The organism is Streptomyces sp. NPDC051578, assembly GCF_044454045.1.
Taxonomy (GTDB): domain Bacteria; phylum Actinomycetota; class Actinomycetes; order Streptomycetales; family Streptomycetaceae; genus Streptomyces.
The window spans coordinates 24376-80271 of the sequence record NZ_JBITDH010000004.1 but is presented as its reverse complement, the minus strand read 5'-3'; the positions used below and the strand labels follow the sequence as shown (position 1 = coordinate 80271).

Below are 55896 nucleotides of genomic sequence, written 5' to 3'. Positions count from 1 at the left end.
CGTGGTGGAACTGTGGCCCGCCGGGTCCCGGCCCTACATCGGAGGCTCGCAGAACAACTCGTTCCTGGAACTGACCCTCGGCTACAACGGGCTGGGCCGGATCAACGGCAACGAGACCGGCAGCGTCGGCGGCGGCGGGCGCCCCGGCGGTGGCGGGGGCGGAGGCTGGGGACAGACCGGCATCGACCGGCTGCTCACGGGCACCATCGGCGGTCAGATCTCCTGGCTGCTCCCGGCGGCCCTGGTCATGCTCGTCGCAGGCCTGGTGATCACTTGGAGGGCCCGCCGGGCGACCGATTCGCTGGAGAGCATGGCCCGCGCCTCCTTCCTGGCCTGGGGCGGCTCGTTGCTGATCACCGGGCTGGTCTTCAGCTACATGCAGGGGATCTTCCACGAGTACTACACCGTGGCCCTCGCACCGTTCCTGGCCGCGCTCGTCGGCATGGGCGTCGCCGTGCTGTGGGAGGAGCGGGGAAGCCGGGCGGCGTCCCTCACCCTCGCCGGAAGCCTCGCGCTCACCGCGTACTGGGCCTTCGTGCTGCTCGGCCGCGCCACCGGATACCTGCCGTGGCTGCGGTGGACGGTGCTCGGGGCGGGCGTCGGCGCCGCCGTCGCGCTGCCCTTCGCCGCGCGGCTGGGCCGCAGGGCGCTGCTGGCGGTTGCGGGCGTCGGTCTGGGCGCGGCGCTGGCGGGCCCGTTCGCGTACTGCCTGACCACGGTGAACACCCCGCACGCGGGCTCCATCGTGACGGCCGGACCGGCGGTGGCGGGCGGCGGCCCGGGCGGCCGGGGCATGCGCGCGTTCTACCTCCCGGGCGGTGGCATGCCCCAGGGCGGCCCGGGCGGCGGCCCCGGGATGCGGCCCGGCGGACGACCTGCCGGGTTCCCCGGTGGCACCAGGCCTGGCGAGGCCGGCCCTTGGGGCGACGTGCGGGGCAATGCTCCCCGCGGCGCCGGCGGACTGCTGAACGGCACCCGGACGAGCGCGGAGGCCACGGCCGCACTGCGGGCCGACGCCGGCCGCTACACATGGGCGGCGGCGTCCATCGGTTCGCAGAACGCGGCGAGCTACCAACTGGCCTCCGGGGTGCCGGTGATGCCGATCGGAGGCTTCAACGGCAGCGATCCCTCGCCGACCCTGGAGCAGTTCAAGGCGTATGTGAAGGCCGGCCGCATCCACTGGTTCATCGGCCAGGGCGAAAGCCAGGCACAGGGCGAGACCCCGGGCCAGGGGCTGCCGCAGCCGCAGGCCCAGGGCCAGCCCCAGGGCCAGCCCCAACCGCAGGCCCAGCCCCAGGGCGGAGCCGGCGGGGAGGCCACCGGCCTACGACGCGCGGGCGCCGGCCCGGGCGGTGGCACCAGCAGCGCCATCGAGACCTGGGTGAAGGCCACCTTCAAGGCCACCTCGATCGGCGGGGCCGTCTTCTACGACCTCACCGCGCCCGCCACCACGACGCCCTGATCCGGCCCCCGGCCCCGACGCGCGGCGGCCCGGCCTCGGCCCCGACGCGCGGCGGCCCGGCCCCGCCCGCGAAGGGCGAGGTGCCGCAGACGAGGAACTCGCCTGCGGCACCCTGGCCGTTCCACCCCTGTACCGGGTGCCCTGCTACTCGACCCGGGCGGCCGCCGGTACCTCCTCGACGGCGCTCGTCGCGGCCGGGGCGTGCGCCGCCGGCTTCGACCTCAACGCGACCTCCTTGATGAACAGCACCAGCAGCAGGGCGAGCAGCGCGCACGGGGCGGCGTAGAGGAAGACGTCACCGACTCCGTGCCCGTACGCGGATTCGATGACGGTCCGCAGCGGCGCGGGCAGCTTGTCGAGGTCGGGGATCCCGCCCCCGCCGGCGCCGTGCGCCATGGCCACCGCCTTCGGGCCGAGCGCGGTCAGCCCGTCCGTGACGTAGTGGGTGACCCGGTTCGCCATCACGGCGCCGAGCGCCGAGACGCCCATGGCGCCGCCGAGCGAGCGGAAGAAGGTGACGACGGAGCTGGCCGCGCCGAGGTCCTGCGGGGCCACCTGGTTCTGCGTGGCGAGGACCAGGTTCTGCATCATCATGCCGAGGCCGAGACCGGTCAGCGCCATGTAGATCGCGATGTGCCAGTACGGGGTGTCGTAGCGCAGCGATCCCAGCAGGCCGAGGCCGGCCGTCAGCAGCACCCCGCCGGCCACCAGCCAGGCCTTCCAGCGACCGGTCTTGGTGATCACCTGACCGGAAACGGTGGAGGAGACGAAGAGGCCGCCGATCATCGGAATCGTGAGGATTCCGGACATCGTGGGGGACTCGCCGCGGGCGAGCTGGAAGTACTGGCTGAAAAAGACGGTGCCGGAGAACATCGCGATGCCGACGAACAGCGAGGCCGCCGAGGCGAGGGAGATGGTCTTGTTGCGGAACAGGCGCAGCGGGATGATCGGGTCGCTCGCCCGGGACTCGACGAGGAGGAAGAGCAGGCCGAGCACCACGGCGCCGCCGGTCATCGCCAGCGTGGTCCAGGAGATCCAGTCGTAGGAGTCCCCGGCCTGGGTGACCCAGATGAGCAGCAGGGAGACCGCGCCGCTGATCAGGAACGCGCCCAGCCAGTCGACCTTGACGTCACGACGGACCACCGGGAGCCGCAGGGTCTTCTGGAGCACGATCAGCGCGATGACGGCGAAGGGGACGCCGACGTAGAAGCACCAGCGCCAGCCGAGCCAGTCGGTGTCGGTGATGACGCCGCCGAGCAGCGGGCCGCCGACGGTGGCGACCGCGAACACCGCACCGAGGTAGCCGCTGTAGCGGCCCCGCTCGCGCGGGGAGATCATCGCGGCCATCACGATCTGGGCGAGGGCGGACAGCCCGCCGACGCCGATGCCCTGGACCACGCGGCAGGCGATCAGCATGCCGGTGTTCTGCGACATGCCGGCGACGACGGAGCCGAGGACGTAGACGACCAGGGATATCTGGACCAGCAGCTTCTTGCTGAACAGGTCGGACAGCTTCCCCCACAGGGGGGTCGCGGCCGTCATCGACAGGAGGGCGGCGGTGACGACCCAGGTGTAGGAGGACTGTGTCCCGCCGAGGTCGCTGATGATCTGGGGCAGCGCGTTGGAGACGATCGTGGAGGACAGGATCGCCACGAACATGCCGAGCATCAGCCCGGACAGCGCTTTCATGATCTGCGGGTGCGTCATGGGCGCGCCGTCGGACGTGGTCCCCGACCGGCCGTCTCCCCGCACACCGGTGGGTGTGGTCGTAGCCATGTGGTTCCTTGAGTACTAGAAGATCGACACGTACTAGAAGCTCGATCGGAGCCGGGCCAGCAGGGTGTTGAGTGCGTCGATGTCCTCGGCCGACCAGTCGGACAGCGCGCTTTCCAGGGCACTCGTGTACCGGGCGCCGAGCTCGGCGAGGACGGCGCGTCCGGCCGGGGTGAGGCGCAGGATCCGGCAGCGGCCGTCGCCGGGGTCGAGGGCGCGTTCGATCCAGCCGCGGTCGGCCGCGTGGGCGACGTGTCGGCTGCTCACCGAGATGTCGATGGCCATGAACTCGGCGAGCCGGCTGAGCCGCATCTCGCCGTGCCGGTCGAGCACGGTGAGGACGGCGGCGGAGCCGGCCGGACAGTCCGCCGGCAGGATCCGGGCGAGGTCGCGCTTGACCGCGCCGATCCCGGTGAGCTGGCGGGCCAGTTCCTCGTAGCGGGTGGCCGGCGTGGTGCCGGCGTTGCGAGCCGTGTGCGTGGCCATCCGGCGCCCCCAATCTTGTTGCTTAGGGCAACCATAGAAGAGGTTGGTTGCTACAGGCAAATGGATTAGCCGGGCCGGGCGGTAAAGGAATCGGAAAAGCCGCTAGGGTGCGGAGCCATGGCTGCGAACCACAACTCACCCGGCCCCGAGGGCAACTACGACCCGGCGGGCAGCACCCAGATGTTCCGCGCGTTCGTCGAGGAGGCCGAGCCGGTGCGCGCCACCGTGCCGGGAGCCCGTCGGCGCCAGCCGGCGAAGGCCGCCCCCAAGACCGGCTTGTGGCTGGGTCTGGGGCTGGCCGCACTCGTCGTGATCGTGGCGGTGGCCTGGCTGGCGCTGGGCTAAGGGGCTGTCCCGCAATCCCCGGCGGGCGCGCGGCGGATTACCGGAGAGCCCTTGGCCCGTCCCTCGCGTGGCTCCGGGGCGTCAGCTCCAGGCGGCGGTGACGTTCCGGGTCTCCACGTGCATGCCCAGGGGCACCCGCCAGGCCTCGACGCAGACCGTGTAGGTCTGCGTCTTCGACGTGCCGCCCGGGATCGGGGCGGGCAGCGGCTGGGTCGTGGCGATCGTGGCCCAGTCGATGCCGAGGGCGCCGATGATGTGCGTCGCGAAGCTCACCGTGCCCGAACGGGCGGCGGTGGTACCGGTGTTGGTGAAGGCGACCGTGACCCGCTCGCACCAGCGGTCAGCGGCCGCCGAACGGAGCGGGGCGCCGAGCGTCAGCCGCGCCGGAGTCGCCGGCGGTGGGGTCGTCGGCGGGGGGGTCGGCGGCGCCGGGTTCGCGGTGCCCGGCCTGCCCGGGCTGGACGGGGGTGTGGATCCCGCCGGCCCCGGGGGCCCGGGGCTGTGGGGGGTGCCGGGGGTGGTGGTGGCGGGCGCGGGGTCCGGAAGTGCGCCCGCGGTCGCGGAGCCGCCGGGGGCGGTGGACGTGGCTCCGCCCTGGGCGGAGGCGGCCGGGGTCCCCGCGTCCCTCGAACCGGGCGACGTATCACTGGGGGCCGAGGCCGCGGCGCCGCCCGACGGCGGGGCTCCGAGCTGCTGGAACTCCACGTCCCCGCGCGGCGGTACGTTGCCACCCGGGCCGGAGGGCGCCGCTCCCACGGCGACGTAGCCGTCGCGGGCCGGGCCGCCGCAGCCGCCGAGGGCCAGGGCGGCGACGGCGCCGCAGAGGGTGAGTGCTGCCGCCCGGCGGGTTCCCGTTCGCATCGCGCCAGTGTCACTGACGATCCGTCACATGGGAAGCGGGCGGCAGCGGTCCGGGCAGCAGCGGTCCGGGGGCAGCCTGCCGGACTACTCGCCGATGAGGCCGACGCGCAGCTGCGCGAGCGTGCGCGTGAGCAGCCGGGAGACATGCATCTGGGAGATGCCGACCTCCTCGCCGATCTGCGACTGCGTCATGTTGGCGAAGAACCGCAGCATGATGATCTGCCGTTCCCGGGGCGGGAGTTTGGCCAGCAGCGGCTTGAGCGACTCCCGGTACTCGACCCCTTCGAGCGCGCTGTCCTCGTACCCGAGGCGATCGGCGAGGGAGCCCTCGCCGCCCTCGTCCTCGGGCGAGGGGGAGTCGAGCGAGGAGGCGGTGTACGCGTTGCCGACGGCCAGGCCGTCGACCACGTCTTCCTCGGAGACGCCGAGGACGGCCGCCAGCTCGGGAACGGTCGGGGACCGGTCCAGCTTCTGGGCGAGCTCGTCACTGGCCTTGGTGAGGGCCAGGCGCAGCTCCTGGAGCCGGCGCGGGACGCGCACGGACCAGGAAGTGTCCCTAAAGAATCGTTTGATCTCGCCCACGACCGTCGGCATGGCGAAGGTCGGGAACTCGACACCGCGTTCGCAGTCGAAGCGGTCGATCGCCTTGATGAGCCCGATGGTTCCCACCTGGACGATGTCTTCCATCGGCTCGTTGCGGCTGCGGAAGCGGGCCGCCGCGTAGCGCACGAGGGGAAGGTTCAGCTCGATCAGGGTGTCGCGTACGTACGCGCGTTCGGGGCTGTCCACGTCCAGGGCGGCAAGTCGCTGGAAGAGGGAGCGGGAGAGCGTGCGGGTGTCGATGGCTTCCGAGCGGTTGGACACTGCCGGCAGTTCACGCTTGACGAGCGTGAGCACCTTGGAGCTGCCCTGGTCTACGGACATGCCACCCCCTTGAGGTCGCGGACGGTCGCGCTTCTCTGCGCGCCCGTCGGAGGAACGCAGCCTCCACCTGAATACCGGAGGCGGGGCTGCGGCAAACGCGGTTCCAGCAGAATGTCACATGTCGGCAACACGCTGTAGCGCCATGTCGACATGTATCTCCAGCGACAGAACGGAATGAGCCCGGTCTGTCGGGAAACGCGCCAGGTGATCTCCACCCGTTCCGGTTACGCCTCGATCCTGTTTGCGGATCGCAGGCGCGCGAAGCTCCGGGCGAGCAGCCGGGACACGTGCATCTGGGAAACCCCCAGCTCAGCGCTGATCTGCGACTGCGTCAGGTTGTTGTAGTACCGGAGCAGCAGGATCCGCTGCTCGCGCTCGGGCAGCTGCACGAGGAGGTGCCTGACGAGGTCCCTGTGCTCGACGCCGGCCAGTTCGGGGTCCTCGTAGCCGAGGCGGTCCAGCAGGCCGGGCATTCCGTCGCCCTCCTGGGCGGCTTCGAGCGAGGTTGCGTGGTAGCTCCGGCCGGCCTCGATGCAGGAGAGCACCTCGTCCTCGGTGATGCGCAGCCGCTCGGCGATCTCGGGGGTGGTGGGGGTGCGGCCGTGCAGCGTGGTGAGGTCCTCGGTGGCGGCGTTGACCTGCACCCACAGCTCGTGGAGGCGGCGCGGGACGTGGACGGTGCGCACGTTGTCGCGGAAGTACCGTTTGATCTCCCCGACCACGGTCGGCATCGCGAAGGTCGGGAACTGCACCCCGCGGTCGGGGTCGAAGCGGTCGATCGCGTTGATCAGCCCGATCGTCCCGACCTGGACGACGTCCTCCATCGGCTCGTTGCGGCTGCGGAAGCGGGCCGCCGCGTACCGGACGAGGGGGAGGTTGGCCTCGATCAGGGCCCCGCGGACCCTGGTGTGGTCACGGCTGCCGGGCTGCAGGTTCTTGAGCTGCCCGAACAGCACCTGGGTCAGGGCGCGGGTGTCGGCGCCACGGCTCTGCGGCCTGGGGGCGGGCGGGGGCTCGGACGGGGACTCCGGCAGGGGGTCCGGCGCGGACTCCTGCTGCAGGGGGACCTGGGGGTCGTGGGGCGGCTCGGTCGTCTTCGTCTGCTTCGCGGGTTCGGTCGGTTCCGGGGGTTCCTGCGCGCTCTGGGGGCTCTGGGGATCCTGCTGGGGTGGCACCTGAGGCGCAGTACTGGCCGGCACGGTCACGCCACCCCTTCAGTCAACTATCCGTCAAAAGCGGTCATAGCATCACAAGAGATGCGCACTGTGCGCAAGCACCCTATAACGCCGTGTTGAGGGTAGATTTCCTAGATTGGGCATATCGGGATATTCCCCCTGAACACGGATAACACAAAAAGCCCCCCACCCGTCGGAGTGGGGGGCCGGGAAGTCCGGAATCCGCTTCAGCGTACGGGTTCAGCGCACCAGTTCGGTCATGAACTCGCCGATCCCATGGGCGGCATCCGAGATCCCCTGGAAGCCTATTTGGACCATATCGGCGGCTTTGACGGGTTGAGTGATGATCACGAAGAGCACGAAGACGACGAGCGCGCCCATGACGATCTTCTTGGTGTCCACGAGCGGTGTCGGCCTCCCCAACCGGTCCTGCTGAGTCGGGTGAGTCTAACCGGTCACGTTTGGACACTCACCTGACCTTTAAGGACCAATGGCCCGTCGGTACGGGCCCTTTGTCGCTCCCCGGGTGTGAGGGGACGACGCAGGATGGGACACGAGCCCACCGGTTCTGGCAGGAAACCGGCGGGTGAGGGAAAGGACCTCGCTGCGGGGTCCGGTCCGCGGGCATCCCCTGATCGCGGCTCGGATCGGCAGGTTCGGTCTCATCGGGGGAAGCGGCTTGTCCCCCCGATGCCGCTTCCCCCGTCCACACGTGAAGGTCCCGGCTGCGGCCGGGGCCTTCTGTGCGTCGCAGCCTTCTTGCGCTTCCGGTCCTTCTGGGCGTCGGGGGCCGGTGAGTTGCGGGGGTCGGCCGGGGTACAGGGGGGCGGCGGCTGCCGGCGGGGAGCCTGCGGGGGCCGGTCAGCCGATGGCGCCGGCCAGGTCCGTGATGGGCTGGACGGGCGCGATCACCGGCGCGAGGTCGTTCGGGAGGTCCGTCAGCCGGTTGAGCTGGTTGAGGGCGTTCAGCGTGGCACCGATGTCCTGGACGGAGCCGGGCATCGCACCCTTCGGCATGCCCGGGGCGGCCTGCGGCAGGTCCGGGAGGGTGAGCGGGGCGATGGGCGCGGCGGAGGCGGCGGGCGCGGCGAGGCCCGCGGCGGCCCCCGCGAGGGCGAAGGCGGCGAGCATGCGCTGGGTCTTGGTCATGCCGTGACAACGGCCGAGGGGGCAGCCGGTCACGCGGTGGTCCCCCGGAGGGCGGCCGTACGGGCGCCGCGAGCCGGTCCGGCGGGAGGCCGGGGACGACGGCAGGCCGGGGAACGGCGAGAGCCCGGGAACGACGTGAGGCCGGGAACGACGTGAGGCCGGGAACGACGAGAGGCCGGGAACGACGAGAGGCCGGGAACGACGAGAGCCCCGACCCTTGCGGGGCGGGGCTCTCGATCAGAGCGGTAGCGGTGGGATTTGAACCCACGGATAGCTTGCACCATCACACGCTTTCGAGGCGTGCTCCTTCGGCCGCTCGGACACGCTACCGAGAGAGAGCTTAGCCCAAAGAGAGCCGTGCTCTGAAATCCGTATCCGGTGCCGTGCCACGAGCCGCCCGGGGACGGTCGGGGACGGTCGGGAACGGGGTGGTTCAGAGGTCGCGGAAGAAGTCCGTCAGCTGCCGGGCACACTCGTCGGCGAGCACGCCGCGGACCACCTCCGGCCGGTGGTTGAGCCTGCGGTCCCGTACGAGGTCCCAGAGCGACCCCGCCGCGCCCGCCTTCTCGTCATCCGCTCCGTAGACGACCCGAGCCACGCGGGACTGCACCAGGGCGCCCGCGCACATCACGCACGGCTCCAAGGTCACCACCAGGGTGCACCCCGTCAGCCGCCACTCCCCGAGCGCGGCGGCAGCCCGGCGCAGCGCGAGCACCTCGGCGTGGGCCGTCGGGTCGCCGGCCGCCTCGCGCTCGTTGTGCCCGGTGGCGAGGAGCTCCCGGTCCGGGCCGAGCAGGACGGCGCCGACCGGCACGTCGCCGGCCGGCACCGCCAGGGCGGCCTCCTGGAGCGCCAGGCGCATGGAGTCCCGCCAGGGGTCCCGCACGGGGTCGGGACCGGGGTGGTGCGTGTGGTGCTCGGTGATCACTAGCGGACGGCCTCCAGCACCTCGGTCGCGCCGAGCGACTCGGCGATCTCCGAGAGGGCGTCCCCGTCGAGGGCCATCAGTTGCTTGTGGCTCACGCCGAGGTCGTCGAGCAGCCGGGGGTCGCCGAGCGGACCGGCCGGTACCGGCTCGGCGCCGCCGCGGACCCCTTCGTCCGCGTCGTCGTCCTCGGCGGAGAAGGCGGCGATGGCGTCCTCCTCGCCGTCCTCCGTGCCGTCCAGGTCGAGTTCGTCGAGTTCGTCGTCCTCCTCCTCGCTGCCCAGCAGCTCTTTGGTCAGCATCGAGCCGTAGGAGCTGCGGTCGGCCGCGGAGGCGTTCGATACGAAGTACCGAGGGTCCTCCTCGCCGTCCACGCGGATGACGCCGAACCAGGCGTCCTCCTGCTCGATGAGGGCGACCACCGTGTCGTCGTCGACAGCGGCGGACCGGGCGAGATCGATCAGATCACTCAAGGACTCGACGTCGTCGAGTTCCATGTCGCTCGCTTCCCACCCGTCTTCGGTGCGCGCGAGCAGTGCGGCGAAGTACACCGTGACTCTCCCACTGGTCGTAGGCGTGCCGGTTGGAGGTCCCCCCGGCCTGAGGTTGGGGTCGGAACGGCCTTGTGCGAGCCGTTCGTACCCCGCCCCATCGGCATCGTGGCAGAAACGGCGGCTTTGCGAGAGGTCTTCCGCGCTTGCGTCGTCCCGTGCCGTGGGCTCCGCGGGTTGTGCGGGGGCCGCGTTGGGAGGGCGGGACCCGGTCCCGGCGGTGGGCGTGTCACCCCCGGGGACCGGCCGTCCGGAGGGGCGCCGGGGTGGGGGCGCGTGCCGCGCCGTGGGCTCGGCTCCGCCCCGCGCCGCGCGCCCGGCACGTGCCGGCGGGGCTGGACTGGGCCGGGGGCGGTGGGCGCGTGCCGTGCCTTGGGTCGGGGCTCCGCCCCGGGGTACGGAACTCCGCGCCCCGGGCGCCGACGGGGCCGGCCCACGTAGGGTCGGTTGCACGACGGGGCCGGGCCACGCCGGGCCGGGCCACGCCGGGCCGGGCCACGCCGGGCCACGGCGGACCGGACCACGGCTGCCCGGACGACGCTGCGGGCCGGACCACGGCAGCCCGGACCACGTCAGTGCCGGACCGCGAGGCAGGGTTACCAGCGGAACGTGCGCATGCGCATCTGTTGGCGCATGCGGGCCGCGCGGGCGCGGCGGGGCTGGACGCGGTCGCGTAGTTCGCGCGCCTCGTTCAGGTCGCGGAGGAACTGCGCGCGCCGCGCCCGGCGCTGCGCCGTACTCTCCGGCTCCCCCGGATCCCCCGGCTCTTTCTCTGGCACCATCGCCCACCGCCCCGGCTGCTCTTCTGCGGTTGTCCTACCCACCTTCCCCCGGACCCCCGCGTTGATGCCACCCCGGTCGTCCCAGCTCAGACGGGTTCGTCGTGGGTCGCCGGGACGACCGCCACCGGGCCGTGCGCGTGCTGGAGCACCGCGTTCGCGACGGACCCCATCATCAGGGCGCCCAGGCTCCGCTTCGGGTGGTGGCGTCCGACCACGACCAGCGCCGCCGAGCGCGACGCCTCCACCAGCCGCCCCGCCGCCCCGCCCGGCACCGCGGCCTGCTCCACCCGCACCCCGGGGTGCCGCTCGCGGAACGGCGCGAGGCGTTCCAGCTGGGCCCGCAGGGTCTCCCGCTCGGCCGGGGCGAGGTCGTCGCCCCACGCCGGGTCCTCGGGGGTGATCACCAGGAACGGCGTGTCCAGCGCCATGACCGCCGGGGACGGCGGTACCGGGTACGCCGAGACCACCTGGACGGCCGTCCCCCGCGCGGCGGCCTCCGCGAACGCGAAGGCCACCACGTCGTCGTGCGTCTCGGCGGTGTGCAGCCCCAGGACGACCCCACCGGCGGCCACGGACCGCCCCGCCCGCGGCACCACCACCACCGGGCACGGCGCGGTGGTGGCCACGGCCCGGCTGTTCGACCCGAGCAGCAGCGCGGCGAAGCCCCCGCGGCCCCGGGAGCCCATGACCAGCGCCCGCGGCCGCGTCTCGGCCCCGATCACCCGCAGCGCCTCCGGAACGGACCCCTCCAGCGCCTCGTACCGCACCTCGGCGGGCTGCTCCGGCGCCGCCGCCAGGATCTCCCGTACGCGGTCCCCCACCGGGTCGGCGTACTCCTCGGGCTCGGAGGCGTCGTGCAGGGCCGAGCGCCGGCCCGCGTACAACTGGGCGCTGTCGGAGAGCACATGGGCGACGAGCAGCCCGGCGCCGTGCCGCAGAGCCGCGAGCCGCGCCCACTCCAGGGCCTCCAGGCTCTGCTCGGATCCGTCGACCGCCGCGATCACCAGTCCGTTGCTCATCAGTCCAGGGTGCTGGGCCCCCGTGCGGCCCGCAATAGCGGGCCGGGGCGCCCGGGGTGCCCCTTCGGACACGGGAGGGGCCGCTCAGCGCGTAGCCTTTTGGGTGTAGGTCGCACATCGCGGCCGTTTTCGCAGGTCGCAGGTCGAAACCCGGCAGCTGGCGGCAGTTGAGGTCTTGGAGGAAGTTGTGCGTTTGCAGGTCGTCGATCACCCCTTGGTGGCGCACAAACTGACCACCCTGCGCGACAAGCGCACCGACTCCCCCACCTTCCGTCGCCTCGCCGACGAACTGGTGACCCTGCTGGCCTACGAGGCCACCCGCGACGTGCGCACGGAGCAGGCCGACATCGAGACGCCGGTCGCCGCGACCACCGGCGTGAAGCTGTCGTACCCGCGCCCGCTGGTCGTCCCGATCCTGCGCGCCGGTCTCGGCATGCTGGACGGCATGGTGCGGCTGCTGCCGACCGCCGAGGTCGGCTTCCTGGGCATGGTCCGCAACGAGGAGACCCTGGAGGCCTCCACGTACGCGACGCGCATGCCCGAGGACCTCTCCGGCCGGCAGGTCTACGTCGTCGACCCGATGCTGGCCACCGGCGGCACGCTGGTCGCCGCGATCCAGGAGCTCATCAAGCGCGGCGCCGACGACGTCACCGCCGTGGTGCTGCTGGCCGCGCCGGAGGGCGTCGAGGTCATGGAGCGCGAGCTGGCGGGCACGCCGGTGACGGTGGTGACGGCAGCCGTGGACGAGCGGCTCAACGAGCACGGCTACATCGTGCCGGGCCTGGGCGACGCGGGCGACCGCATGTACGGCTCGGCCGAATAACGCCACCCGGGCGCGGGCCGGGCGGTCAGGCGCCGGTCGGCACTCCGGCGCCGGTCCGTGCACCGGTGCCGGTCAGCACTTCTTCGCGGCGGGCGCGGGCTCGGGGTTGGCCAGTACGGCCAGCGCTTTGTCGGCGTCCGCCTTCGTGCTGAGCTCCTTGAACCCGTCGCCGAGGATCAGGTCGATGTCCGGGCCCTCGCGGGTGTCGGTGTGCTGCGTCATGCCGGCCAGCTGGGTGCCGAGTACGGAGTAGGCCCCCTTGTCGGTCTTCGGCGAGCCGAGCATTATCCCGGTGCCCGGGACCTTCTTGTCGAAGTCGGCGGGGGCGTTGCCGACCTGCCCGATCACGAAGCCGCGTTTCTTCAGCTCGTCCCCGACGGCCTTGGCGAGGCCGGCGCGCGGGGTCGCGTTGTAGACATTGACCGTGATCTGGCCGGGCTGGGGCAGCACCACCGCGGGTTTGGAGGGCGCCGCCGCCGGACCGGCGCCGGTCGGGCAGTCCTTGGCAGCGGCCGTCTTGTGCTGGGTGTCGCCGCGGAAGACGTCGATGAGCTGCAGTGCCCCGTAGCCGAGCAGGGCCAGCACGAGGGCGGAGCCGAACAGGGCGAGGATGATCCGGCGGCGTCGCCGCGGACGGCTCATGCGGGGGAAGGCAGCTCCGGTGACGCGGTACTTTCCGCCCATGCCGGGGGGAGTGAGCATGCTCATGGGCGCAGCGTAGTGCCGTACCGGAACGATGCCTACTAAATGATCTATTGATCGGCAAAGGCCGACCCGAAAGGCGCAATCGGCCGGTCAGGACGGCTCACGTTCCCCAGCGGGGGCTCCGTCAGGAGCCCCGGTCAGTCCATTTCGAGGACGCGGGCGTGCAGCACCTGGCGCTGCTGGAGGGCCGCGCGGACGGCGCGGTGCAGTCCGTCCTCCAGGTACAGGTCGCCCTGCCACTTCACGACGTGCGCGAAGAGGTCCCCGTAGAAGGTGGAGTCCTCGGCGAGCAGTGTTTCGAGGTCCAGCTGCCCCTTGGTCGTCACGAGCTGGTCGAGCCGGACCGGGCGCGGGGCTACGTCCGCCCACTGCCGGGTGGTTTCCCTGCCGTGGTCGGGGTACGGCCGCCCGCTTCCGATGCGCTTGAAGATCACACGGAAAGCCTACCGGGCCGGTGCGTGCGGGCGCAGCATCGCGACGGCGGTGCAAAAGTGGCAGACGGGGCCAATCCGGGAGTGACGTCATGAGCGAGAGCACCGACCCCGCGTCCCCGGCCGACCAGATCGCCGCCGGGTACGCCTTCACAGGAGCAGCGCTCGATCTGGGGGCCCTGCTCTGGGACGGCACCTGCCTGCCGGACCGGCAGATCCGCATCCCGCTGGCCATGCTCAACCGGCACGGGCTGGTCGCGGGCGCCACCGGCACCGGCAAGACCAAGACGCTCCAGCTCATCGCCGAACAGCTCTCGGCGGCGGGCGTACCCGTGTTCCTCGCCGACATCAAAGGCGACGTCTCGGGGATTTCGGCGCCCGGTGCGCCGGACGACCGTATCCGCGAGCGGGCCGGGGAAGTGGCCCAGGAATGGTCGGCCGCCGCATATCCGGCCGAGTTCTACTCCCTGGGCGGTATCGGCCCGGGTATTCCGCTCCGGGCCACGGTGACGGCTTTCGGCCCCGTCCTCCTGTCGAAGGTGCTCCGGCTCAACCAGACGCAGGAGCAATCGCTCGGTCTCATCTTCCATTACGCCGATTCCAAGGGCCTGGAGCTGATCGACCTCAAAGACCTGCGCGCGGTCGTCGCCTTCCTCGTGTCCGACCAGGGGAAGGCCGAACTCAAGGGCATCGGCGGCCTTTCCCCGGTGACCGCCGGGGTGATCCTGCGGTCGCTCACCGCCTTCGAACAGCAGGGCGCCGCGGAGTTCTTCGGAGAGCCGGAATTCGACACGTCTGAATTCCTCCGGACGGCCCCCGACGGGCGCGGCGTGGTCTCCGTACTGGAACTCCCGGCGGTCCAGGACAAACCGCAGCTCTTCTCCACTTTCCTCATGTGGCTGCTGGCGGACCTCTATGCGGACCTGCCCGAAGTGGGGGACGTGGAGCGGCCCAGACTCGTCTTCTTCTTCGACGAGGCACACCTGCTGTTCCACGACGCGTCGAAGGCGTTCCTCGAATCCATCACCCAGACGGTCCGGCTCATCCGCTCCAAAGGCGTCGGCGTCTTCTTCGTGACGCAGACCCCGAAGGACGTGCCGGCGGACGTACTGGCGCAGCTCGGCAACCGGGTGCAGCACGCGCTGCGCGCCTTCACCCCCGACGACGCGAAGGCGCTCAAGGCGACGGTGAAGACCTTCCCCCGCTCGGCCTACGACCTGGAGGAGCTGCTCACCCAGCTCGGGACGGGCGAGGCGGTGATCACCGTGCTGAGTGAGAAGGGCGCGCCCACGCCCGTCGCGGCGACCCGGCTGCGCGCCCCGCAGTCGCTGATGGGGCCGGTCGACGCGGCCGTCCTCGACCGCGCGGTGACCTCCTCGCCCCTGTACTCCCGGTACGCGCAGGCGGTCGACCGCGAGTCGGCCTACGAGAAGATCAGCGCCGAGCAGGCGGCGGCCGAGGCCGCGGCCGAGCGGGCCGCCGCGGCGGAGGAGGCCGGGAAGGAGGGCAGGCAGGCCGGTGGGGAGGGCAGCGGGGCCGCGAAGGCGGGCCGCGGCGCACCCCGGCCGGAACCTTCCCTGGCGCAGCAGGTGGTGGGCAGCGGGCTCTTCCGCTCGCTGGCCCGGTCCGTCGGCACCCAGCTGGGCCGGGAGATCTCACGCTCGCTCTTCGGGACGGCCCGCCGCCGACGCTGACCCTCCGCAGGCCGTCCGTCCACGCCTTCACCCGGACGGCACAGCCGGAGGGTCCAGACGGAATCCACTGAACCGGTTGCCATATCCATGGCCTTCGCTGACAGACTCGGACCATGCGGACAGACCTCACCGACACCACGTCCGGCAAGATCGACCGGGCCATCCTCGAAGCGCGCCGAGCGGTCGGCAGCCCCGCCATGGGGCTGGTGCTCACGCTCGTCGTGGTCACCGACGAGGAGAACGCCTACGACGCGGTACGCGCGGCCTCCGAAGCCTCGCGCGAGCACCCCTCCCGCATCATCGCGGTGATCAAACGGACCGCCCGCGGCCCCCGCAAGCTCAACCGGACGCGCCTGGACGCCGAACTGCGCGTCGGATCCGACGCCGGATCGGGGGAGATCGTGCTGCTCCGGCTGCACGGCGAGCTGACCGAGCACGCGAGTTCGGTCGTACTGCCCCTGCTGGCGCCCGATGCGCCGGTGGTGGCGTGGTGGCCGGCCGACGCCCCCGCCGCGCCGGCCCTCGATCCGCTGGGCGCGCTGGCGCAGCGCCGCATCACCGATGCCCAGGCGGCCGCCGACCCCGTCGGCGTACTGAGCGAGCGGGCGGCCTCGTACGCCCCCGGCGACACCGACCTCGCCTGGACCCGGCTCACGCCGTGGCGCTCGCTGCTGGCCGGCTCGCTGGAGCAGGCGCCGCTGCCGGTGACGGGCGCCGCGGTGGAGAGCGAGCCAGGCCACGCGAGCGCCGAGCTGCTGGCGCGCTGGCTGGAGGTCCGGCTCGGGGTGCCGGTGGAACGGGTGGAGACGGAGGGGCCGGTGGTGACCCGGGTCCGGCTGGAGACGACCGGGGGCGAGATCCGGGTGGACCGGCCCGACGGGGTGCTGGCCACCCTGTCCCTGCCGGGGTGGCCCGACCGGAAGGTCGCCCTCAAGATCCGCAGCCTCGCCGAGCTGATCGCGGAGGAACTGCGGCGGCTCGACGCCGACGTCGTCTACGCCTCGGCGCTGCGCGGGCGCCCGGCCCAGGCCTCGCTCTCCGCGTAGTGGTTGTCGTAGACGGGCTGGCTGTCGATGATGTCCTGCACCGTGGCCTCGCCCGCGCGCACCCGGCCCAGCAGGCGGTAGTAGTCGAAGCGGCCCATGCCGGGGGTGAAGCCGACGAACACCTCGGCGGTGTGGCCGGCCGCCGGGGCGAAGGCGTGCTTCACGCCGGGCGGGACGCTGAGGAAGTCGCCCTTGCCCAGGGTGTGGATCTCGTCGCCGACGAGTACGTCGAGCTGCCCCTCGGTGACGTGGAAGAACTCGGTCGCCCCGGTGTGGAAGTGGACGGGGGCGCCGGCCGCGCCGACCTCGAAGACGGCCGTGTTGCAGGTGAGTTCGGGGGTGTCGGTGAGCAGCACGATGGTGCTGCCCGGGCCGTCGGAGACGGACTCGGCGGTGGTCGCGCGGGTGATGTTCGAGGTCATGGCGCGAGCGTAAGGGCGCCGCGTACGGCGCCCGGGCCCGGGCGTACGGGTCCGTCAACTCGCCGGGCCCGCGCCCTGGCGCGGCTGTCCGGCGGCTACCCGGCCGTCACCCCGTTCCGCCTTCGCCGGCCTGTGCCTTGGCGGCCTTCGCGGCGGCCTTGTGCTCCTGCTTGTACGCCCTCACCTTGGCCAGTGACTCCGGCCCGGTGATGTCCGCCGCCGAGCGGTGGACGCCCGCCTCGCCGTAGCCCCCGGCCGCCTCCCGCCAGCCCTTCGGGCGCACCCCGAACCGCTTGCCCAGCAGGGCCAGGAAGATCTGCGCCTTCTGTTCCCCGAAGCCGGGCAGGTCCCTCAGCCGCCGCAGGAGCTCGGCGCCGGACCCGGCGTCCCGCCAGATCCCCTCCGCGTCCCCGTCGTAGTGCTCCACCAGGTACGCGCACAACTGCTGCACCCGCTTCGCCATGGAGCCCGGGTAGCGGTGCACGGCCGGCTTCTCGGAGAGCAGCGCCGCGAAGGCCTCCGGGTCGTAGGCGGCGATCACGTGGGCGTCGAGGTCGTCCGCGTCCATCCGGCGGGCGATCGTGTACGGCCCGGAGAAGGCCCACTCCATGGGTACCTGCTGGTCGAGCAGCATCCCGACGAGCGCGGCGAGCGGGCTCCGGCCGAGCAGTGCGTCGGCCTCCGGCTGCTGGGCCAGCCGGATGGTGATGTCCTTGTCCATGGTTCCAGCCTCCACCGTCGCCCTGCTCCGCGCGCGGGCGGCGCACCGGCCGCCTAGCGTGTGAACCGGGACGGGTCACGACGACGTAGACGACGTACACGACACGACGTACACGACACGACACGGGAGCCGATCGATCATGACTGAGTACCCGGAAGGCGCCCCTTGCTGGGTGGACGCGATGTTCGCCGACGTGGAGGCGGCCAAGGCCTTCTACGGTGACGTGCTGGGCTGGACGTTCGGCGACGCGGCGGGCGAGTACGGCAATTACACGCAGGCCTACTCCGACGGCAAGGCCGTCGCCGCCGTCGTGCCGCCGATGCCGGGCGCCGACGCCCCCTCCCAGTGGTGCCTGTACTTCGCCTCGCCGGACGCGGCCGCCACGGCGGAGAAGATCAGGTCGGCGGGCGGCGAGGTGGCGATGGGGCCGATGCAGGTCGGCGCCTTCGGCACGATGGTGATCGCCAAGGAGCCGAGCGGCGCGGTCTTCGGCGTCTGGCAGCCGGGCGAGCACAAAGGCTTCGAGAAGGCCGGCGAGGCGGGTTCCTTCGCCTGGGCGGAGGTCTTCACCCGGGACGTGGCGAAGGTGGACGCCTTCCTGCCGAAGGTGTTCCCGTACCAGGCCCGGCAGATGGACCTGGGGGACGACCCCGAGGCGGCGGGGATGGACTACAAGGTGTTCAGCCTGGGCGGTGCGGACAACCCGGTGCTGGGCCGGATGAACATGGGCGACGAGTTCCCGCCGGAGATCCCGCCGTACATCCAGGTGTTCTTCGGGGTTCCGAACTGCGACGAGGCGGTGGAGAAGGCGCAGGCGCGCGGCGGCCGGCTCCACTTCGGGCCCATCGACAGCCCCTTCGGCCGGTTCGCCGCGCTGACGGACCAGCAGGGCGCGGCGTTCGCGGCGATCGACATGTCGACACGGGTCGGTGAGATGCCGAAGTTCGCTTAGCGCTCGGGGAGTTCCGCGCCGGTGGACCCGCGGGGCGGGTCCACCGCAGGCGCCGTGCCGGCGCCGGCCGTACGGGACCGGCCCCGTCCTCCCGGTCGCGGCCGTTACCGGGTGGCGGCGGCCCGCTCCAGCGCGGTGGCGGTCCGCTCCAGGGCGGTGGCGGTCCGCTCCAGGGCGCGGGGCGCGAAGCCGTCGTTCTTCTTGCAGCCGAGGTTCTCGAAGGTGCTGACCTTCGTGTCCGGGTCGGTGGAGACGAGGTGGTACTTGCAGGCGCCCTTGATGTAGCGGCCCTCGACCCCGCCGGGGAAGTCGACCTCCTTGTTCCACAGGTACGGCGACTCGTAGTGGTTGAGGTGCGCGGTGGCGTTCACGTCGATGCCGCCGGGGGCTTCGATCTCGTAGACCCAGCCGGTCTTCGCCGCGCCGTAGGTGGCGAACTTCTGGGCCACCCACTTCTCGCAACTGGTGCTGAGGTGGGCGCTGCTCTGCCCGCCGCCCTTGACGATGTACTCGGCCAGCGGGATCAGCTCCTCCCCGCGCGGGGTGAAGCCCGTCTTGAAGAGCTCGTCGACGGTCTCCCGGGTGTCCCCGCGCCAGAGGGTGTTCGTGTCGTCGCGCCACTGCCAGTTCTCGTCCAGGGCGGTGGCGGCGACGGCCTGGGCGATCATCGGGTTCGTGGTCGTGCGCCACCAGTCCGCGGCCCGGTACTCCGTGACGGGGCCGCAGGGGGAGGTCAGGTCGGCGGCGGGGGCGGCGGGGGCGGCGGCGGCTGGTGAGACGGCGACGGCGGAGACGACGGAAACGGCGGCGAGTACGCGCAGAGCGGCCTGCAGCATGGTGGGAGCCCATCGGTAGGTCGGTCGAACGGAACGCGCCCTTTATAGGCGCGCCCCCGCCGCTCCGGGCCGACCCCGACCCGCGATCCACCCGCACGGGGGGAACAGTCGTACCGGGGAAAGGATTTGGCTCCGCCGCCCATCGCCCCGGAGGGTCCGGCCGGTGTCCGCTGCGATGCACTCGAAGTCGTGGTCCCGGTGCAGGAGAGTGAGGCCCTGCAACTCGGCGGTTGCGGCGACGACGAGATCGACCGCACCAGCACTGCGGTGCCTGCCTTGTTTCGTAACGGCCCCCTGGACCTGCCCGGCCCGGTCATAGACGCGGTCGTCGACAGGGACCCAACCGAAGATCAGTCGGACGTCCTCGATGCCCCCGCGCCCGGTCGGCGGTCGATCGGCAGGATGCGGTGGCCGTCGCCGATGCCGAGGGCGTCCTTGTCGAAAAGCTTGTGGTGCAGCGAGCACAGGCACCGTCCGTTGCCGACGTCGTCAGGGCCGCCAACGGCCCACCAGCGCAGGTGGGCGGCCTCCAGCCCGACCGGCACGGCGCGGATCCTGCCGTCATAACCGCGGAAGGCGCACCGGTACGCGTAGGCCGTCAGTACCAGCTCCCGCATCCGCCGGTCACGCTGTCTGCGCCCGGCCGAGAGCTGTTCGCTCTCCGCGGGCCCCAGCTCCAAGGCTCCCGCCGCGGGGCCGACCGCAGCTCCGGCGCCAGCCGCCCTGCGGCCCCTGCTGCTCGCAGCGCCCGCACCCCGCTCCCGGGGCTGCCGGGTCCGGAGAACTGGGACCCCGGGCAACGCAGAAGGCCCCGGCCGGTTTCCCGGTCGGGGCCTTCAAGTGCCCGGTGAGGCACTGGCGGAGGATACGAGATTCGAACTCGTGAGGGGTTGCCCCCAACACGCTTTCCAAGCGTGCGCCCTAGGCCACTAGGCGAATCCTCCGCCGCAAACAATACAAGACGTTGAGGGGTGCTCGCGAACGTGATCGTCGGGCGGGGGCGGCGGAGGGGGCCGGGTCGATTCCGGGGGCTTCCATCCGCTAGGGTGGGGCCCAGCCCCTCACGTGGCGCTATCTCACCCAACTCCCCCAGGGCCGGAAGGCAGCAAGGGTAAGTGGGCTCTGGCGGGTGCGTGGGGGGCGCTTTGCGTTCCGGGGCGGGGGCCGGGGAGTGCGGTGGGCCGCCGTTGTCGGTGGGCCCGGATAACCTCGTAGACGTGTCGTCCCTTGCGCTGTACCGCCGCTACCGCCCCGAGTCGTTCTCCGAGGTCATCGGGCAGGAGCATGTCACTGCCCCGCTGATGCAGGCCCTGCGGAACAACCGGGTCAATCACGCGTACCTGTTCAGCGGGCCGCGAGGCTGCGGCAAGACCACCAGCGCGCGGATCCTCGCCCGCTGCCTGAACTGTGAGCAAGGTCCCACTCCCGACCCCTGCGGGGAGTGCCAGTCCTGCCGCGACCTCGCGCGCAACGGCCCGGGCTCCATCGACGTCATCGAGATCGACGCCGCCTCGCACGGTGGTGTGGACGACGCCCGTGACCTGCGGGAAAAGGCGTTCTTCGGGCCGGCCTCCAGCCGCTACAAGATCTACATCATCGATGAGGCCCACATGGTCACCTCGGCGGGCTTCAACGCCCTGTTGAAGGTCGTCGAGGAGCCCCCGGAGCATCTGAAGTTCATCTTCGCCACCACCGAGCCGGAGAAGGTCATCGGGACGATCCGGTCCCGTACGCACCACTACCCCTTCCGGCTCGTGCCCCCCGGCACCCTGCGCGAGTACCTGGGCGAGGTCTGCGCGCGGGAGGGGGCCACCGTCGAGGACGGTGTGCTGCCGCTCGTGGTGCGGGCGGGCGCCGGGTCGGTGCGTGACTCGATGTCCGTGATGGACCAGCTGCTCGCGGGCGCCGCCGACCAGGGCGTGACGTACGCCATGGCGACCTCCCTGCTCGGCTACACGGACGGCTCGCTGCTGGACTCCGTCATCGACGCCTTCGCCGCCGGGGACGGGGCCGCCGCGTTCGAGGTCGTGGACCGCGTCGTGGAGGGCGGCAACGACCCGCGCCGGTTCGTCGCCGACCTGCTGGAGCGGCTGCGCGACCTGGTGATCCTGGCGGCCGTGCCCGATGCCGGGGAGAAGGGGCTCATCGACGCCCCGGCCGATGTCGTGGAGCGGATGCAGGCCCAGGCCTCCGTGTTCGGGGCGGCCGAGCTGTCGCGGGCCGCCGACCTGGTCAACACCGGGCTCACGGAGATGCGCGGGGCCACCTCGCCCCGCCTCCAGCTGGAGCTGATCTGCGCCCGGGTGCTGCTGCCCGCCGCCTTCGATGACGAGCGGTCCTTCCAGGCGCGGCTGGACCGGCTGGAGAGGAGCGGGTTCACCGCCGCCGCGGGTGCACCGGTGCCCGCCGCGATGCCGGGCGGCCCGGGCGCGCCCACCGTGCCCGGCCCCCTGCCCGCCATGGGGTACGTGCCCGGGCCGGAGGCGCACCCGATGGCCCCGGCCGGTCCCGCAGGAGGTGTCGCCGCGGAGCGTGCCGCCGTACGGGCCGCCGAACCCGAGCCGCAGCCCGAGCCGCAGCGCCCGTCGCAGCCCGAGCCCCGGCAGGAGCCGCAGCCGGCGGTCCAGGCCCCCGTGCAAGCTCCCGCCGCCCCCGCGCCCGCGCCCGGCGCCTGGCCCGGGGCCGCGCGGCCCGGCGGCGGCGCTCCCGCCGCCGGTGCCTGGCCCACCGCGGCGTCCGCGGCCGCGCCCGCCCCTGCCCCGGCACCCGTACAGCACCAGCCCGCCGCACCGGCGCCGCCCGCCCCACCCTCCCCCGGGATGGCCGCCGGCGTCGGCCAGGTGCAGGCGATGTGGCCCGGCGTGCTGGAGGCCGTCAAGAACCGCCGCCGTTTCACCTGGATCCTGCTCAGCCAGAACGCCCAGGTCACCGGCTTCGACGGGACGACCCTCCAGCTCGGCTTCCCCAACGTCGGCGCCCGCGACAACTTCGCGAGCAGCGGCAGCGAAGACGTCCTCAAGGCGGTCCTGGCGGAGCAGTTCCAGGTCCACTGGAAGATCGACGCGGTGGTGGGCGGCGGAGGGGGTCAGCCGGCCGGATCGGGCCCTGGCTCGTACACGCCGCCCGCGGCCCCCGCACCGCCCCCGCCGCAGCAGCCTCCGGCCCAGCCCCAGCAGCAGCCGGCGTACCAGCCGCCCCAGCAGCACCAGCAGGCGCCGCCCGTGCAGCAGCCCCCGGTGCAGCAGGCGCCCCCGCCGGTCGCCCCCGAGGACGACGTCCCCGAGGAGGACGACCCCGACCTCGTCGAGAGCGCCCTGACGGGACACGACCTGATCGTCCGCGAGCTCGGAGCCACCGTTATAGAGGAATACACGAACGAGTAGAGGCCCGTAATTGGGTGGCCGCACGAAGCGGGTCCGGCCACCCGGGCTAGGCTGCATGGCGTGAAGGTCCTCGTCATCGGCGGCGGCGCCCGCGAACACGCCCTGTGCCGCTCTCTGTCCCTCGACCCCGACGTCAACGCGCTGTACTGCGCTCCCGGCAACGCCGGCATCTCCGAGGTGGCCGAGCTGCGCCCGGTCGACGCCCTCGACGGTGAGGCCGTGGCCCGCCTGGCCACCGAGCTCGGCGCCGATCTCGTCGTCATCGGCCCGGAGGCCCCGCTGGTCGCCGGCGTCGCCGACGCCGTCCGCGCCGCGGGCATCCCCGTCTTCGGCCCGTCCGCCGAGGCGGCGCAGCTGGAGGGCTCCAAGGCCTTCGCCAAGGACGTGATGGCCGCGGCCGGGGTCCCGACCGCGCGCAGCTACGTCTGCACCACCCCCGAAGAGGTGGACGCCGCCCTCGACGCCTTCGGCGCGCCGTACGTCGTCAAGGACGACGGCCTGGCGGCGGGCAAGGGCGTCGTGGTCACCGAGGACCGGGCCGCGGCCCGCGAACACGCGCTCGCCTGCGACCGCGTCGTCATCGAGGAGTTCCTCGACGGCCCCGAGGTCTCCCTCTTCGCCATCACCGACGGCGTGACCGTACTGCCGCTCCAGCCCGCGCAGGACTTCAAGCGGGCGCTCGACGGCGACGAGGGCCCCAACACCGGGGGCATGGGCGCGTACTCCCCGCTGCCCTGGGCCGACCCGAAGCTGGTCGACGAGGTCATGGCGAGCGTCCTCCAGCCGACCGTGGACGAGCTGCGCCACCGCGGCACGCCCTTCTCCGGCCTCCTGTACGCCGGACTCGCGATCACCTCGCGCGGGGTGCGGGTCATCGAGTTCAACGCCCGGTTCGGCGACCCGGAGACCCAGGTGGTCCTGGCCCGGTTGCGCACGCCGCTGGCGAGCGTGCTGCTGAACGCCGCCCAGGGCACCCTGCACGCGGAGCCCCCGCTGAGCTGGCGCGAGGACGCGGCCGTCACGGTCGTCATCGCCTCGCACAACTACCCGGACACCCCGCACACCGGGGACCCCATCGAGGGCCTGGCCGAGGTGGCCGCCCTGGACGCACCGGAGGCCTACGTCCTGCACGCCGGGACCCGCCGCGAGGGCGACGCGGTCGTCAGCGCGGGCGGTCGGGTGCTGTCGGTGACGGCGACCGGTTCCGATCTGGCGCAGGCGCGCGAGCGGGCGTATAAGGCCGTCGCGCGGATCGGGCTCGACGGCTCGCAGCACCGCACGGACATCGCGGCCAAGGCGGCCGAAGGCCGCTGAGCAGCGGTTCCACGTCCTTGGCGGGCCCGGGTGCGCAGAGCGCGCCCGGGCCCGCGCGTGCGAGTGCATCCGGCCGTGTTCGAACGCGGCCAGCTTTACCCAAAGCCATTCCATCGGGTGATCGTGTCGCGGTCCGCCTGACGCCCGGCCCCGGCCCAACTAGGGTGCGGCGCAAGCATTCCGGCACATGGCCCACCGGCATTGCGATGTCAGTGGCGGGTGTCACAGTGGGGGAGTGAGCAAAGCCGCCGCAGGGCAGAGGGGGTGAGGTCCGGCCGTGTCCGGAATCGGTTCGATCGCTGAAGTGGGCGTGCCGTCCGCGCGTTCCCGGGCCCTCGCCGTGCTGCGTGTGCGCAGCCGGGCGCTGGCCGTCGTGCTGCTGCCCGCCGCCGTCGCCGTGGTGCTCGTGGCCGCCCGGATGACCGGCCGGCTGGCCGGGGACCCCTGGCCCGCCGTGACCCTCGTCGTCTGTGTGGTCGCCGCGCTGGTGCTGCTCGTCGGCGGGACCTTCGCCGCGGTGGTGGCACGCGCGGGCCCGGCCCTGACCCCGACGGTGCCGCTGTCGGAGGCCGCCGCCCCCGACCTCTACCGGCTCGTGCGGGACCTCGCCGACCGGATGAACGTCCCCGCGCCCTCCGCGATAGCCCTGACCCCGGACTGCGACAGCTGGCTGGAGGACCGTACGCACCCGGCCCACCGCCGGTCCGGCACCGCGGCGGGCCGGCCCGAGTCGGAGCCCGGGGCGGCTCCGGTGCTGGTGATCGGATCGCCGTTCCTGTGGTGGATGCGGGTCGCGGAGCTGCGCGCCGTACTCGCGCCCGTCATCGCCGGTACGGGCCCCTCCGCGCATCCGGACATAGCCGACGCGCGCGGCTTCGTCCGGGGGCTGGACGCGGCGGTGGACGTGGGTTCCAGACGCGGGCTCGGCTGGATCGCCGGGCCGGCCGGACTGCTGCTGCGCCTGTGCCGGGTGGACGCGGCGGAGATGGAGCGCGGGGTGGCGGCCGCGGCCTCCGACCGCGCCCAGGACGTGGACTACGGGCTGCGCATCGCGGCCCAGGAGCAGGTCGGACTCGCCTACGCGGGCTGGGACCGGCTGCTCACGCGGGTCGCGCTGCCGGCCTGGCGGATGGGGCGGTGGCCGGCGCGGCTGGATGCCGGGGTGGTCTCCGCGCTGACCGAGCTGTCCCGGCGGGACCGGCTGGCCGAGGGGTTCACCTCGCGGCTGGGCGAGCGTCCCGCCTGCGACCTGCTGGAGCAGCCGGGCGCCGTGGACGAGGCCGCTTCGCTGCTGGCCGCGCGGCTCTTCCACGGCGGTCCGGCCGAAGCCGGGCCGCAGTGGTCGCCGGTGGACTGGGCGGAGTATCCGGAGCAGGTCGTGGACCGCAAGTGGCGCCTGGAGGCGGCCCGGCTGCACGCGGCCCTCGATGCGCTGGCCGTCCCGGCGGGGCCTCCGGTGGAACGGGTCCTCGGCTTCCTCACCGACCCCGGTGGGCAGGGCGCCGCCGGGGAGTCCCTGGCCGGGCGCCTGGCCGCGGAGGAACGGTCCGCCGCGGGCGGCCCGGAGCCCGCCCCGGGCAAGGCGCGTACCGCGGACGCGGTGCCGCTCTTCCCGCTCCAGGCACCGAGGAGCGGGCGGGACCTGCTCGCCGACCACGTGACGGCCCTGGTGTGCTGCGCGGCGGTGGACTCCGCCGGAGCGGAACCCGGCCTGGACTGGCTCGACGGCCCGGTGCTGCGGGTGGCGGGCGAGCGCCGTTCGGACCTCGCGCCCAGCGTGCTCTGCCTGGTGGAGGACGGCGACCCCGAGCCCCTGCGGGCCTGGCTCGCGGCCATCGGCGTACGCCCGGAGAAGCCGGTCCGACTGGTCTGAGCGCGGACGACGGTCTCGGACCCCGGGGCGCCCCCCCCGGGCGAGGGTCGCGCACCCTGGACTTCATGGGCGACGGTCGCAGACCCCTGAGGCCCCCGGGCGAGGGTCGCGCACCCTGGACGCCCCTCCGGGCGACGGTCGCGGACCCCGGACGCCCCTCCGGGCGACGGTCACCCCTGAGGCCCCCCGGCGGAACCCCGCGGCCTGCCGCGCGAACGCCCCGCCGCGCCGGGTTTGGGGGCTCCGCCCGCGCCCCGCGCCCCCGCGCCCCGCGCCCCCGCGCCCCGCGCCCCCGCGCCCCGCGCCCCCGCGCCCCGCGCCCCCGCGCCCCGCGCCTCGAACGTCCCCGCGCCTCCGGCGCCCGCGAGGGCTGATGTGGCCCCCGGGCAGGCCGCTTCGCTCCCAAGTTGGTCTCGGAGAGGTCTTTTCGCGACGAACGGTGACGGAGTGCGTGCGTTATGTGATGTGCTGGGAAACCGTGTATGTGCGTTCGGGGGACCGAGGGAGGGGAGCAGCGGTATGGCCACGGACCAGATCCGGCGGTGGGAGTCAGGTGCGCTCGCGCACGCGGTGACCGACCCCTTCGGCCAGGGCCCGCTGCCCTGGTTCCGGGGCAGCGAGCTGTACTTCGACGACACCGGCCATGTCGTGCCCTGGTACGTCGACCCGGCCGTCGCCCCCGGCCAGATCCCCCGCGCCCGCACCAACGGCGGCCCCCGGACCGCCGATGACGTGCACCGGCAGATCAAGGGCTTCGCCTCCACCGGAGCGGTCGCACCCGGAGAGGCCATCGACTTCCACATCACCGTCGATCCGCCCCAGCAGTTCTCCGTCGACATCTACCGCATCGGCCACTACGGCGGCGACGGCGCCAGCAAGATCCATTCGAGCCCCCGTCTCTCCGGCATCGTCCAGCCGGCCCCGCTCACCGCCGACCGCACGGTCTCCTGCCACCACTGGTGGCTGTCGTGGCGGCTCCAGGTGCCCTCGTACTGGCGCCTCGGCGCGTACGTGGCCGTCCTCACCACCGTCGACGGCTATCGCTCCCACATCCCCTTCACGGTCCGCGACGACCACCGCGCCGATCTCCTCCTGCTGCTCCCGGACATCACCTGGCAGGCCTACAACCTCTACCCGGAGGACGGCCACACCGGCGCGAGCCTCTACCACGCCTGGGACGAGGAGGGCCGGCTGCTGGGCGAGCAGGACGCGGCGACCACGGTGTCCTTCGACCGCCCGTACGCGGGTGCGGGCCTGCCCCTGCACGTGGGCCACGCCTACGACTTCATCCGCTGGGCCGAGCGCTACGGCTACGACCTCGCCTACGCGGACACCCGCGACCTCCACGCCGGCCGCGTCGACCCGACCCGCTACCGCGGCCTGGTCTTCCCCGGTCACGACGAATACTGGTCGGTCCCCATGCGCCGCACCGTCGAGCGCGCCCGCGAGCACGGCACGTCCCTGGTGTTCCTCTCCGCCAACACCATGTACTGGCAGGTGGAGCTCGGCCCCTCGCCCTCCGGGGTCCCCGACCGGCTCCTCACCTGCCGAAAACGCCGTGGCCCGGGCCGCCCCAGCCTCTGGCGGGAGGTCGACCGCCCGGAGCAGCAGCTGCTGGGCATCCAGTACGCGGGCCGGGTCCCGGAGCCCGCGCCCCTGATCGTGCGCAACGCCGGCCACTGGCTGTGGGACTCCACCGGCGCCGCCGAGAACGACGAGCTCGACGGTCTGGTCGCCGGCGAGGCCGACCGGTACTTCCCGCGCACCCAACTGCCCGTGCACCAGGACCGGATCCTCCTCGCGCACTCCCCGTACCTCGACAGCGAGGGCGCCAAGCGCCATCAGGAGACCTCGCTCTACCGGGCGCCCAGCGGCGCGCTCGTCTTCGCCTCCGGCACCTTCGCCTGGTCCCCCGCCCTCGACCGCCCGGGCCACGTCGACGAGCGCGTACAGCGGGCCACCGCCAACCTCCTGGACCGGATCTGCAAGCGGGACTGACCGGCCCCCGAGTCGGGCCGCCGCCCCGAGTACGGGACAATGGGGGCGCGCTCGTACAGAACTACAGGGAGACCCCGTGTCCGGATTCGTTGAAAAGCCCGAGCCGGTTCAGGTGCCCGGCCTCGTCCACCTCCACACCGGCAAGGTGCGCGATCTCTACCGCAACGAGGACGGCAACCTCGTCATGGTCGCCAGCGACCGGATGTCCGCCTTCGACTGGGTGCTGCCCACCGGGATCCCGGACAAGGGGCGCGTCCTCACCCAGCTCTCCCTGTGGTGGTTCGACCAGCTCGCCGACCTCGTCCCGAACCACGTGATCAGCACCGAGCTGCCCGCCGGCGCCCCCGCCGACTGGGCCGGGCGCACGATGGTCTGCCGCAGTCTCGACATGGTCCCCGTCGAGTGCGTGGCGCGCGGCTACCTCACCGGCTCCGGGCTCGTCGAGTACCGCAAGACCCGCACCGTCTGCGGACTCGCGCTCCCCGAGGGGCTGGTGGACGGCTCCGAGCTGCCCGCCCCGATCTTCACCCCGGCGGCCAAGGCCGAGGTCGGCGAGCACGACGAGAACGTGTCCTACGAGGAGGTCGCGCGGACCGTCGGCGCCGATACGGCGGCGGCGCTGCGCCAGCTCACCCTGGCCGTCTACAGCCGCGCCCGGGACATCGCCCGCGACCGCGGGATCATCCTCGCCGACACCAAGTTCGAGTTCGGTCACGCGGCGGACGGCACACTCGTCGCCGCCGACGAGGTCCTGACCCCGGACTCCTCGCGCTTCTGGCCGGCCGAACAGTGGCAGCCGGGCCGCACCCAGTTCTCGTACGACAAGCAGTACGTGCGGAACTGGCTGAACTCCCCCGAGTCCGGCTGGGACCCGAAGGGCGAGCTCCCGCCGCCGGCGCTGCCGCGCGAGGTGGTCGAGCAGACCCGCGCGAAGTACATCGAGGCCTACGAGCGGCTGACGGGCCTCAGCTGGGCGGCCCAGCACGGCGCCCCGACGCCGTCCGGGACCACCGGGTCCTGAACACGAAGAAGCCCCCCGGTCCGAGGACCGGGGGGCTTCTCACGCTGAGCGGACAACGCGACTCGAACGCGCGACATCCACCTTGGCAAGGTGGTGCTCTACCAACTGAGCTATGTCCGCATACGCCGTAACGCGAGACCTACTATACCCAACCCCGCTCGCGTGCGAGACGCACTGCCGTGTGCCGGTTCTCGGCCCCCAGCTTCGTCGCCGCCGAGGACAGGTAGTTCCGTACCGTCCCCGGCGACAGGTGCGCCCGCTCCGCGATCTCCGCGATCGGCGCCCCGTCCGCGGCGAGTTCCAGGACCTCCGCCTCGCGCGCGGTCAGCGGGGAATCCCCGGCGCTGATCGCGTCGGCCGCCAACTCCGGGTCCACGTAACGCCCTCCGGCGTGCACGGTCCGGATCAGTTCGGCCAGCCGCTGCGCCGAGACGGTCTTGGGCGTGAAGGCCCGTACGCCCGCCGCCAGGGCCCGCTTGAGGTGGCCGGGACGCCCGTGGCTCGTCACGATCATGACCTTGCACTCCGGGAATTCGGAGCGCAGTGATGTGGCCACACTCACACCGTCGGCCCCCGGCATCCGCAGGTCCAGGACCGCCACGTCCGGCCGGTGGGACCGGGCCATGGCGAGCGCCTCCGGCCCCGTGGCCGCCTCCGCGACGACCAGCAGGTCGTCCTCCAGGGCCAGCAGCGCGGCCAGCGCCCCGCGGATCAGGTGCTCGTCGTCGGCCAGCAGTACGCGTACGGGGTTCACGCGCCCACCTCCGCCTGCCGCGTCCGCGGGCCGGGGACCTCCGCCACCAGCCGGAACCGGCCGCCCTCCACGGGCCCGGCCCGCAGGGAGCCGTCCACGACGGCGAGCCGCTCGCGCAGCCCGGCGAGGCCCGACCCGGCCGGCCCGGCGGGAGCCACGGCCGGGGCGCCGTCGTTCTCCACCAGCAGCGTCAAAGGGCCGTCCGGCCCCTCGCCGGCCGTCAGCCGGATCAGGCAGCTCCGGGCGTCACCGTGCCGCAGGACGTTGGTGGTCGCCTCCCGGACCACCCAACCCAGCGCGGACTGCACCTCGGGCGTCAGCGCCCGCCGGGCCTCGAACTCGACCCGGCAGTCCATGCCGGCGGCGCTCAGCACCCCGCGGGCGCCCTCCAGTTCCACCGCCAGGTCCGCTTCCCGGTAGCCGCGCACGACGTCCCGCACCTCCCGCTGGGACTCGCGCGCGATCCGCTGCACCTCGATCATCTGCTCCACCGCCTCGGGACGTTCGCGCCGCGCCAGCTGCACGGCGAGCTCGCTCTTGAGCGCGATCACCGCCAGGTTGCGGCCCATCACGTCGTGCAGGTCCCGCCCGAACCGCAGCCGCTCCTCCGCCACCGCGAGGCGCGCCTGGTACTCCCGCGAGCGGTCCAGTTCGTGCACGGTCTGCAGCAGCCACGCGGAGAACCGGCAGGTGACGCAGAGGAAGATTCCGGTGGCCAGCACGCCCACGACGTACCCGAGGGCATCGCCCGCCGGGAGACCCAGGGCGAGCACCGCCGCGCCCGTGAAAGCCGCCGCGGCCAGGGGACCGTAGGTCATGTGCCGGACCCGCTTGACGCACAGCGCGAGCGATCCGCAGGCGAAGCCCGCCATGCCGAGCACCGGGGGCGGGGCCACGGCTGCGTCCGCCTGCCCGGTCCTCACCAGGGCGAGGGTGGTCAGGCAGGCCGCGCCCGTGAAGGCGGCCGTTGCGACCGCGAGCCGCACCGGCCGGTCGCGGCGTTCCGTGAGCCAGTCAAGGGCCCGGGAGGAGAGGGACCCGACGAGGACGGACTGGACGCACACCAGGAGGAACAGCGCGAGGGCGACGGTCCAGGAGGACCGTTCGGGGCCCTGCCCGGTGGCGGACGCGAGGGCGCCCAGGCCGAACGAGGCGATTTCGAGGACCACGAAGGAGTGGAACGACCAGCGGGTGTACAGCTCGACCTTGCCCGCGGTGCCGCGGCTGCGCCACCACCCGGTCATCTTCGGCACGTCTGGGCCCCCGACTTGCTGGACGAACGACAAAGGCCCTGATCGATGATCAGGGCCTTTGTCCTCTGAGCGGACGACGCGACTCGAACGCGCGACATCCACCTTGGCAAGGTGGTGCTCTACCAACTGAGCTACGTCCGCATGCTCGCTCCGACACACGTGCCGTTGCGGTGCGTGCATCACTCTACCTGATCCACGACCGTGGCCGGTAAAGCGTGCAGAGCGGGTGACAGGGATTGCACACTGCGCCTCCCCCCTGGAAGGGGGGTGTTCTGCTACTGAACTACACCCGCAAGACCTTCGGGGCTTTGACCTGCGGCCTCGCCCCTCGGCGTGATCCACACACTAGCCGATCAGAGGGGGTGGATGGCAAATCCGGGGTCAGTGGGCAGCGTTGTAGGCCTCGTAGACCCGCTTGGGGATCCGGCCGCGCGGCGGCACGTCGTGGTCGTTCGACCGGGCCCAGGCGCGCACGACGGCCGGGTCGGGGGCGATGCTGGTGTGCCGGTACGCCTTCCCCGAGCGGGCCTGCCGGCGGCCGGCGGCCACGTAAGGTGCCAGGCTCTTCCGCAGTTTCTTTGCGTTGGCCGGATTGAGGTCGATCTCGTAGGACTTACCGTCCAGGGCGAACGAGACCGTTTCCGCCGCTTCTCCGCCGTCGATGTCATCGGAGAGCGTGACTACTACGCGCTGCGCCACGGATATCGGTCCCTTCGTGCGAGGTCACCACGTACTGACGTGCGGTGATGTCGCCTGTGTGGATGTTTCGGAGCAATGCGTCAATCAGCCGGAATCCCGGCTGAATCCTTTGTACCGCGATTCCCTTTGAATTGCGAAGCCCAGTTAATTGTCTCCGCGTGTCCGGCCGCAATGGCGGGCGAGTGGTTTTCCGGTGGATTTTGCGAAGCGTTGGTGAAGCCGAAACGGGCCGCCTGCGGGGGGCCCGGGATATCTACCCGCGTAGAAATTTCGGGCGGGTACGCTGGAGGAACCGCCTTCGCACCAACCACCACACGGGAGTGCCCGATGGCACGCGTCGTAGTCGACGTCATGCTCAAGCCGGAGATCCTCGACCCCCAGGGCCAGGCGGTGCAGCGTGCACTGCCGCGCCTGGGATTCGACGGGATCGCCGACGTCCGCCAGGGGAAGCGCTTCGAACTGGAGGTGGAGGGACCGGTCGACCAGGCCGCCCTCGACCGCATCCACAAGATGGCCGAAACGTTCCTCGCCAACACCGTCATCGAAGACTTCACCGTGAAGGTCGAGGCCTGACGGTGACCACTCGCATCGGAGTCGTCACGTTCCCCGGAACGCTCGACGACCGTGACTCACTGCGCGCCGTGCGCCTCGCCGGAGCCGAGCCCGTCTCGCTGTGGCACCGCGACAAGGACCTCCACCAGGTCGACGCGGTCGTCCTCGCGGGCGGCTTCTCGTACGGGGACTACCTGCGCGCCGGGGCCATCTCCCGGTTCTCGCCGGTGATGGAGACCATCATCGACCAGGCCAAGGCCGGCATGCCCGTCCTCGGCATCTGCAACGGCTTCCAGGTCCTGACCGAAGCCCACCTGCTGCCGGGGGCGATGCTCCGCAACAACCACCTGCACTTCATCTGCCGCGAGCAGAAGCTGCGCGTGGAGAACGCGGGAAGTGCCTGGACCGGTGACTACGAAGCCGGCCAGGAGATCTCCATCCCGCTCAAGAACATGGACGGCCGCTACACCGCCGACGAGCGCACGCTCGACGAACTGGAGGCCGAAGGCCGAGTGGCCTTCCGGTACCTCGACGGGAACCCGAACGGCTCGCTCCGGGACATCGCCGGCATCACCAACGCCGCCGGCAACGTCCTCGGCCTCATGCCGCACCCCGAGCACGCGGTCGAGCCGCTGATCGGGACGGGCCGCACCGACGGCCTCCCGTTCTTCACGTCGGTCCTGAAGAAGCTGGTCAGCGCATGAGCCTCGACACCATCAAGAACGCCACCGAGACCCCGGACGCGGCGCAGCCCTGGAAGGAACTCGGCCTCAAGGAGGACGAGTACGCCGGGATCCGGGAGATCCTCGGCCGCCGTCCCACCGGCGCCGAGCTCGCCATGTACTCCGTCATGTGGTCCGAGCACTGCTCCTACAAGAGCAGCAAGGTCCACTTGAAGCAGTTCGGCGACAAGGCCCCCGAGAACACGGCCATGCTCGTCGGCATCGGCGAGAACGCCGGCGTCGTCGACGTGGGCCAGGGCTACGCGGTCACCTTCAAGGTCGAGTCGCACAACCACCCCTCGTACATCGAGCCCTACCAGGGCGCGGCCACCGGCGTCGGCGGCATCGTCCGCGACATCCTCGCCATGGGCGCCCGGCCCGTCGCCGTCGTGGACCCGCTGCGCTTCGGCGCGGCCGACCACCCCGACACCAAGCGCGTCCTGCCGGGCGTCGTCGCGGGCATCGGCGGCTACGGCAACTGCCTGGGCCTGCCGAACATCGGCGGCGAGGTCGTCTTCGACGCCTGCTACCAGGGCAACCCGCTGGTCAACACCGGCTGCATCGGCGTGATGAAGCACGAGGACATCCACCTCGCCAAGGCGTCCGGCCCCGGTAACAAGGTCGTCCTCTACGGCGCCCGCACCGGCGGCGACGGCATCGGCGGCGTCTCGGTCCTCGCGTCCGAGACGTTCGACGACAGCAAGCCCACCAAGCGCCCCGCGGTCCAGGTCGGCGACCCCTTCCAGGAGAAGCTCCTCATCGAGTGCACCCTGGAGATCTTCAAGGAGAAGCTGGTCGCCGGCATCCAGGACCTCGGCGGCGCCGGGCTGTCCTGCGCCACGAGCGAGCTGGCCTCCGCCGGTTCCGGCGGCATGCGCGTCGAGCTGGACACCGTCCCGCTGCGCGACGCGACCCTCTCGCCCGAGGAAATCCTCATGAGCGAGTCGCAGGAGCGCATGTGCGCGATCGTCGAGCCCCAGCACGTCGACCGCTTCATGGAGATCTGCGAGAAGTGGGACGTCATCGCCACCGTCATCGGTGAAGTCACCGACGGCGAGCGGTTGGAGATCTTCTGGCACGGCGAGCAGATCGTGGACGTGCCCCCGGGCACCGTCGCCCACGAGGGACCGGTCTACCACCGCCCCTACGCCCGCCCCGAGTGGCAGGACGCGCTCCAGGCCGACGACGCGGGCAAGCTGCCGCGGCCGGCGACCTCCGAGGAACTGCGCGCGCAGGTCCTGGCGCTGGTCTCGTCGCCGAACCAGGCCTCGAAGTCCTGGGTCACCGACCAGTACGACCGTTTCGTGCAGGGCAACACGGTGCTCGCGCAGCCCGAGGACGCCGGCATGGTCCGCATCGACGAGGAGACCGGCCTCGGCGTCGCGATGGCCACCGACGGCAACGGCCGCTTCGCGAAGCTCGACCCGTACACGGGTGCCCAGCTCGCGCTGGCGGAGGCGTACCGCAACGTCGCCGCGACCGGCGCCAAGCCGCTGGCGATCTCCGACTGCCTGAACTTCGGCTCCCCCGAGGACCCGGGCGTCATGTGGCAGTTCGCGGAGGCCACCCGCGGTCTCGCGGACGGCTGCCTGGAGCTCGGCACCCCGGTGACCGGCGGCAACGTCTCGCTCTACAACCAGACCGGTGACATCGCGATCCACCCGACCCCGGTGGTGGCGGTCCTCGGTGTGATCGACGACGTCAACCGCCGCACGCCGATGGCGTTCGCGGAGGCCGGCCAGCTGCTGTACCTGCTCGGCGACACGGCCGAGGAGTTCGGCGGCTCGGCGTGGTCCGAGGTCGTCCACCAGCACCTCGGCGGCATGCCGCCCAAGGTGGACCTCGGCCGCGAGAAGCTGCTCGGGGAGATCCTGATCTCGGCCTCGCGCGACGGCATGATCGACGCCGCGCACGACCTGTCGGACGGCGGCGTGATCCAGGCGCTCACCGAGTCCTGCCTGCGCGGCGGCAACGGCGCGCGCGTCGTGGTCCCGGAGGGCCTGGACGCCTTCACCTTCCTGTTCTCCGAGTCCGCGGGCCGCGCCATCGTGGCGGTCCCGCGCAGCGAGGAGCTCCGCTTCACCGACATGTGCGGTGCGCGGGGCCTGCCGGCCACCCGCATCGGCGTGGTCGACGGTGAGGAGATCGAGGTCCAGGGCGAGTTCGCCATCCCCCTCGCGGAACTGCGCACCGCCCACGAGGCGACGATCCCGGCGCTCCTCGCCTGATCCCGTCGCCTTCCCACGAGCCCCCGCCCGCGCCCCGCGGGCGGGGGCTCGTGCGTCGGCCGCCCCGAGTAGGGTCGGGCCATGCCGCCCGCGAAGAGGAAAACGCGTACCTACGACTCCGCGAAGATCCGCGCCGCCGTCACGGCCCAGTTCGGCCATGTCGCGGACGCCGTACGGGAGCTGACCCCCGAGCAGCTCGCCCGGCCCACCGGGCTCGGCCGGTGGACGGTCGGGGACCTGGCCGCGCACATCGCGTGGATCGCGGACTCGCTGGCCGCGGGTCTGGCCCGGCCGCCCGCCGCCGTCCCGGAGCTGAGCGCCGTCGAATGGCCCTCCGCCACCGCCTCGCTCGCCGGGAAGATCGCCGAGGCGGCGAAGGAGACCCTGGCCGGGGCGCCGCTGCCCGAGCTGTACGAGCGCGCCGGGGCGCGGCTGGCCGCGGCGCTCGAAGCGAACCCCGACCGCCGCGTGCTGAACCTGTGGATCGGGGCGATGACCCTCGGGGACTTCCTGGTCACCCGGACCGTCGAACTCGTGGTGCACACCGATGACCTGAACCGGGCCGCCGGGCTGGACGTCCCGATCGAGCGGCAGGCCCTCGCCGCCTGCACCCGGCTGCTCGCCGACGCCCTCGCCGTCACCGCGCCCGGTGGCTCGGTCGAGGTACGGATCCCGCCCTTCGCGGTGGTCCAGTGCGTCGAGGGGCCCCGCCACACCCGGGGCACCCCGCCGAACGTGGTCGAGACCGACCCGCTGACCTGGCTGCGGCTGGCGACGGGCCGGACCGGCTGGGCCGAGGCGGTGCGCGAAGCCCACGTACGGGCCAGCGGCGAGCGGGCCGACCTGTCGGCGCTGCTGCCCCTGATGAGCTAGGGCGTCTGGTGCCGTGGCCGGGAAGGTCCAAGCACCAGGCGGGGAACCGGCCGGGCCGGCCCTCCGTCACAGGGACATGCGTACGCAACCGCCCGTGTTCCCCGCCGCCGTCGCGGCCGCCGTCCTCGCGCTCGCCGGAGCCGGCGCCTGCGGTGCGCAGGACGCCGCGCCCCGGCCCGTCCACACCGGGACCGTCGACGGGAAACCCTCCCCGCAGCCCCCGGCCGACGCCCCGCTGACCGCCACCGCGTGGACCGTCACGACGCTGACCGGGGGCGCGGCGGCCTCCCCCCTGCCCGCCGACGCCGCCGGGAAGGCCCGTTTCACCCTCGCTCCCGACGGCGCGGTGAGCGGCGGCCTCGGCTGCAACGGGTTCACGGCCAAGGCCACCGTCGAGGGCGCCTCGCTCACCTTCGGGCCGCTCGCCACGACCCGGATGGCCTGCCCGGGCCCGGCCGGCGAGGTCGAACGGGCCCTGACCACGCTGTTCGGCAGCGGCCCGCTCGGCTGGAAGGTCGAGGGCCGGACGCTGACCCTGACCGGCGGGGCCGGTGCGGACGGCCGGGGCCTGACCGCCGAGGCGGCCTCCGCGGCGGAGTGACGCCTTCACGCCGGGTACGGCAGCAGTCCCGCGTTCGTCTTCTCCCACGCCGCCCGCAACCCGGCCAGCCGTTCCGGTTCCACGGCCGCCTTGTCGGCCTGTTCGCGTACGTCCCCTGCCAGGTCGAAGAGCTGGTCGCGCCCGCTCTTGCCCCGGTAGTACTTCCAGTCCCCGCGGCGCAGCGCCCGTTCCCCGCGCACCCGCCAGAACAGGTCCCGCTCCGCGAGCCGCTCCCCGCGCAGCAGGTACCCGGCGAGGCTGACCCCGTCCAGCGGATACGCCGGGTGCGGCCGGGCGCCGGCCAGCTCCAGCAGCGTCGCCGTCCAGTCCGGGCTGAACACCGGGACGCGGCTGACCTGACCGCCGTCCAGCCGGGCGGGCCAGCGCACGAGCGTCGGCACCCGGATGCCGCCCTCCTGCAAGGACGCCTTGTTGCCCGACAGCGGCCAGTTGTAGGAGAAGCGCTCGCCGCCGTTGTCGCTGGCGAAGACGACCAGGGTGTCCTCCTGCTGCCCCGACCGTTCGAGAGCCTTCAGCACCTCGCCGACGGAGCGGTCCAGGTCCTCCACCATCTGCTTGTACTTCTCGACCGACCCGCCGTCCTGGTGCCACAGCGCCCGGGGGTCGCCCGCCTTGATCCGTCGGACGATCTCGGCGCTCTCCGCGGTGTCCCCCTCCGCGATCCACGGCCAGTGCGGGGTGGTGAAGTTGAGGTTCAGCAGCCAGGGCTTGCCGTGGTGGTCGCGGGATACGTACTCGCTCGCCCGCTCGGTGATGATCCGCGTAAAGTAACGCAGGTCCTTGTACTCGGCGTCGCCCTCGTACAGGTCGTATTCGCCATTCAGGCCCAGCTTGGAGTAGTACTCCAGCGCGCCGCCGAAGTTGCCGAAGAACTCGTCCCAGTCCGAGCGGGTCGGGCTGTAGTCGGGCAGGTAGCCGCAGTGCCACTTGCCGATCAGCGCCGTGGCGTACCCGCGGTCGCGCAGCAGCGAGGCCAACGTCGGGTGCGTGGGCTCCAGGCCGGCCGACGTGTCCGCGATCGGCTCCGCCAGCCCGCCCTTCGTGCGGCCCGGGTAGCGGCCCGTGTACAGGCTGAACCGGGTCGGGGAGCAGGTCGCCGAGCCCGAGTAGGCGTCGGTGAAGCGGACGCCCTGGCGGCCCAGCCGGTCCAGGTTCGGGGTCTTGATGTGGGGGGAGCCGTACGAGGACAGGTCCGCCCAGCCGAGGTCGTCACCGAGGATGAACAGGATGTTCGGGCGCCGGGAGTGACGCCCCCGCGCCGCCCGGAACTCCTGCTCGGCGTGAGCGGCCTCCGGGGCCGGGGCGGCGGTGGCCTCCCGCGTCTGGGCCGCGGCGGGCGCCGAGCCCAGGCCCACCGCGGCGGCGGCCGCGCTCACGCCCACCGCGCCGCCGAAGGCACGCCGGGACAGGGGGGATTCGTACGTGGTCACAAGTACTCCAAGGCACGGCCCGCCGGCCCGGCTCCGGGCGGCGCGGGACGGCGCGCGGCACGGCGGAACGGGCTCGGGCGGGGAGCGGTGAGGGGGCGCGCGAACGGGAGCGCGAGGGGGAAACGGAAGGCGGCGCGGGAAGCGCGCGGCCCAGTGGCGTGTGACTACGCGGAACAGCGACAGATGGCGCTCGCGACACGGACCAGGTCCACGTGTCGGCGCTCGACGAGGGTGACGGCGCGGTCACCGAGGGGCTGCATGGGGCGAGAGCCTGTCGAATGCCCGCGTACCTGTCAACAAAGGGTTCCGGATACCGAGACGGAAGCGTTCCGTCACCCTCTGTGCTGTGACATTTCCCGGCCGTCCCCAATTCGGACCAGTGGTCGATCTCGCCTACACTCGGAAGCGTGCCTCGTGGTGATGGACGACTCAACCACGACCTGCTCCCCGGCGAAAAGGGCCCCCAGGACGCTTGCGGCGTCTTCGGTGTCTGGGCTCCGGGTGAAGAGGTCGCCAAGCTCACCTACTTCGGACTGTATGCACTACAGCACCGCGGACAAGAGTCCGCGGGAATCGCTGTGAGCAACGGTTCCCAGATCCTCGTCTTCAAGGACATGGGCCTCGTTTCCCAAGTCTTCGACGAAACCTCTCTCGGCTCGCTCCAAGGTCATATCGCGGTCGGTCACGCCCGCTATTCGACCACCGGTGCTTCCGTCTGGGAGAACGCGCAGCCCACTTTCCGCGCGACCGCCCACGGCTCGATCGCCCTGGGTCACAACGGCAACCTGGTGAACACCGCCGAGCTCGCCGAGATGGTCGCCGACCTCCCCCGTCAGGACGGCCGTGCCACCCAGGTGGCGGCCACCAACGACACCGACCTGGTCACCGCCCTGCTGGCCGGCCAGACCGACGACGACGGCAAGCCCCTGACCATCGAGGAGTCGGCCGCCAAGGTCCTCCCCCAGGTCAAGGGCGCGTTCTCGCTCGTCTTCATGGACGAGGGGACCCTCTACACCGCCCGTGACCCGCAGGGCATCCGCCCGCTGGTCCTCGGCCGCCTGGAGCGCGGCTGGGTGGTCGCGAGCGAGACCGCCGCCCTCGACATCTGCGGCGCCAGCTTCGTCCGCGAGGTCGAGCCGGGCGAGCTCATCGCGATCGACGAGAACGGCCTGCGCACCTCCCGATTCGCGGAAGCGAAGCCCAAGGGCTGTGTCTTCGAGTACGTCTACCTGGCGCGCCCGGACACCGACATCGCGGGCCGCAACGTCTACCTCTCGCGCGTCGAGATGGGCCGGCGCCTGGCCAAGGAAGCCCCCGTCGAAGCGGACCTGGTCATAGCGACGCCGGAGTCCGGCACGCCCGCCGCGGTCGGCTACGCCGAGGCCAGTGGCATCCCGTACGGATCGGGCCTGGTCAAGAACGCCTACGTGGGGCGGACCTTCATCCAGCCCTCGCAGACGATCCGCCAGCTCGGCATCCGGCTCAAGCTCAACCCCCTCAAGGAAGTCATCCGGGGCAAGCGCCTGGTGGTCGTGGACGACTCGATCGTCCGCGGCAACACCCAGCGGGCCCTGGTCAAGATGCTCCGCGAGGCCGGCGCGGCCGAGGTCCACATCCGGATCTCCTCGCCGCCGGTGAAGTGGCCGTGCTTCTTCGGCATCGACTTCGCCACCCGGGCCGAGCTGATCGCCAACGGCATGACGGTCGACGAGATCGCCACGTCGCTCGGCGCCGACTCGCTCTCGTACATTTCGCTCGACGCGATGGTCGAGGCGACCACCATCCAGAAGCCCAACCTCTGCCGTGCCTGCTTCGACGGCGAGTACCCGATGGAGCTGCCCGACCCGCAGCTGCTCGGCAAGCAGCTCCTGGAGTCCGAGCTCGCGGGCGGCACCGACGCCGCCGACGCGCTCCGGCGCCCGTAGGACGCGCCGGACCCGCCCCCCGGGCGGGTCCGCCCCGCCCCGTCCCGTTCAACCTGCGCCCGGCCCTGTCTTTCAGGCTTTTCCCAGGGCCGTGCACCACCCGCAGTAACGACACGAAAGCTCTCTCCTGTCATGACAGAGAAGACCACCGGTGCCAGCTACGCAGCAGCAGGTGTCGACATCGAAGCGGGAGACCGCGCCGTCGAACTCATGAAGGAGTGGGTGAAGAAGACGCAGCGCCCCGAGGTCCTCGGCGGCCTCGGCGGATTCGCCGGCCTCTTCGACGCCTCCGCCCTCAAGCGGTACGAGCGCCCCCTGCTCGCTTCCGCCACCGACGGCGTCGGCACCAAGGTGGACGTCGCCCGCCGGCTCGGCGTGTACGACACCATCGGCCACGACCTGGTCGCGATGGTCATGGACGACATCGTCGTCTGCGGCGCGGAGCCGCTCTTCATGACCGACTACATCTGCGTCGGCAAGGTGCACCCCGAGCGTGTCGCGGCCATCGTCAAGGGCATCGCCGAGGGCTGTGTCCTCGCCGGCTGCGCCCTGGTGGGCGGCGAGACCGCCGAGCACCCGGGTCTGCTGGGCCCGGACGACTTCGACGTGGCGGGCGCGGGAACGGGTGTGGTCGAGTACGACCGCCTGCTGGGCGCGGATCGCATCCGTACGGGTGACGCCGTCATCGCGATGGCATCGTCCGGCCTTCACTCGAACGGGTACTCGCTGGTCCGTCACGTCCTGCTCGACCAGGCGGGAATGGCCCTGGAGCAGCACGTCGACGAGCTCGGCCGGACCCTCGGCGAGGAACTGCTGGAGCCGACCAAGATCTACTCGCTGGACTGCATGGCCCTCACCCGCACGGCCGAGGTCCACGCGTACTCGCACATCACCGGCGGCGGCCTCGCGGCCAACCTCGCCCGGGTGATCCCGGACCACCTGCACGCCACGGTCGACCGCTCGACCTGGGCCCCCGGCGCCATCTTCGACCTGGTCGGCAGGACCGGCCGGGTGGAGCAGCTGGAGCTGGAGAAGACCCTGAACATGGGTGTGGGCATGATGGCCGTCGTTCCGCAGGAGTCGGTGGACGTGGCCCTGACGGCACTGGCCGACCGGGGCGTCGACGCCTGGGTCGCCGGCGAGATCCTGGACCGCGGTGACCACACCGAGGGCGCGACCCTCACCGGTTCCTACGCGAGCTGAGCAGCACTGAAACCCGGTCCGGGGCGATGCCCTGGACCGGGTTTCACTACTTCGAGTCGCTCAAGACTCTGAGCGTGGCGGACGCGGTGTGCGTCAAGCGCCGCGGCGGTGCGCCGACGGACCGGACTCTTCGTCCTCGTCCTCGTCGTCATCGCTGTTGTACAGCTCCGCGTACTTGGCGTACGGGTCGTCGTCGTCCAGATCGTCATCGACTTCGACCGGCGCGCTGATAGGCAGCGGCTCTGTCGGCGATGCGCCCAGCTCATTGGCCAGACGCGAGAGGTCAGTCCCGCCGCTGTTGTACTTCAGCTGGCGGGCGACCTTTGTCTGCTTGGCCTTGGCCCGGCCGCGCCCCATGGCTCGACCCCCTCGGTGACGGGGCTCGACGGCCCCAGAGTCTGACACGCGTTCATGGTTCGGAGCGGGCTCTCCGTGAAGAGACCGTCCGTAGGGGTTCAACGGTACCTGCTTCCGCGGCCATACGGTACGCCGCCCGCATGACGCGCCCCGGTGCAGTACCAACGAGACACCCCGTACTCGCTGGTCAGCTGCGATTTTAGCCCTTTCCTGGCGCGCGACCCGCCGAAGCGCAGTGAGTTCCGTCTCCCCGGTGGCCCGGGGGACCCTGCCGGCGGTGGCGGCGGGTCCCCCGGGCGCGGCGGGGACGGATCAGAGCGCGCCGGCGGCGCGGGCGTCCGACATCCGCTGCTCGGCGATCCGGTCGGCCGCGGCGGCCGGCGGGATGCCGTCCGCCTTCGCACGTGCGAATATGGCGAGCGTGGTGTCGAAGATCTTCGCCGCCTTCGCCTTGCAGCGGTCGAAGTCGAAGCCGTGCAGCTCGTCCGCGACCTGGATGACACCGCCCGCGTTCACGACGTAGTCGGGGGCGTAGAGGATCCCGCGGTCCGCGAGGTCCTTCTCGACGCCCGGGTGCGCGAGCTGGTTGTTCGCGGCGCCGCACACGACCTTCGCGGTCAGGGCCGGCACCGAGTCGTCGTTCAGCGCACCGCCCAGCGCGCAGGGGGCGTAGATGTCCAGGCCCTCGACGCGGATCAGCGCGTCCGTGCCGGCGACGGCGGTGACCTTGCCCGCGTACTTGCCGGTGGCGTGCTTGTCGAGGATGGCCTGCACCGACTCCTGGCGGACGTCGGTGATCACGACCTCGGCGCCGTCCTCCAGAAGGTGTTCGACCAGGTGCTTGCCGACCTTGCCGACACCCGCGACGGCGACCTTGCGACCGCGCAGCGTCGGGTCGCCCCACAGGTGCTGGGCGCTGGCGCGCATGCCCTGGAAGACGCCGAAGGAGGTGAGCACCGAGGAGTCGCCGGCGCCGCCGTTCTCGGGGGAGCGGCCGGTCGCCCAGCGGGTCGTGCGGGCCACCACGTCCATGTCGGCGACGTACGTGCCGACGTCGCAGGCGGTCACGTAGCGGCCGCCGAGGGAGTCCACGAACCGGCCGTAGGCCAGCAGCAGTTCCTCGCTCTTGAGGGTGTCGGGGTCACCGATGATGACGGCCTTGCCGCCGCCGTGGTCGAGACCGGCGAGGGCGTTCTTGTACGACATGCCGCGCGAGAGGTTCAGCGCGTCGCGGACGGCTTCCTCGTCCGAGGCGTACGCGTGGAAGCGCGTACCGCCGAGGGCGGGGCCCAGGGCGGTGGAGTGGATGGCGATGACGGCCTTGAGGCCCGTGGCCCGGTCCTGGCACAGCACGACTTGCTCGTGGCCACCCTGTTCCGTACGGAACAGGGTGTGCAGGACGCCGTCGGTCATTTCGGTCACGGTGGTGACTCCCATGGAAGAGATGCGGCGGAATGACGCCCGCCCTGCGGGTGGGGGGAGGGCGTGCTGGGAGCAGCGTAAGACCTGGGAGGCGGATGGGAACTCCCCGTCCGTAGATCGGAACACTCCCGTGTGACCGGTGACCTGGGGACCCTCGTCCGGAGTACTGCCGGGCCGCTCGGGGGAGTACGAGAACGTGAGCGAATCCCCCGAGCGCCGGCTGCCCTCCGCCCGCACCGGTCCGACCGTGCCGTACGCCTCCTACCTGCGGGTCTACGAGCCGCTGGCGGCCTTCCCCGAGGCCGAGCGGGCGCACTGGTCCGGCTACGCCCGGCGCGGGGACGCCCCGACCGCCCAGGACGAACTGCGCAGGTCGCTGGCGGACTTGGTCCGGGTTCCGGTCGTCGGGGTCCCGGCGCACGAGAGCGGGGACGCGTTCACGGCGGAACTGGACGGGGTGCTGCTGGTCTGCCCGTGGCGGACCAGGCTGCGCGGCTGGCTGGCGCTCCAGGAGCTGGAGGCGGAGTTCCCCCGTCCGGTGCTGGACGCGGCGCTGCCGCCCTCGGCCCGCCGCCGGGCGGCCGAGGCGTACGAGGCCTGGCGCGAGCGGAACCCGGACGGGCGGCCGTGGATCCGCACCGCGGTGTGGCAGGTCCCGCTGCGGTGGTTCGTGCTGGTGGCGGACGAGGAGCGGGATTACCTGCCGGGCGAGCGGCTGCGCTACCGGACGCCGATGGTGCAGGCCAGGCGGCGGCTGGCGCGCGGGCTGCGGACGCTGCGGGCCGCCGAGGGCTACGGGATGCTCGCGCAGGGGCTGGTGGAGGTCGGGAGCTGGCTGGAGGAGTTCCACCCGCGCTCGATGGTCGAGCTGGACTACGGCGGGCTGCTGCACGCGCTGCCGGAGGCCGCCCTGGCCGGCGACCGCTCGGCCCGCGACCTGGCGAGGGGCATCGCGGCGCTGCGGGCTGGGGACTCGCAGGGCGCGACCGACGCGTACACGGACCTGGCGGAGCGCTGGAAGGCGGTCCGGGAGCGACTGTTCGCGAACTAGTGAGGGGTCGGTGGAGGCCCCCGGACGCCCTCCGGAGCCGCCTCCGGAGGCAGCATCGGCCGAACCGGCCCGGAATGTCCCTAGCGGAGGCCGCCGGGTCACCCGTATCGTCCGATCGGCCATAAAACGCAGATCAGCGGCTTGATCGCGGCATTTGGGTCTTTGTTCCAGGACCTACGTCCCGATCCGGGCCATTGACTCAAGCGTGACGGACCGCACTAACCACACCCTTGCGCCCTTCCCCTACCCTCGTGCCAAAATAGGACAAGGAGTCCGGGGAGGGTTCCTTCCACCCAACTTTGGGCGGAATGCTCGGTATTGCACTCTACGGGGGGTCTGTCGACTCCTGATCGCTCTGTGACTGATCGTCACAGTGGGGTGACTGTCCGTTATGGGACGGTCCATCGGCTTCCGCCGCTGATGAACACCTCGGAGGGCAATTCCATCGGTTTGGCCGTCGAGGCTGGACGGATGGTGTAGTTGTAGTGCCGAGGACAAGCCGTTCGTCCTATAACCGACTCGGCCTGCGTGTGTCCATTTCGGGCAACGTGGGCCAAGGTGCAGAATTTAGAGGAAAGAACCGAGATGGTTCGGTTCTCCCGAGGAGGCCGCTCATGACCGCTCGCACCCCTGATGCCGAGCCGCTGCTGACCCCGGCTGAGGTTGCCACGATGTTCCGCGTGGACCCGAAGACGGTCACCCGCTGGGCCAAGGCTGGCAAGCTCACGTCCATCCGCACCCTGGGTGGACACCGCCGTTACCGCGAGGCTGAGGTCCGCGCACTGCTCGCGGGAATTCCGCAGCAGCGCAGCGAGGCCTGAGGCTCGCAGCACGACCCCAATTCCCTTTGGGGACAGCTCCCGGCTGACGGCCGGGGGAGGGCATGAAACGGATCCCCCAATCCGATGAAACCCACAAGGCTTCAAACGGTGGAACCTGCCCCAACAGGTTTCGCCGTTCGATCGCGCTGGACTCCGCCGGGTCCAGCGCGATCTTTTTATGCCCGGAAGGCGACGGCCGGGGGTCCGAATCGCCGGCGCCGGAGGAACCCGGCCGGGCAGGTGCCATTGCACATATTAAATTGAGTCGGCATATGGGTGTGATAAAAGTACGACTCACGAAAACTCATGTGGTGACACCCGTCACAGCTGACGCCCCTTGTACATCCGGCAATGCACCCGCAAGGGGACGTGTCACCCTCCTCGGCCTCACACGAAGGGGCGATCCCGGAGCGCGGCGCCGCTCGTCCGCCCCCTGTGTCGCGCGGAGCCCCGAGAGGGCCCGTACGGCGCCCCGCGCGCCCCAAGATCCCCACGCGCTCTCCCGGCGGAGCTCAGGACCGCCTGCGGGCGCCCCAAGCGCCCAGGACCGCCTGCGGAGCCGCAAGCGTTCCGGACCGCCTGCGGAGCCCCGAGCGCCCGGGGCCGGTTCGGCGGCGGGGAAGCCGGCCGGGCCCTCGCCGGACAGGAGCAGCAGCACCGCGCACCGGAACCCGACAACGCGTCAGGGCCCGCATCCCCTGGGGGATACGGGCCCTGACGTTTCTGCGAACCTGACGGGACTTGAACCCGCGACCTCCACCTTGACAGGGTGGCGAGCTAACCAACTGCTCCACAGGTCCTCGATGCGCGCTACCCAGCGGGCGGCTGCGAATCAGACTGTACAGCAGCTCAGGGGGTGCAGTCGAACCCGATCAGGGAGCCGCTGCGTCCACCGCCTTCACGATCCGCTTGTCGGAGATCGGGTACGCCGTGCCGAGCGCGTGCGCGAAGTAACTGACGCGCAGCTCCTCGATCATCCAGCGGATCTCGGTGACCGCCTCCGGCACCGGGCGGCCCTTCGGCAGCTGCTCCAGCAGCCACAGGTACTCGTCCCGCATCTCGTGGACCTTCTCCATCCGGGTCGTATCCCGCTGGACGGCCGTGGGCATCTGCTGCAGCCGCCGGTCGATCGCCACCAGGTACCGCATCAGGTCCGGGAGCCGCCGCAGCCCCGTCAGCGTCACGAAGCCGGCCGGCATCAGCGCCGCCAGCTGGGCCTTCACGTCCTGGACGTTCGCCATCAGCGCCAGGCTGTTGGTGGACTTCACGCGCCGCTCGCAGGCCTGCCAGGCCGCCAGGATCTGCTGCACCTGCCCGACGGTCCGCACGGTGGTGTCCACCAGGTCGGCCCGCACGGCGTCGAACAGCTTCCGGAAGCCGGCCTCGTCCCAGGCGGGGCCGCCGTGGTCGGCGATCAGCTTGTCCGTCGCAGCGGTCGCGCAGTCGTCGAACAGCGCCTGGACCGAGCCGTGCGGGTTCCGCGAGAGGGCCAGCTTCTGCTGGTTGGTCAGCTTGTCCGAGGCGAACTTGGCCGGGTTGACCGGGATCCCCAGGAGGATCAGCTTCCGGGTGCCGAGCCACATCGCCCGCTGCTGCTCGGCCTCGGTGTCGAAGAGCCGTACGGACACGCTCTCACCCGCGTCCACCAGCGCCGGGTAGGCCTTCACCGGCTGCCCGGCGCGCCGGGTCTCGAAGACCTTGCTCAGCGTCCCGATCGTCCAGTCCGTCAGCCCGGTCCGCTCCACCGACTCCCCGCCCGCCCGCTCGGCGGTGGCCGCGGCGGCCTGGGACAGCGCCTGACGGGCCTTCGGCCTGAGCCGCAGGCGCAGCGCCTCCAGGTCCTTGGCCTCGGCCAGCTTCTTGCGCCGCTCGTCGACGATCCGGAAGGTGATCTTCAAGTGGTCCGGGATGCGGCCCAGGTCGAAGTCGTCGGCCGAGACCGGCACCCCGACCATCCGGTGCAGCTCGCGCGCCAGCGTCACGTGCAGCGGCTCCTGGAGGGGCTGCGCCGTCGCCAGGAAACGCGTCGCGAAGTTCGGCGCGGGTACGTAGTGCCGCCGGATCGGCTTGGGCAGCGAACGGATCAGTTCGGTGACGACCTCTTCCCGCAGACCTGGGATCTGCCAGTCGAAGCCCTCGTCGGTGACCTGGTTCAGCACCTGGAGCGGGATGTGCACGGTCACGCCGTCCGCGTCCGCGCCCGGTTCGAACTGGTACGTCACCCGGAACTTCAGTTGCCCCTGCCGCCAGGTGTCCGGGTAGTCAGCCTTGGTGACCCCGGCCGCCTTCTCCGTCAGCAGCATCTCGCGCTCGAAGTCGAGGAGTTCGGGCTCCTCGCGCTTCTTGTGCTTCCACCAGGAGTCGAAGTGCGCCCCCGACACCACGTGCTCGGGGATGCGCTGGTCGTAGAAGTCGAACAGGGTCTCGTCGTCCACGACGATGTCCCGGCGCCGCGCCCGGTTCTCCAGCTCCTCCACCTCGGTGAGGAGCTTGCGGTTGTCGGCGTAGAACTTGTGGTGGGTCCGCCAGTCGCCCTCGACCAGGGCGTTGCGGATGAACAGCTCGCGGGAGACCTCGGGATCGATCCGCCCGTAGTTGATCTTCCGCTGGGCGACGATCGGCACGCCGTAGAGCGTGACCTTCTCGTACGCCATCACGGCGGCCTGGTCCTTCTCCCAGTGCGGCTCGCTGTACGTGCGCTTGATCAGGTGCTGCGCGAGCGGCTCCACCCACTCCGGCTCCACCTTGGCGTTCACCCGCGCCCACAGCCGCGAGGTCTCCACCAGCTCCGCGGACATCAGGAACTTCGGCTGCTTCTTGAACAGCGCCGAACCCGGGAAGACCGCGAACTTGGCGCCCCGGGCGCCGAGGTACTCGTTCTTGTCGGTGTCCTTGAGGCCGATGTGCGAGAGCAGACCGGCCAGCAGCGAGACGTGGACGCTGTGCTCGGGGGCGTCGGCCTCGTTGACGTGGATGCCCATGGTCTTGGCGACCGTGCGCAGCTGCGAGTAGATGTCCTGCCACTCGCGGATCCGCAGGAAGTTCAGGTACTCCTGCTTGCACATCCGGCGGAAGGAGGAGGAGCCGCGCTCCTTCTGCTGCTCGCGGATGTAACGCCACATGTTCAGGAACGACAGGAAGTCGCTCGTCTCGTCCTTGAAGCGGGCGTGGTTCTGGTCGGCCTGGGTCTGCTTGTCCGAGGGGCGCTCGCGGGGGTCCTGGATGGACAGGGCCGCCGCGATGACCATGACCTCGCGGACGCAGTTGTTCTTGTCGGCCTCGACGACCATGCGGGCCAGGCGCGGGTCGACCGGCAGCTGGGAGAGCTGGCGGCCCATCGGCGTGAGCCGCTTGCGCGCGTCCTTCTCCGACGGGTCGAGCGCGCCGAGCTCCTGGAGGAGCTGGACGCCGTCGCGGATGTTGCGGTGGTCCGGCGGGTCGATGAAGGGGAACTTCTCGATCTCGCCGAGGCCGGCCGCGGTCATCTGCAGGATGACGGAGGCCAGGTTGGTGCGCAGGATCTCGGCGTCGGTGAACTCCGGGCGGGCGTTGAAGTCGTCCTCGGAGTACAGCCGGATGCAGATGCCGTCCGACGTACGGCCGCAGCGGCCCTTGCGCTGGTTGGCGCTGGCCTGCGAGATCCGCTCGATGGGCAGCCGCTGGACCTTGGTGCGGTGGCTGTAGCGGGAGATCCGGGCCGTGCCCGGGTCGATCACGTACTTGATGCCGGGGACGGTGAGGGAGGTCTCGGCGACGTTGGTCGCCAGCACGATCCGCCGGCCCGTGTGCTGCTGGAACACGCGGTGCTGCTCGGCGTGCGAGAGGCGTGCGTAGAGGGGCAGGACCTCGGTGAACCTCAGGTTCCGCTTGTTCAGGGCATCCGCCGTGTCGCGGATCTCGCGTTCACCGGAGAGGAACACGAGGATGTCGCCCGGGCCCTCGGACTGGAGCTCGTCGACGGCCTCGCAGATCGCGGTGATCTGGTCGCGGTCGGAGTCTTCGGCGTCCTCTTCCAGAAGGGGCCGGTAGCGCACCTCCACCGGGTACGTACGACCGCTGACCTCCACGATCGGCGCGTCCCCGAAGTGGCGGGAGAAGCGCTGCGGGTCGATGGTCGCCGAGGTGATCACGACCTTGAGGTCGGGGCGCTTCGGCAGCAGCTGGGAGAGGTAGCCCAGCAGGAAGTCGATGTTCAGGGACCGCTCGTGGGCCTCGTCGATGATGATCGTGTCGTACGCGCGCAGCTCGCGGTCCGTCTGGATCTCGGCGAGCAGGATGCCGTCCGTCATCAGCTTCACGAAGGTGGCGTCCTGGTCCACCTGGTCGGTGAAGCGGACCTTCCAGCCGACGGTCTGCCCGATCTCGGACCGCAGCTCTTCGGCGATGCGCTCCGCGACGGTGCGGGCGGCGATCCGGCGCGGCTGGGTGTGGCCGATCATGCCCCGGACACCGCGGCCGAGCTCCATGCAGATCTTGGGGATCTGGGTGGTCTTGCCGGAGCCGGTCTCGCCCGCGACGATCACGACCTGGTGGTCGCGTATCGCCTCGGCGATCTCGTCCTTCTTCTGGCTGACGGGCAGGTTCTCGGGATACGTGACCTCGGGCATGCGCGAGGCACGGCCGGCCAGACGCGCGGCGGCCTTCTCGGCCTCCGCGGCGATCTCGTCGAGCACGGCCTGCTTGGCCTCGGGCTTGCGGATGCGGCGGGCGCCTTCGAGGCGGCGGCCGAGGCGGTGCGCGTCACGGAGGGGGATCTCACCGAGAAGCGTCTGCAGGGCGGCAAAGGAAGTAGACATACCTGATCGAGGATCTCACCCGGGAGCGTCGGGTGGCGAACGCATTTGTCGCACCTACCCGTACCATTTCGGGACCAGATCACCTTAAACCCACCGTCCCGCGAGTGAGAGGCCCGCCATGTCCCGCGCCCGTGGAGTGTGGTGGCTGCTCGCCGCCGTCCTCGCGGTGCTGTCGGCGACGACGGCCCCGGGGGCGGTCGGGGCGGTCGGGGCGGCCGGGACGTCCGCGGCCCCCGCGCATTCCGGGGCCCCCGCGCATTCCGTGGCGACCACGTCCTCCGGGGGGCCCACGGCGACCGCGGCCTCCGCGGGGCCCCGCGCTCCCATGGCCCCCGCGGCTCGGACCGCCTCCGCCGCGGCGCCGGACGCCGAGGCCGCCGCCGTGGCGTACGAGGGCCGGGGCCCGGCCTGCTCACCCGGCGCCGGGGACCACGGCCGAGCCCCCGCCGTGCCGCCGCGCGACGGGCGGGACCACGCCTGCGCCCCTGCGGTCCGGCTCCCGGTAGGGCCGGACACCCCCGGGCGGGCGCTGCCGGCAGGGGTGCGCGTACGCGGGCCGGACCGCCCCGCACCGGGACCCGTGGAGCTGTCCGTGATGCGGGTGTAGCGGACCGGCCCCACGCCGGTCCCGCACACCACCCGTACCACCGCTCTGGAGCACCCGTATGCCTTCCGCCCCCTCCCGCAAGCCCCTGCTGTACTCCGCCGCCACCGCCCTCGCCGCGATCACCCTGGGGATCGTGTCCTGGCAGGCCACCTCGGACCGGCACGAGCCCGCCTCGTCCCCGGCGGCCTCCGCGCCCGAAGCCGCCGGCGCCCCTGACCCGCTGGCGGCGCTCGCCCGCCGGGAGCCCGCGGACAAGCTGGCCGCCGGGCGGCCCGACGCCCCCGTGGTGCTGATCGAGTACTCCGACTTCAAGTGCGGCTACTGCGGCAAGTTCGCCCGCGACACCGAACCCGCGCTGATGCGCAAGTACGTCGAGGACGGCACCCTGCGCATCGAGTGGCGCAACTTCCCGATCTTCGGCGCCGAGTCCGAGGCCGCCGCGAAGGCCGCCTGGGCCGCGGGCCGGCAGGACCGGTTCGCGCAGTTCCACGCGGCGGCGTACGCCGAAGGGTCCAAGGAGAAGGGCTTCGGCGAGGAACGACTGACCGAGCTGGCGCGGGCGGCCGGTGTGCCCGACCTCGACCGGTTCCACCGGGACATGGCCGGCGCGCAGGCCTCCGCCGCCCTGCGCGAGGACCAGGAGGAGGGCTACCGCATCGGGGTCACCTCCACCCCGTCCTTCCTGGTCAACGGGGAGCCGCTGGCCGGTGCGCAGCCGCTCGGCGCCTTCGAGGCGGCGATCGCCCGCGCCAAGACCCGGGCGGCGCAGGGCTCGAAGTGAACGGCATCGGATACCTCGCCGCCCTGCTGGGCGGCCTGCTGGCGCTGCTCAGCCCGTGCAGCGCGCTGCTGCTGCCCGCCTTCTTCGCGTACTCGATCGACTCCGCGTCCCGGCTGCTGGCCCGCACCGGCATCTTCTACGCGGGCCTCGCGAGCACCCTCGTACCGCTGGGCGCGGCCGGTTCGTACGCGGGCCGGTTCTTCCACGGCCACCGGGACGGGCTCGTCCTGGCCGGCGGCTGGCTGATCATCGCGCTCGGTCTCGCCCAGATCCTGGGCCTCGGCTTCGCCTCCAAGCGGGCCGCGCGGCTTTCGGGGCGGATCCGCCCGACCACCGCCCTGTCGGTGTACGCGCTGGGCTCGCTCTACGGACTGGCCGGGTTCTGCGCCGGGCCGATCCTGGGCAGCGTGCTGACGGTGGCGGCGGTCGGCGGCAGCCCGGTCTACGGCGGGCTGCTGCTGGCCGTGTACGCGCTGGGCATGGCCGTGCCGCTGTTCCTGCTGGCGCTGCTGTGGGAGCGCTTCGACCTGGGAGGCCGGCGCTGGCTGCGCGGGCGGACCGTGCGGTGCGGCCGGTTGCGGCTGCACACCACCTCGCTGCTGTCCGGGCTGTTCTTCATCACCCTCGGCGCGCTGTTCCTGCTGTACGACGGGGCGAGCGCCCTGCCCGGGCTGCTGGACGTGGACGACTCGTTCGCCGTCGAGCGGTGGGTGCAGTCGGTGGCGCGGGCCGTACCGGACTGGGCGGTGCTCGCGCTGGTCGCCGTAGGAGCGCCGGGCGCCGCCCTGGCGCGGTGGCGCCGCAAGGTCCGGGAGGCGGCCGGGTGACGCAGGAAGGCCCCGTCCGATGGACGGGGCCTTCCCTGTGGTGGCTGGGGCCGGGGTCGAACCGGCGACCTATCGCTTTTCAGGCGATCGCTCGTACCAACTGAGCTACCCAGCCACGAGACTGTTTCCAGCCTCAGCGATCCTGACGGGACTTGAACCCGCGACCTCCACCTTGACAGGGTGGCGAGCTAACCAACTGCTCCACAGGACCTGGTTTGTGCAAGAACAAGTCTTGCACATGGTGTTGCGTACCCCCAACGGGATTCGAACCCGTGCTACCGCCTTGAAAGGGCGGCGTCCTGGGCCACTAGACGATGAGGGCTAAAGGCCCGCCGGGCACTTTTCAGCGCGTCGGGGACGTGAGAAGCATATGGGATGTCGGGACCTATCGCCAAAACGGTTTCCGCGAGTGTCCCCGAGGGACAATGACCGGGTGCTGGAGATGACGCGCGAGGAGTTCGAGGAACTCGTCGCAGAGGCCCTGGACCGGATCCCTCCCGAGCTCACCCGACTGATGGACAACGTGGCGGTCTTCGTCGAGGACGAGCCGCCGGCGCAGGACCCGGAGCTGCTCGGTCTCTACGAGGGCACCCCCCTGACCGACCGCGGCGAGTGGTACGCCGGGGTCCTCCCCGACCGGATCACCATCTACCGCAACCCCACCTTGCGCATGTGCGAGGACCGGGAGAGCGTGGTCGCGGAGACGGAGGTCACGGTCGTGCACGAGATCGCCCACCACTTCGGGATCGACGACGAGCGCCTCCACGACCTGGGCTACGGGTGACCCGGCCGGTCCCCGGCTCCGAGGCCATCGACCCGGACGTCGACCTCCATGTGCCGGAGCAGCGCACCGAGCCGCAGGGCCGGGTGCTCGCCGCCGTGGCGGCGGGCGGGGCCGTCGGCGCCTCGGCGCGCTACGGGCTCTCCCTGATGTGGCCGGCCGGCCCGGGCGCCTTCCCGTGGGCGACCTTCTGGACCAACGTCACGGGCTGCGCGCTGATCGGCGTGCTGATGGTGCTGATCGGCGAGGGCGGCCGGAAGGCGCCGCACCCGCTGGTCCGGCCCTTCGCGGGGGTGGGGGTGCTGGGCGGTTTCACCACCTTCTCCACCTACGCGGTCGAGTTCTCGCGCCTGCTGGACGAGGGCGAGGCCGGCGTCGCGCTCGGGTACGCCGGGTTGACGGTGGCCGCGGCGCTGGGGGCGGTCTGGGCGGCGGCGTCCGTGACCCGGCTCGCCGTAAGGGGGCGCGGGTGAACTGGCTGCTCGTGATCGCGGGCGCGGTGGTGGGGGCGCCGCTGCGCTACCTCACCGACCGGGCGGTGCAGGCCCGGCACGACTCGGTCTTCCCGTGGGGGACCTTCGTGGTGAACGCGGGCGCCTGCCTGGTGCTGGGCCTGTTGACGGGCGCGCTGCTGGCCGGCGCGGCTCCCGCGCGGCTCGGTCCGCTGCTCGGGACGGGGCTGTGCGGGGCGCTCAGCACGTACTCGACGTTCTCGTACGAGACGCTGCGGCTGGCCGAGCGCGGCTGGAGGTTCCTGGCCGCGGCGAACGTGGTGGCTTCGGTGCTGGTCGGGCTGGGGTCCGTACACCTCGGGTCGCAGGTGGCGCGAGCGCTGTTCGCCTGAGGGCGTGTCTCTTACGGGGTAAAGGGAGTTGGGCACATTGACCCGCCCGGTGCGGGCCGTGCTCCCCGTCCCCTTCCGGAGGTGCCCCCGTGCGCCAGTTGTCCGCTTCCCTCCGACTGGTCGCCGCCGCGCTCGCGATCGCGGCGTCGGCCGGCTGCATGAGCGTCGGCGAGGACGCCGCCAAGCCGGGTCCCTCCTCCTCGGCGGGCGACAAGGGCGCCACTTCCATCGGGGGCGCCACCACCGGGCGGGGGTCCGGGGTGTACGGCGACGGCCACGGTACGAAGGACGCGGCGGCCGTGCCGGGCAAGCCCGGGGAGCCGGGGAAGGCGGGCGGCGGGGCCGGGGCCTCGCCCAGCCCCGGCGCACCGGCGGGGAAGCCCGGGGTGCCCTCGCCGTCGGCCGGACCGGGCGGCGGAGCGGGCGGGCAGGGGTCGCAGGTGCCGTCGGGAGGCGGATCGGGAGCCGGCGGCGGTTCCGGTTCGGGCGGGTCGGGGTCGGGCTCCGGCGGGCCCGTCGTGACGCCGCCCACACCGTCGCCCAGTGGTCCGCCTGTGACGGAACCCACTCCGACGCCCACCGCCTCCCCGCAGCCCGAGCCGAGCGCGTCGACGGCGCAGTAGGCGGGCCGACCGCACCTCGCCCCGGGGCATCGCCGCAGGTCAGAACCTTTCTGCGGGAGGAACTTGCCAGACCCGGGGGAGGGTGCGTATGGTTATAGATCGTTTGATCCCATTGCCCGGCGCCGAATCCGAAGAGCGCCGTGTGGCGCGTACTCTCCCTAGCCGTGGCTGACCGCATTGAGGCGGTCGATTTGCGATTCACGGAGTTTGGGCGCGTGCCGAGACTCCGGAAGGTTTCGCATTTCGCATGTCCATTTCCAGTTCTGACCGTGCCGTCATGCCCGAGAACGACTCCAACGAGATCGTCGACGCCGTTGAGGCCCTTGTGGTCACCGAGGCCATCGAGGCCGCCGAGGCGAACGACATCATCGAGGCTCTTGAGGCTGATGTGACGACCGACCAGTCCTCCGACGCCGCCTCCGGCGACGCCGAGCCCACCATCACCTTCGGCGACCTCGGTCTGCCCGAGGGCATCGTGCGCAAGCTCGCCCAGAACGGTGTCACCGCCCCCTTCCCGATCCAGGCCGCGACCATCCCGGACGCCCTGGCCGGCAAGGACATCCTCGGCCGTGGCCGCACCGGCTCCGGCAAGACCCTCTCCTTCGGTCTGCCGACCCTGGCCTCCCTGGCCGGCGGCCACACCGAGAAGAAGAAGCCGCGCGCCATCATCCTCACGCCGACGCGTGAGCTCGCGATGCAGGTCGCGGACGCCCTCCAGCCCTACGGCGACGTCCTCGGCCTCAAGATGAAGGTCGTCTGCGGCGGTACCTCCATGGGCAACCAGATCTACGCCCTGGAGCGCGGTGTCGACGTCCTCGTCGCCACCCCCGGCCGCCTGCGCGACATCATCAACCGCGGCGCCTGCTCCCTGGAGAACGTCAAGATCGCGGTCCTCGACGAGGCCGACCAGATGGCCGACCTGGGCTTCCTGCCCGAGGTCACCGAGCTGCTCGACCAGATCCCCGGCGGCGGCCAGCGCATGCTCTTCTCCGCCACCATGGAGAACGAGATCGGCACCCTGGTCAAGCGCTACCTGTCCAACCCCGTCACGCACGAGGTCGACAGCGCGCAGGGCAACGTCACGACCATGACGCACCACGTGCTCGTCGTGAAGCCGAAGGACAAGGCGCCGGTCACCGCCGCCATCGCCGCCCGCAAGGGCCGCACCATCATCTTCGTCCGCACCCAGCTGGGCGCCGACCGCATCGCCGAGCAGCTCATCGAGGCCGGCGTGAAGGCCGACGCGCTGCACGGCGGCATGACGCAGGGTGCCCGTACCCGCGTCCTCGCCGACTTCAAGGACGGCTACGTCAACGCGCTCGTCGCCACCGACGTCGCCGCCCGCGGCATCCACGTCGACGGCATCGACCTGGTCCTGAACGTGGACCCGGCCGGCGACCACAAGGACTACCTGCACCGCTCGGGCCGTACCGCCCGCGCCGGCAAGTCCGGCGTCGTCGTGTCGCTGGCGCTCCCGCACCAGCGCCGCCAGATCTTCCGCCTGATGGAGGACGCGGGCGTCGACGCCTCGCGCCACATCGTCCAGGGCGTCGGTGCCTTCGACCCCGAGGTCGCCGAGATCACCGGTGCGCGTTCGCTGACGCAGGTCCAGGCCGACTCCGCGAACAACGCCGCCAAGCAGGCCGAGCGCGAGGTCGCCGACCTCACCAAGCAGCTGGAGCGCGCGACCCGTCGCGCCGCCGAGCTGCGCGAGGAGGCCGACCGCCTCGTCGCCCGCTCCGCCCGTGAGCGCGGCGAGGACCCGGAGGCCGCTGTCGCCGAGGTGGCCGAGGCCGCCGTCGCCGAGGTCGCGGCCGCCGTCGCGGCCGAGCCGGTCGCCGAGGAGCGCCCGGCCTTCCAGAGCCGTGACGAGCGTGGCAACTACGAGCGCCGCGACAACCGTCGTGACGACCGCGGTGGGGACCGTGGCGGTGACCGTGGTGGGTTCCGCCGCGATGACCGTCCGTCGGGTGGTTTCCGTTCCGGTGGTGACCGTCCGTCCGGTGGGTTCCGTCGTGATGACCGTCCGTCGGGTGGTTTCAACCGTGACGACA

Annotated in this window: 52 protein-coding genes, 9 tRNA genes, 1 other RNA gene and 2 pseudogenes (1 of these 64 only partly in view); 29 read left to right on the top strand and 35 right to left on the bottom strand. The window is 72.0% G+C overall.

Annotated features, from left to right (window positions below):
* Positions 1 to 1462 carry the 3' portion of a glycosyltransferase family 39 protein gene (locus tag ACIA6C_RS19475; protein ID WP_399277416.1) on the top strand. 734 nt of this gene lie to the left of the window's left edge, so 1462 of the gene's 2196 nt are visible here — the last part of the coding sequence; its start codon lies off the left edge, out of view; its stop codon occupies positions 1460 to 1462.
* Positions 1463 to 1606: 144 nt separating this feature from the next.
* On the opposite strand, the gene ACIA6C_RS19470 is transcribed toward ACIA6C_RS19475, so the two are convergent.
* Both ACIA6C_RS19470 and ACIA6C_RS19465 read right to left on the bottom strand, forming a co-directional pair.
* Positions 1607 to 3238: an MDR family MFS transporter gene (locus ACIA6C_RS19470; protein ID WP_399277414.1), complete on the bottom strand. Its 1632-nt coding sequence runs from the start codon at positions 3236 to 3238 to the stop codon at positions 1607 to 1609.
* A 33-nt stretch (positions 3239 to 3271) separates the two neighbouring features.
* On the bottom strand, positions 3272 to 3721 hold the full coding sequence (locus ACIA6C_RS19465) for a MarR family transcriptional regulator (RefSeq protein ID WP_366081186.1): 450 nt from the start codon (positions 3719 to 3721) through the stop codon (positions 3272 to 3274).
* A 117-nt stretch (positions 3722 to 3838) separates the two neighbouring features.
* On the opposite strand from ACIA6C_RS19465, the gene ACIA6C_RS19460 reads away from it, so the two are divergent.
* Positions 3839 to 4066 (top strand): hypothetical protein, encoded by a 228-nt coding sequence (locus ACIA6C_RS19460; RefSeq protein ID WP_366081185.1) that lies wholly within the window; start codon positions 3839 to 3841, stop codon positions 4064 to 4066.
* A gap of 81 nt (positions 4067 to 4147) precedes the next feature.
* Here ACIA6C_RS19460 and ACIA6C_RS19455 read toward each other — a convergent pair whose 3' ends face one another.
* The 10 genes from ACIA6C_RS19455 to ACIA6C_RS19410 form a co-directional block, all read right to left on the bottom strand.
* Entirely contained in the window at positions 4148 to 4927 is a 780-nt protein-coding gene (locus tag ACIA6C_RS19455) for a hypothetical protein (RefSeq protein WP_399277411.1), read from the bottom strand.
* 84 nt (positions 4928 to 5011) lie between these two features.
* Positions 5012 to 5851 carry an RNA polymerase sigma factor SigF gene (locus tag ACIA6C_RS19450; protein ID WP_190185484.1) on the bottom strand — a complete coding sequence of 280 codons (840 nt, stop codon included), beginning with the start codon at positions 5849 to 5851 and terminating at the stop codon, positions 5012 to 5014.
* A 224-nt stretch (positions 5852 to 6075) separates the two neighbouring features.
* Positions 6076 to 6885 carry an RNA polymerase sigma factor SigF gene (locus ACIA6C_RS19445; protein WP_399278005.1) on the bottom strand — a complete coding sequence of 270 codons (810 nt, stop codon included), beginning with the start codon at positions 6883 to 6885 and terminating at the stop codon, positions 6076 to 6078.
* Between the two features lie 381 nt (positions 6886 to 7266).
* Positions 7267 to 7428: a hypothetical protein gene (locus tag ACIA6C_RS19440; protein ID WP_190185482.1), complete on the bottom strand. Its 162-nt coding sequence runs from the start codon at positions 7426 to 7428 to the stop codon at positions 7267 to 7269.
* 459 nt (positions 7429 to 7887) lie between these two features.
* Complete coding sequence (locus ACIA6C_RS19435; protein ID WP_399277409.1) at positions 7888 to 8175, bottom strand: hypothetical protein; 288 nt, start codon at positions 8173 to 8175, stop codon at positions 7888 to 7890.
* Between the two features lie 243 nt (positions 8176 to 8418).
* A tRNA-Ser gene (locus ACIA6C_RS19430) sits at positions 8419 to 8505 on the bottom strand.
* A gap of 103 nt (positions 8506 to 8608) precedes the next feature.
* On the bottom strand, positions 8609 to 9037 hold the full coding sequence (gene tadA, locus ACIA6C_RS19425) for a tRNA adenosine(34) deaminase TadA (RefSeq protein ID WP_361131155.1): 429 nt from the start codon (positions 9035 to 9037) through the stop codon (positions 8609 to 8611).
* 65 nt (positions 9038 to 9102) lie between these two features.
* A complete protein-coding gene (locus ACIA6C_RS19420) occupies positions 9103 to 9651 on the bottom strand; it encodes a hypothetical protein (protein ID WP_399277407.1) in 549 nt (182 codons plus the stop codon).
* Positions 9652 to 10247: 596 nt separating this feature from the next.
* Complete coding sequence (locus ACIA6C_RS19415; RefSeq protein ID WP_229873824.1) at positions 10248 to 10433, bottom strand: hypothetical protein; 186 nt, start codon at positions 10431 to 10433, stop codon at positions 10248 to 10250.
* Between the two features lie 86 nt (positions 10434 to 10519).
* Positions 10520 to 11452: a universal stress protein gene (locus tag ACIA6C_RS19410; protein WP_399277404.1), complete on the bottom strand. Its 933-nt coding sequence runs from the start codon at positions 11450 to 11452 to the stop codon at positions 10520 to 10522.
* A gap of 187 nt (positions 11453 to 11639) precedes the next feature.
* Here ACIA6C_RS19410 and upp point away from each other — a divergent pair, with 187 nt between their 5' ends.
* On the top strand, positions 11640 to 12275 hold the full coding sequence (gene upp / locus ACIA6C_RS19405) for a uracil phosphoribosyltransferase (RefSeq protein WP_361131081.1): 636 nt from the start codon (positions 11640 to 11642) through the stop codon (positions 12273 to 12275).
* Between the two features lie 72 nt (positions 12276 to 12347).
* Here upp and ACIA6C_RS19400 read toward each other — a convergent pair whose 3' ends face one another.
* On the bottom strand, positions 12348 to 12983 hold the full coding sequence (locus ACIA6C_RS19400; RefSeq protein ID WP_399277402.1) for a LytR C-terminal domain-containing protein: 636 nt from the start codon (positions 12981 to 12983) through the stop codon (positions 12348 to 12350).
* A gap of 134 nt (positions 12984 to 13117) precedes the next feature.
* Positions 13118 to 13414: a type II toxin-antitoxin system VapB family antitoxin gene (locus tag ACIA6C_RS19395; RefSeq protein WP_008740979.1), complete on the bottom strand. Its 297-nt coding sequence runs from the start codon at positions 13412 to 13414 to the stop codon at positions 13118 to 13120.
* Between the two features lie 89 nt (positions 13415 to 13503).
* On the opposite strand from ACIA6C_RS19395, the gene ACIA6C_RS19390 reads away from it, so the two are divergent.
* Both ACIA6C_RS19390 and opcA read left to right on the top strand, forming a co-directional pair.
* The gene (locus ACIA6C_RS19390; protein WP_399277399.1) at positions 13504 to 15105 is read left to right on the top strand and encodes a helicase HerA-like domain-containing protein; all 1602 of its coding nucleotides are present in this window, start codon (positions 13504 to 13506) and stop codon (positions 15103 to 15105) included.
* Between the two features lie 113 nt (positions 15106 to 15218).
* Entirely contained in the window at positions 15219 to 16151 is a 933-nt protein-coding gene (gene opcA / locus ACIA6C_RS19385; RefSeq protein ID WP_399277397.1) for a glucose-6-phosphate dehydrogenase assembly protein OpcA, read from the top strand.
* Here opcA and ACIA6C_RS19380 read toward each other — a convergent pair.
* Positions 16100 to 16573, bottom strand: coding sequence for a cupin domain-containing protein (locus tag ACIA6C_RS19380; RefSeq protein WP_399277395.1), 474 nt, complete (start codon positions 16571 to 16573; stop codon positions 16100 to 16102). The genes opcA and ACIA6C_RS19380 overlap by 52 nt on opposite strands.
* Before the next feature lie 106 nt (positions 16574 to 16679).
* Positions 16680 to 17294, bottom strand: a complete 615-nt coding sequence (locus tag ACIA6C_RS19375) for an HhH-GPD-type base excision DNA repair protein (protein ID WP_366083064.1) — start codon at positions 17292 to 17294, stop codon at positions 16680 to 16682.
* Between the two features lie 139 nt (positions 17295 to 17433).
* Between ACIA6C_RS19375 and ACIA6C_RS19370 the strand changes: the two genes are divergently transcribed.
* On the top strand, positions 17434 to 18246 hold the full coding sequence (locus ACIA6C_RS19370; RefSeq protein WP_399277393.1) for a VOC family protein: 813 nt from the start codon (positions 17434 to 17436) through the stop codon (positions 18244 to 18246).
* A 104-nt stretch (positions 18247 to 18350) separates the two neighbouring features.
* On the opposite strand, the gene ACIA6C_RS19365 is transcribed toward ACIA6C_RS19370, so the two are convergent.
* From ACIA6C_RS19365 to ACIA6C_RS19350, 4 genes and pseudogenes are all read right to left on the bottom strand, one after another.
* Complete coding sequence (locus tag ACIA6C_RS19365) at positions 18351 to 19082, bottom strand: hypothetical protein (protein ID WP_399277391.1); 732 nt, start codon at positions 19080 to 19082, stop codon at positions 18351 to 18353.
* Positions 19083 to 19220: 138 nt separating this feature from the next.
* Positions 19221 to 19575: pseudogene (locus ACIA6C_RS19360) on the bottom strand (PIN domain-containing protein); the annotation flags it as partial.
* Positions 19460 to 19860: pseudogene (locus ACIA6C_RS19355) on the bottom strand (HNH endonuclease); the annotation flags it as partial. The pseudogenes ACIA6C_RS19360 and ACIA6C_RS19355, both read right to left, overlap by 116 nt.
* A 78-nt stretch (positions 19861 to 19938) precedes the next feature.
* Positions 19939 to 20026: transfer RNA gene (locus ACIA6C_RS19350), tRNA-Ser, on the bottom strand.
* Positions 20027 to 20134: 108 nt separating this feature from the next.
* Here ACIA6C_RS19350 and ffs point away from each other — a divergent pair.
* From ffs to ACIA6C_RS19320, 6 genes are all read left to right on the top strand, one after another.
* An RNA gene (ffs, locus tag ACIA6C_RS19345) (signal recognition particle sRNA small type) lies at positions 20135 to 20233 on the top strand.
* A 66-nt stretch (positions 20234 to 20299) separates the two neighbouring features.
* The gene (locus ACIA6C_RS19340) at positions 20300 to 22465 is read left to right on the top strand and encodes a DNA polymerase III subunit gamma and tau (protein ID WP_399277389.1); all 2166 of its coding nucleotides are present in this window, start codon (positions 20300 to 20302) and stop codon (positions 22463 to 22465) included.
* Between the two features lie 60 nt (positions 22466 to 22525).
* On the top strand, positions 22526 to 23779 hold the full coding sequence (gene purD, locus ACIA6C_RS19335; protein ID WP_399277387.1) for a phosphoribosylamine--glycine ligase: 1254 nt from the start codon (positions 22526 to 22528) through the stop codon (positions 23777 to 23779).
* A 277-nt stretch (positions 23780 to 24056) separates the two neighbouring features.
* Positions 24057 to 25652, top strand: a complete 1596-nt coding sequence (locus tag ACIA6C_RS19330; protein ID WP_399277385.1) for a hypothetical protein — start codon at positions 24057 to 24059, stop codon at positions 25650 to 25652.
* 519 nt (positions 25653 to 26171) lie between these two features.
* Positions 26172 to 27650 carry a N,N-dimethylformamidase beta subunit family domain-containing protein gene (locus tag ACIA6C_RS19325; RefSeq protein ID WP_399277383.1) on the top strand — a complete coding sequence of 493 codons (1479 nt, stop codon included), beginning with the start codon at positions 26172 to 26174 and terminating at the stop codon, positions 27648 to 27650.
* A gap of 76 nt (positions 27651 to 27726) precedes the next feature.
* The gene (locus ACIA6C_RS19320; protein ID WP_366082952.1) at positions 27727 to 28671 is read left to right on the top strand and encodes a phosphoribosylaminoimidazolesuccinocarboxamide synthase; all 945 of its coding nucleotides are present in this window, start codon (positions 27727 to 27729) and stop codon (positions 28669 to 28671) included.
* 47 nt (positions 28672 to 28718) lie between these two features.
* On the opposite strand, the gene ACIA6C_RS19315 is transcribed toward ACIA6C_RS19320, so the two are convergent.
* From ACIA6C_RS19315 to ACIA6C_RS19290, 6 genes are all read right to left on the bottom strand, one after another.
* Positions 28719 to 28791, bottom strand: a tRNA-Gly gene (locus ACIA6C_RS19315).
* Positions 28792 to 28813: 22 nt separating this feature from the next.
* Positions 28814 to 29425, bottom strand: a complete 612-nt coding sequence (locus ACIA6C_RS19310) for a DNA-binding response regulator (RefSeq protein WP_399277380.1) — start codon at positions 29423 to 29425, stop codon at positions 28814 to 28816.
* Positions 29422 to 30669 carry a sensor histidine kinase gene (locus ACIA6C_RS19305; protein WP_399278003.1) on the bottom strand — a complete coding sequence of 416 codons (1248 nt, stop codon included), beginning with the start codon at positions 30667 to 30669 and terminating at the stop codon, positions 29422 to 29424. Before ACIA6C_RS19305 ends, ACIA6C_RS19310 begins: the two co-directional genes overlap by 4 nt.
* Before the next feature lie 77 nt (positions 30670 to 30746).
* Positions 30747 to 30819, bottom strand: a tRNA-Gly gene (locus tag ACIA6C_RS19300).
* Positions 30820 to 30899: 80 nt separating this feature from the next.
* Positions 30900 to 30971 (bottom strand) — tRNA-Gly (locus ACIA6C_RS19295).
* A gap of 88 nt (positions 30972 to 31059) precedes the next feature.
* A complete protein-coding gene (locus tag ACIA6C_RS19290) occupies positions 31060 to 31377 on the bottom strand; it encodes an Lsr2 family protein (RefSeq protein WP_361138577.1) in 318 nt (105 codons plus the stop codon).
* Positions 31378 to 31704: 327 nt separating this feature from the next.
* Between ACIA6C_RS19290 and purS the strand changes: the two genes are divergently transcribed.
* The 5 genes from purS (at position 31705) to ACIA6C_RS19265 (ending at position 36353) form a co-directional block, all read left to right on the top strand.
* A complete protein-coding gene (gene purS, locus ACIA6C_RS19285; RefSeq protein ID WP_042801325.1) occupies positions 31705 to 31950 on the top strand; it encodes a phosphoribosylformylglycinamidine synthase subunit PurS in 246 nt (81 codons plus the stop codon).
* Between the two features lie 2 nt (positions 31951 to 31952).
* Positions 31953 to 32633, top strand: coding sequence for a phosphoribosylformylglycinamidine synthase subunit PurQ (gene purQ, locus ACIA6C_RS19280; protein WP_366083433.1), 681 nt, complete (start codon positions 31953 to 31955; stop codon positions 32631 to 32633).
* Entirely contained in the window at positions 32630 to 34879 is a 2250-nt protein-coding gene (gene purL, locus ACIA6C_RS19275; RefSeq protein WP_399277377.1) for a phosphoribosylformylglycinamidine synthase subunit PurL, read from the top strand. The genes purQ and purL overlap by 4 nt, the downstream gene beginning before the upstream one ends.
* Positions 34880 to 34960: 81 nt before the next feature.
* Positions 34961 to 35752, top strand: coding sequence for a sterol carrier family protein (locus tag ACIA6C_RS19270; RefSeq protein WP_399277375.1), 792 nt, complete (start codon positions 34961 to 34963; stop codon positions 35750 to 35752).
* 94 nt (positions 35753 to 35846) lie between these two features.
* Positions 35847 to 36353 (top strand): META domain-containing protein, encoded by a 507-nt coding sequence (locus ACIA6C_RS19265; protein ID WP_399277373.1) that lies wholly within the window; start codon positions 35847 to 35849, stop codon positions 36351 to 36353.
* Positions 36354 to 36358: 5 nt separating this feature from the next.
* On the opposite strand, the gene ACIA6C_RS19260 is transcribed toward ACIA6C_RS19265, so the two are convergent.
* Both ACIA6C_RS19260 and ACIA6C_RS19255 read right to left on the bottom strand, forming a co-directional pair.
* Positions 36359 to 37804 carry a sulfatase gene (locus ACIA6C_RS19260; RefSeq protein WP_399277371.1) on the bottom strand — a complete coding sequence of 482 codons (1446 nt, stop codon included), beginning with the start codon at positions 37802 to 37804 and terminating at the stop codon, positions 36359 to 36361.
* Positions 37805 to 37968: 164 nt separating this feature from the next.
* Entirely contained in the window at positions 37969 to 38064 is a 96-nt protein-coding gene (locus ACIA6C_RS19255) for a putative leader peptide (protein WP_352211348.1), read from the bottom strand.
* A gap of 147 nt (positions 38065 to 38211) precedes the next feature.
* Here ACIA6C_RS19255 and purF point away from each other — a divergent pair, with 147 nt between their 5' ends.
* Complete coding sequence (purF, locus tag ACIA6C_RS19250; protein WP_329196901.1) at positions 38212 to 39729, top strand: amidophosphoribosyltransferase; 1518 nt, start codon at positions 38212 to 38214, stop codon at positions 39727 to 39729.
* Positions 39730 to 39861: 132 nt separating this feature from the next.
* Entirely contained in the window at positions 39862 to 40932 is a 1071-nt protein-coding gene (gene purM / locus ACIA6C_RS19245) for a phosphoribosylformylglycinamidine cyclo-ligase (protein WP_399277368.1), read from the top strand.
* A gap of 93 nt (positions 40933 to 41025) precedes the next feature.
* Here purM and ACIA6C_RS19240 read toward each other — a convergent pair whose 3' ends face one another.
* Together ACIA6C_RS19240 and ACIA6C_RS19235 are read right to left on the bottom strand one after the other, a co-directional pair.
* A complete protein-coding gene (locus ACIA6C_RS19240; RefSeq protein WP_136210589.1) occupies positions 41026 to 41289 on the bottom strand; it encodes a DUF3073 domain-containing protein in 264 nt (87 codons plus the stop codon).
* Between the two features lie 312 nt (positions 41290 to 41601).
* Positions 41602 to 42711 (bottom strand): Glu/Leu/Phe/Val dehydrogenase dimerization domain-containing protein, encoded by a 1110-nt coding sequence (locus ACIA6C_RS19235; protein WP_361138558.1) that lies wholly within the window; start codon positions 42709 to 42711, stop codon positions 41602 to 41604.
* 196 nt (positions 42712 to 42907) lie between these two features.
* On the opposite strand from ACIA6C_RS19235, the gene ACIA6C_RS19230 reads away from it, so the two are divergent.
* Together ACIA6C_RS19230 and bldC are read left to right on the top strand one after the other, a co-directional pair.
* Positions 42908 to 43762: a hypothetical protein gene (locus tag ACIA6C_RS19230; protein WP_361138556.1), complete on the top strand. Its 855-nt coding sequence runs from the start codon at positions 42908 to 42910 to the stop codon at positions 43760 to 43762.
* Between the two features lie 614 nt (positions 43763 to 44376).
* Positions 44377 to 44583, top strand: coding sequence for a developmental transcriptional regulator BldC (bldC, locus tag ACIA6C_RS19225; RefSeq protein WP_003949541.1), 207 nt, complete (start codon positions 44377 to 44379; stop codon positions 44581 to 44583).
* A 726-nt stretch (positions 44584 to 45309) separates the two neighbouring features.
* Here bldC and ACIA6C_RS19220 read toward each other — a convergent pair.
* Both ACIA6C_RS19220 and hrpA read right to left on the bottom strand, forming a co-directional pair.
* Positions 45310 to 45383 (bottom strand) — tRNA-Asp (locus ACIA6C_RS19220).
* 72 nt (positions 45384 to 45455) lie between these two features.
* On the bottom strand, positions 45456 to 49379 hold the full coding sequence (gene hrpA / locus ACIA6C_RS19215; protein WP_399277365.1) for an ATP-dependent RNA helicase HrpA: 3924 nt from the start codon (positions 49377 to 49379) through the stop codon (positions 45456 to 45458).
* Between the two features lie 118 nt (positions 49380 to 49497).
* Here hrpA and ACIA6C_RS19210 point away from each other — a divergent pair, with 118 nt between their 5' ends.
* From ACIA6C_RS19210 to ACIA6C_RS19200, 3 genes are read left to right on the top strand one after another with little or no spacing between them, the layout of a single operon-like run.
* On the top strand, positions 49498 to 49986 hold the full coding sequence (locus ACIA6C_RS19210) for a hypothetical protein (protein WP_399277363.1): 489 nt from the start codon (positions 49498 to 49500) through the stop codon (positions 49984 to 49986).
* A gap of 58 nt (positions 49987 to 50044) precedes the next feature.
* Positions 50045 to 50767 carry a DsbA family protein gene (locus tag ACIA6C_RS19205; protein WP_399277361.1) on the top strand — a complete coding sequence of 241 codons (723 nt, stop codon included), beginning with the start codon at positions 50045 to 50047 and terminating at the stop codon, positions 50765 to 50767.
* Positions 50764 to 51594, top strand: coding sequence for a cytochrome c biogenesis CcdA family protein (locus ACIA6C_RS19200; RefSeq protein ID WP_399277359.1), 831 nt, complete (start codon positions 50764 to 50766; stop codon positions 51592 to 51594). Before ACIA6C_RS19205 ends, ACIA6C_RS19200 begins: the two co-directional genes overlap by 4 nt.
* A gap of 38 nt (positions 51595 to 51632) precedes the next feature.
* On the opposite strand, the gene ACIA6C_RS19195 is transcribed toward ACIA6C_RS19200, so the two are convergent.
* From ACIA6C_RS19195 to ACIA6C_RS19185, 3 genes are all read right to left on the bottom strand, one after another.
* A tRNA-Phe gene (locus ACIA6C_RS19195) sits at positions 51633 to 51709 on the bottom strand.
* Between the two features lie 22 nt (positions 51710 to 51731).
* Positions 51732 to 51805, bottom strand: a tRNA-Asp gene (locus ACIA6C_RS19190).
* A 38-nt stretch (positions 51806 to 51843) separates the two neighbouring features.
* Positions 51844 to 51916: transfer RNA gene (locus ACIA6C_RS19185), tRNA-Glu, on the bottom strand.
* A 111-nt stretch (positions 51917 to 52027) separates the two neighbouring features.
* Between ACIA6C_RS19185 and ACIA6C_RS19180 the strand changes: the two genes are divergently transcribed.
* The 5 genes from ACIA6C_RS19180 to ACIA6C_RS19160 form a co-directional block, all read left to right on the top strand.
* Complete coding sequence (locus ACIA6C_RS19180) at positions 52028 to 52378, top strand: metallopeptidase family protein (protein ID WP_190185446.1); 351 nt, start codon at positions 52028 to 52030, stop codon at positions 52376 to 52378.
* On the top strand, positions 52375 to 52848 hold the full coding sequence (locus ACIA6C_RS19175; protein WP_399277357.1) for a CrcB family protein: 474 nt from the start codon (positions 52375 to 52377) through the stop codon (positions 52846 to 52848). Before ACIA6C_RS19180 ends, ACIA6C_RS19175 begins: the two co-directional genes overlap by 4 nt.
* Positions 52845 to 53219, top strand: a complete 375-nt coding sequence (locus tag ACIA6C_RS19170) for a fluoride efflux transporter FluC (RefSeq protein ID WP_399277355.1) — start codon at positions 52845 to 52847, stop codon at positions 53217 to 53219. Before ACIA6C_RS19175 ends, ACIA6C_RS19170 begins: the two co-directional genes overlap by 4 nt.
* 89 nt (positions 53220 to 53308) lie before the next feature.
* A complete protein-coding gene (locus ACIA6C_RS19165; RefSeq protein ID WP_399277353.1) occupies positions 53309 to 53842 on the top strand; it encodes a hypothetical protein in 534 nt (177 codons plus the stop codon).
* A gap of 277 nt (positions 53843 to 54119) precedes the next feature.
* Positions 54120 to 55896: DEAD/DEAH box helicase (locus ACIA6C_RS19160; protein ID WP_399277351.1), on the top strand; the 1777-nt coding region annotated here is incomplete at its 3' end.

Coding starts and splice junctions, on each gene's coding strand:
- ACIA6C_RS19470 (WP_399277414.1), bottom strand. CDS start 3,238: ATGGCTACGACCACACCCACCGGTGTGCGGGGAGACGGCCGGTCGGGG.
- ACIA6C_RS19465 (WP_366081186.1), bottom strand. CDS start 3,721: ATGGCCACGCACACGGCTCGCAACGCCGGCACCACGCCGGCCACCCGC.
- ACIA6C_RS19460 (WP_366081185.1), top strand. CDS start 3,839: ATGGCTGCGAACCACAACTCACCCGGCCCCGAGGGCAACTACGACCCG.
- ACIA6C_RS19455 (WP_399277411.1), bottom strand. CDS start 4,927: ATGCGAACGGGAACCCGCCGGGCGGCAGCACTCACCCTCTGCGGCGCC.
- ACIA6C_RS19450 (WP_190185484.1), bottom strand. CDS start 5,851: ATGTCCGTAGACCAGGGCAGCTCCAAGGTGCTCACGCTCGTCAAGCGT.
- ACIA6C_RS19435 (WP_399277409.1), bottom strand. CDS start 8,175: ATGACCAAGACCCAGCGCATGCTCGCCGCCTTCGCCCTCGCGGGGGCC.
- tadA (WP_361131155.1), bottom strand. CDS start 9,037: ATGCGCCTGGCGCTCCAGGAGGCCGCCCTGGCGGTGCCGGCCGGCGAC.
- ACIA6C_RS19415 (WP_229873824.1), bottom strand. CDS start 10,433: ATGGTGCCAGAGAAAGAGCCGGGGGATCCGGGGGAGCCGGAGAGTACG.
- ACIA6C_RS19410 (WP_399277404.1), bottom strand. CDS start 11,452: ATGAGCAACGGACTGGTGATCGCGGCGGTCGACGGATCCGAGCAGAGC.
- ACIA6C_RS19400 (WP_399277402.1), bottom strand. CDS start 12,983: ATGAGCATGCTCACTCCCCCCGGCATGGGCGGAAAGTACCGCGTCACC.
- ACIA6C_RS19390 (WP_399277399.1), top strand. CDS start 13,504: ATGAGCGAGAGCACCGACCCCGCGTCCCCGGCCGACCAGATCGCCGCC.
- opcA (WP_399277397.1), top strand. CDS start 15,219: ATGCGGACAGACCTCACCGACACCACGTCCGGCAAGATCGACCGGGCC.
- ACIA6C_RS19380 (WP_399277395.1), bottom strand. CDS start 16,573: ATGACCTCGAACATCACCCGCGCGACCACCGCCGAGTCCGTCTCCGAC.
- ACIA6C_RS19375 (WP_366083064.1), bottom strand. CDS start 17,294: ATGGACAAGGACATCACCATCCGGCTGGCCCAGCAGCCGGAGGCCGAC.
- ACIA6C_RS19370 (WP_399277393.1), top strand. CDS start 17,434: ATGACTGAGTACCCGGAAGGCGCCCCTTGCTGGGTGGACGCGATGTTC.
- ACIA6C_RS19365 (WP_399277391.1), bottom strand. CDS start 19,082: ATGCTGCAGGCCGCTCTGCGCGTACTCGCCGCCGTTTCCGTCGTCTCC.
- ACIA6C_RS19325 (WP_399277383.1), top strand. CDS start 26,172: ATGGCCACGGACCAGATCCGGCGGTGGGAGTCAGGTGCGCTCGCGCAC.
- ACIA6C_RS19305 (WP_399278003.1), bottom strand. CDS start 30,669: ATGACCGGGTGGTGGCGCAGCCGCGGCACCGCGGGCAAGGTCGAGCTG.
- purS (WP_042801325.1), top strand. CDS start 31,705: ATGGCACGCGTCGTAGTCGACGTCATGCTCAAGCCGGAGATCCTCGAC.
- purL (WP_399277377.1), top strand. CDS start 32,630: ATGAGCCTCGACACCATCAAGAACGCCACCGAGACCCCGGACGCGGCG.
- ACIA6C_RS19270 (WP_399277375.1), top strand. CDS start 34,961: ATGCCGCCCGCGAAGAGGAAAACGCGTACCTACGACTCCGCGAAGATC.
- ACIA6C_RS19255 (WP_352211348.1), bottom strand. CDS start 38,064: ATGCAGCCCCTCGGTGACCGCGCCGTCACCCTCGTCGAGCGCCGACAC.
- purM (WP_399277368.1), top strand. CDS start 39,862: ATGACAGAGAAGACCACCGGTGCCAGCTACGCAGCAGCAGGTGTCGAC.
- ACIA6C_RS19240 (WP_136210589.1), bottom strand. CDS start 41,289: ATGGGGCGCGGCCGGGCCAAGGCCAAGCAGACAAAGGTCGCCCGCCAG.
- bldC (WP_003949541.1), top strand. CDS start 44,377: ATGACCGCTCGCACCCCTGATGCCGAGCCGCTGCTGACCCCGGCTGAG.
- hrpA (WP_399277365.1), bottom strand. CDS start 49,379: ATGTCTACTTCCTTTGCCGCCCTGCAGACGCTTCTCGGTGAGATCCCC.
- ACIA6C_RS19210 (WP_399277363.1), top strand. CDS start 49,498: ATGTCCCGCGCCCGTGGAGTGTGGTGGCTGCTCGCCGCCGTCCTCGCG.
- ACIA6C_RS19205 (WP_399277361.1), top strand. CDS start 50,045: ATGCCTTCCGCCCCCTCCCGCAAGCCCCTGCTGTACTCCGCCGCCACC.